Below are 56,176 nucleotides of genomic sequence, written 5' to 3'. Positions count from 1 at the left end.
AAGCCCTGGTACAAGTACCACTCGAAGAGAAAGCCCGCCAGGGGAGGCAGGCCGGCCGCAGTCAGCGCAGCCAGGAAACTCCAGGTCGCAGTGCGCGGTAGAAGCCGGTGCAGGCCGCCTAAACGGGAGAGTTCGCGCACGGGAAGTGTCCCTGAACCCAGAAACAGCAACCCCTTGAAGAGGGCGTGGGCCGCCTGGTGGAAGAAAAAGGCCAGCAGGAAGAGGGGGTTTGGCAGCAGAAAGTACGCCCCCAAGGCCGCCAGGAGCAGGTTGAGGTTCTCCACGCTGGAGTAGGCCAGCACCCCCTTGTAATCCTCCTCGGCCAGGCCGCGGGCCAGCGCGTAGACCGCCCCTGTCAGGCCCAGCCCCACCAGGAGCCAGCCCACCCACTGTGGGGGCGAGCCCACCCAATCCTGGGCGCGGTAAAGGCCGTAGAGCCCCAGCTTGACCATACCCCCCGAGAGCAGGGCCGAGAGCGGGCTCATAGCCACCGGGTGGGCCTTGGGCAGCCAGGCGTGCAGGGGAAACAGTGCTGCCTTGGTTCCGAAGCCCAGCACGAGCCCGGCCCAGACCAGGTGCCCGAGCCCTCCCACCAGCGGCTCTTTGCGGACCAGGAGGATCAAGGCCAAAAACAGCCCGGCCCCCGAGAGGCGGCTAGCCAGGAAGAAGGCCCGGCTGCCCACCAGCCCGTTGGGGCCTTCCAGGGCGATGAGGAGGTAACCCAGCAGGGCCATTCCCTCCCAGAGGAAGAGAAAGGTATAGCCCGGCGGGGAGAGGAGGACCCCCACCATGGCTGCGGCGAAGAGGGGGAGGAGGAAGGCCTCGAGGCGGGCGCGGTGGGGTTCGTGGTGGACCAGGTACTCCCGCAGATAGGGCCCCACCCCCAGGTACAAAGCCCCCAGCAAAGCCACATAGAAACCTGCACTGGCGTCTAGAGGGGTGCCCCAGGTGCCGGTAAGCCAGGCCCCAAGGCCCGCTAGCAAAAGCAGCAGCCCGCTGCCTCCCAGGCTCAGCGGCAGGAATCCGATGGCAGGGGGGCGCAGCAGGGCCAGAAGGCTCTGAAGCCCCAGAAGGATCAAGGCAGTCTCGATTAAAGGATTCATGACGGGGATGAGGTCTCCTGAAGCTCGGACAGAAGGTCACTTTGAGTTTTCAGCTGGCGCTCGAAGATCGCCCTTCCTAGATCGAGGAAGGTGTACACGTCGGGGTCGGCGGCGCGGTAGTGGACGCTGGTGCCCTCCTTGCGGGCCTCCACGAAGCCGCGCTGGCGCAGGATGCCGAGCTGCTGTGAGACGCTGGGCTGCTCGAGGCCCAGTTCCTCGGCCAGCCGACCCACGCTCTTCTCTCCCTCTCGCAGTGCGTCGAGGATGGCTAGGCGCACGGGGTGGCCCAGGGCTTTGAAGAACTCGGCCTTGAAGCGGTGTAGGGCGGACTCCATACACCCCGATTATATGCATTGGATGGTATATTGCAATATATGAATGTTTGGGAGTAGACTCGGGAGGTCATGAAGGTCAGCCATTACTACGACGTGTGCCGTGACGCGCAGGGGCAGCGCTACCTCGAGCCCGCCGTCAGCGGGGCTGTGCTGCTGGGTCTGCCCCTGCTCAACAAGGGCACCGCCTTCACCCGCGAGGAGCGCTGGATGCTGGGCCTGGAGGGCCTGCTGCCGCCCCATGTCACCACCCTGGAGGAGCAGAAGGAACGCAACTACCGTCGCTACCGGCTGATCGCGAGCGACCTGGAGAAGCACCTCTTCCTGCGCGAGTTGCAAGACCGCAACGAGGTGCTGTTCTACGCCCTGGTCACCGAGCACCTGGCGGAGATGTTGCCCATCCTCTACACCCCTACGGTAGGGGAGGCGGTGAGGCAGTTCTCCCGCACCTACCGCTACCCTCGAGGGTTCACGGCCTCGACGGCCAACATCGCGCAGGTACAGCAAGCCCTGCAGCACCTCCCGCTCAACGATGTGCGCCTGGCGGTGGCCACCGACTCCTCGGCCATCCTGGGCATCGGAGACCAGGGTGTGGGCGGTCTGGCCATCCCCATTGGCAAGCTCAACCTCTACACCGCCGCCGGGGGGCTGGGGCCAGACAAGGTGCTCCCGGTCCTGCTGGACGTGGGCACTGACCGCGAGGAACTGCTGGCCGACCCACTGTACCTGGGGGTGCACCACCGGCGGCTGGCGGGCGAGGAGTACTTCGCCTTCATGGACCGCTTCGTGGCCGCCTTCAAGCAGCGCTACCCCAACGCGGTGATGCAGTGGGAGGACTTCGGCAAGGACACGGCATTTGCGGTGCTCGAGCGTTACCGCGAGGTGCTGCCCTCCTTCAACGACGACATCCAGGGCACCGGAGCAGTAGCGCTGGCAGGGGTGCTCTCGGCCTGCCGCCTTAAGGGTGAGCGCCTGCACGACCAGCGGATCTTGGTCTTTGGGGCCGGCGCGGGGGGTATCGGAGTGGCCCAGGCCCTGTTGGAGGGGCTGCGGCGGGCGGGACTGAGCGAGAAAGAGGCCCTGTCACGCCTCTACGTGCTCGACTCCAAGGGTCTGCTGCTCAAGAACCGCCCGATGGAGGAGTACAAGCGGCGCTTCGCCCACAACCCCAAGGACCTCCAGGGCTGGACGGTGGCCGGCACCGTGCCCAACCTCTACGAGACCGTGGTGGGGGGTAGGGTCAGCGTGCTGCTGGGCCTGTCGGGCCAGGCCGAAGCCTTCAGCGAGCCAGTGGTCCAGGCCATGCTCAAGAACACTCCCCAGCCCGTCATCTTCCCCCTCTCCAACCCCACCAGCTCCTCCGAGGCCCTGCCCGAGGACCTGGTCCGCTGGAGCGAGGGCCGGGCACTGGTGGCCGCTGGGAGCCCCTTCCCGGCGGTGGAGTGGCAGGGGAGGAGCTACCCGGTAGGCCAGGGCAACAACGCTTTCATCTTCCCAGGGCTGGGCTTTGCGGCGGTGCTGGCCAAGGCCCGGGTCGTCTCAGAGGGGATGGTGCTGGAGGCGGCGCTGGCCCTGCACGACTACACCCGTCAGCACCACCCCCAGCGCATCTACCCTCCGGTGGAGGTGTTGCGCGAAGTCAGCCAGCAGGTGGCAGTACGGGTGATCCAGCAGGCCGTGCAGGAGGGGCTAGCTCGCGATGAGCGGGTGCTGAACAAGAACCCAGACCAGCTGCTGGCCTACGTGCGCGAGCGCTTCTGGCAGCCTGAGTACCTCCCGTTCCGGGTTTCATCCCCAGGTACCCCAAAAAGCTGTTGATCCAGCCTCCTGGCCAGGGTGGCCTACTGCCGCCCGCCGCCGGCGGCGGGCGGCGCACCCTTCAATCCCCCTCGTCGATACGATCCACGACCTCGAAGAGGCCCTCGAGGTCCATCTTGGCGTAGATGGCGCTGGTGTTGAGGTTGGTATGCCCCAGAAGCCTTGCCGTGGCGTGCAGGTCGCGGCTGGCCTTGTAGAAGCGAGTCCCGGCGGTGTGGCGCAGCATGTGGGCGCCCCGGTAGCGTTCGGGGAAGCCCAGGGCCCGGTAGTGCCCGTTGATGACCTCGCGCAGCATCCGGGCCGTCATGCCCCGGCCCCGGGCCTTGCGCCCACCCATGTTGACCAGCACCCGCGACTCGCCGGCTGCCGCGTAGGCCAGCCGTGTTCTGAGCCAGCGCTCGAGCTCGGCGCACAGCGAGGTGCTGATGGGCACGGTGCGCTGCTTGGAGCCCTTGCCGCGCTTGACCTCGAGCAGCCGCTCTGGCAGGTGGACATCGGACACCAGCAAGTGAACTACCTCACTTATGCGCAACCCGGCCTCGGCCATCAGCCGGACCGCCACACGGTCGCGCTGCAGCGAGGGCTCGGAGGGGTCGAGGTGGGCCAGCAGCTCCCTGTACAGCTTCGGTGGCAGTGCCGGACGTCGCTCGTAGGCCGGGGTCGGGTCTCGAGGCGCCGCCACACCCTGGGGCAACTGGGCGGCGCCGGCCCATTCCAGCGCCCGGTACAGCGCGCGCACGCTGGCCAGGTAGGTGGCGATGCTCGAGGGCTTGAGGGGCCGGTGCTCGAGGTGGCTGCCGTGGGTCTGCAAGTCAGCTACGTAATGGTCGAGGTCATCGGCGCTCAACTTGAGAAGCGGCACCTTTGGACCGGGCGAATCCGGCGGCCAAGCCCAGGCCAGGAAGTCCCGCACGCCAGCTTCGTAGGTCTCGAGGGTCCTGGGGCTCAGCGCGGCCCGCTTGCGGCCCTTCAAGATCAGGTAGGTCCTGAGCAGCTCGAGCAGCCCCGCCTCATCGCGCTCGTGGGCCGCCCGGATGGCCTCGAGGCGTCGCTTGGCCGGGTCGTGCCAGTTGGCCAGGGAAACCAGCTCCATTTTTCCAGCATAGCATATTTCCCTTAATTTACCTTAAGGGAAATATGGGCATTTCCGGGCCGATTCAGCCGGGTTCCCGGGCATGCTCGAGCGCACTCTGGATCAGCTCGGTGACGTGGTGGTCGCTCAGGCGGTAGTAGGCCATACGCCCTTCCTTGCGGAAGCTCACCAGCCGCTCCTCCCGCAGCAGGCGGAGCTGATGGCTCACCGCCGACTCGCTGATGCCCGTGAGGGCAGCCAGGTCGCACACGCACAGCTCGGTAGCGGCCAGGGCGGCCAGGATGCGCAGCCGGGTGGGGTCGGATACGGCCTTGAGCAGGCCGCTGGCCCGCTCTACGCAGGCCTCGTCGGGCACGGCCTGGCGGGCTTGCTCGAGGGCCTCGGGGTGGAGGCCCCGCTCCTCACAGGTGGCGGCGGCACGGTCAAGCGTGGACGTGGACGGCATAGGAACAACCTCATCATACGTTGATGTTCATGGGGTCTTTCGCCGACGGTTCACCTAAACCTCAGCAACCGCAGCGCATTGGCCGTGACCAGCACCGTGGCTCCCGTATCAGCCAGGATCGCCATCCAGAGGTTGGTGACGCCCAGCAAGGTGCTCAGCAGGAAAGCTGCTTTGAGGCCCAGGGCAATGGCGATGTTCGTGCGGATATTGAACACGGTGGCCCGCGAAAGCCGCACCAGCTCGGCCACGCCCCTCACCGAGCCATGCAGCAAGGCTGCGTCGGCGGTCTCGAGGGCCACGTCGGTTCCCGAACCCATGGCGATGCCCACGTCGGCCATAGCCAGGGCGGGCGCGTCGTTGATGCCGTCGCCCACCATGGCCACGCTACCCCTTTGTTTGAGCTCGGCGATATGGCGCAGCTTGTCCTGGGGTAAAAGTTCGGCCCGAACCTCTAGGCCCAGCTCGCCGGCCATGGCCTCTGCGGCGCGCCGGTTGTCCCCGGTGAGCATCACCCTGTGCAGGCCCAGCGCCTCGAGTTCACCCAGGGCCTGCCTGGCCTCGGCCCTGGCCTCGTCGCGGGTGGCGATCAGGCCCAGCGGAGTGGCCTCGCGCAGCAACAGCACCACGGTCTTGCCCTGCTGCTCGAGGCGCTCGATCAAACGCTGCAGGTCGTCGGGCAGGGGCGCGAGCTCGGCAGCGTAGCGCGGCGAGCCCACCGCGTAGGTCTGGCCTTCCAGCACCGCCGTGACCGCCTTACCCCCTACCGCCTTCTGGCCGCTCGAGGCCGGCACGCTCACTCCAGCCTCGGCGGCTCGCTCCAGGATGGCTTTGGCCAGCGGGTGCGAGGAGCCCCGCTCCACCGCCGCCGCCCTGGCCAGCAGCTCGGCTTCAGAGATACCCAGCCCGACCAGGTCGCTCACCCTGGGCCGACCCTGGGTGAGGGTCCCGGTTTTGTCGAAGGCGACGGTCCTCACCCTGCCGAGGGCCTCGAGCACCGCCCCACCCTTGATGAGCAGGCCGCGGCGCGCTCCGGCTGAGATGCCCGAGGTGATGGCGGCGGGCACCGAGATCAGCAGGGCGCAGGGGCAGCCGATGAGGAGCAGGGCCAGCCCCTTGTAGACCCACTCCTGCCAGGCCCCCGCGAAGAACAGCGGTGGAAGCGTGGCCACCAGCAGCGAGAGCAGCATCACGGCGGGCGTGTAGAAGCGACTGAAGCGATCGATAAAGCGCTGGGTGGGAGCCCTGGACCCCTGGGCTTTTTCCACCAGGTGGAGGATGCGGGCGATGGTGTTGTCGTGGGCTCCCCTCTCCACCCTGACCGTAAGCACCCCGTCGGTGTTGATGCTGCCGGTGAAGACCGCGTCGCCGGGGCCCTTGCTCACCGGGAGCGACTCACCGGTGAGGGGCGATTCGTCCAGGGCGGAGTGGCCGCTGAGGACGGTCCCATCGGCGGGAAGGCGGCTGCCCGGAGGGACCAGCACGACCTGGCCGATCCTCAAGCGCTCTATCGGAACCTCGAGGGTGTGGCCCGCTTCGTGGACGAGGAGCGCGGTCCGGGGGGTTATGGCGGCCAGGGCGCGGATGCCTGCCCTGGCCCGGCCCGCCGCCACACCTTCCAGCAGCTCGCCGAGCGCGAACAGGAACACCACCACGGCGGCCTCGGTCGCTTCGCCGATGAGGATGGCTCCCCCTGCTGCCACGCTCACCAGGGTGTTGATGCTGAAGGGGTTGCCCTTCCTGGCTGCCCGGTAGGCCTTGAGCGCAAAGGGCCCACCGCCGATGAGGGTGGCGGCCACGTAGCCCCACTGGGAGAGCTGGGGCTCGAGGTGGCCAAAGCCCCAGGCCAGCGCGAGCAGCGCAGCGCTGAGGAGCACCGCGCGGCCCTGGTGGGTGGCGTGCCAGGGTCTACCCTGGGCGTGCTCCTCGGCGTGGGAGTGGTGCTCGCGGAAGGCAGCCTCCACCGTCCGGGTACAGCCGGCGCAGCGCATCCCCTCGACACCGTGGGCCCGCCGCGCCCGGATGCGCTCGATCGCTCGAGAAAGCTCGGCCTGGGGGTCACGGGCGGCTTCCAGGCGCACCTCGGTGCCCTCAAGCCAGCCAGTCGTCACGCCCGGCAACTCGCGCAGGGCCCGCTCGAGCAACTCGCGACAGCTCGGGCAGTGCTCGGCGCTGGGGAGGATCTGCTGGAGGGGATAGGAGAAGGTCATGGGGTTCCTCATCTGAACAACTGCTCAACCGTAGTCTAGCAACATCTGAGCACTTATTCAACCGTTGCTCCCCCATCGGACTGACTTAACCTCTCTTTAAGCCAGCCCGACCGGGCTCTACAGCGACTCTTATACTTCGAGCTATGACGCCTGAAGTCGCAGCCCCTTTAGTGATCGCCTCAGCTGTGGTGATGGCGCTGCTCTTCGTCAGCTTCGTGGCCCCCAGGAGCTACCAGCGCAGGGCTTACGCCAGGGTCAGGGCGATCAGTCGGATGTCCAGGCTGGCACGGAAAAACAACACCGTGCTGCGCTACCACAACGGCCTGCCCTTCGTCATCACCTTTCACCGCCACGGCTATACCTACGTGCTCGAGGGTCGCCGGGTGAGCCGCGAGCGCCTGATCAAGGCGCTGGGAACCGGGGCCGAGGCTGTGGTGAGCAAGGTGGAGCAGGAAGAGGCCATGGCCGCGCCCAACCCCACCTTCATCACCCTGCCGGGCTGAAGGTGCCCTCTCCATAGCGCAAAACCTCCCGGGAACTGCCGGGAGGCCTCGTTTAATCAGGGCTCAGCGCTCGCGCGGGTCGAGCGCATCGCGCAGGGCATCGCCCAGCAGGTTCCACCCCAGGCCGAAGAGGATGATGGTGATGGCCGGGAAAAAGGACACGTACCAGTACTCCAGCCGGTTCTCCGCCGTTCCCTGAATCCAGGCGCGGGCGAAGCTGATGAGCTGCCCCCAGTCGGTGTAGCCCGGCGGCAAGCCGATGCCCAGGAAGGACAGGGCCGCCGCCGTCAGCGGGATGGCCCCCAGGTCGAGCACCGCGATGACGGTGATGGCGGTGAGGGAGTTGGGGATGACGTGGCGGAAGATGATGCGCCAGTCGCTGGCCCCCAGGGCCCTGGCTCCATCCACGAACTCCAGCGCGCGCGTCTTGAGTACCTCCCCGCGCATGATGCGGGCATAACCTGCCCAGCCCACCAGCACGAAGGCCAAGATGATGTAGCTCAGGCTCTTCCCCAACAAGGAGGTGATCACGATCACCAGGATCAGGCTGGGGAAAGCGAAGATCACGTCGATCAGGCGCTGGATGAGGTTGTCGATCCAGCCGCCGAAGTAGCCGGATACCGCCCCCAGGGTGATCCCGATGAGCAGTTGGAAGAACACCACGGTGACGGCCAGCTTCAGCGCGGTGCGCGTTCCCCAGACGATGCCGTACCACACGTCATAGCCGCTGCTGGTGCCGAAGAGGGGGCGCACCTCCCCGACCTCGGTCTGGATGGGCTTCAGGGGCGGCGAGGGGATCTGGCTGAAGTTGATGCGGGCGATCTGGTAGCAACTGGCGGGCGCGGCGAACATCAGTCGCCAGAAGCTGCTGCTGGTGGGGGTGATGGCCTCGGCGGTGGTGGCGGCGCCCACGTCGCGCAGGCAGTTGTTGCCCACGGGGGGCGGAGGCGCCAGCAGGGGGGCGAACAGGGCCACCAGCAAGAACATGCACACCAGGAAGAAGCCGAAGACCGCCAGGCGGTTGCGGCGGAAGCGCCGCATGACCCTCGAGTTCCAAAAGCCTTCGCGCTGTACGGCGCTTGGGGCGGCAGACACAGCGCTCATCAATCAAACCTCACTCTCGGATCGATCAGGGCGTAGATGATATCGACCGCCAGGTTGGCGAGCACCGTCAGGATTCCGCTCAGCAGGGCAAAACCCAGCAGGCCCGGCACGTCGAAGCGGGTGGCGGTCTCGGCCCCCCAGCTCCCGATGCCCGGCCAGGCGAAGATGGTTTCGGTGAACAGCGCCCCCGACAGCAGCCCCAGCACCACGAAGCCGCCGATGGTGGCCACGGGGATGAGCGCGTTGCGGCGGGCGTGCTTGAGGTTGACGGTGCGCTCGGGCAATCCCTTGGCCCGCGCGGTGCGCACGTAGTCCTGCGAGAGCACCTCGATGAGGCTCGAGCGCATGACCTTGATCATGCCCGCGGTGATCACGGTGGAAAGGGTGATCACCGGCAGGAACATGTGGTGCAACACGTCCCAGAACACCGCCCAGTTGCCCGCCAGCAGCGCGTCGATGCTGAGCATGCCGGTGACCCGCGGGATCGGGTTGATGATGAGGTTGACCTGGTTTTCGGGCGACACCTGGCCGGGGCCGGGCGCGAGGCCCAGCAGGCCGTAGAAGATCACCAGCAGGATGATGCCCAGCACGAAGGTGGGGATGTTGTTGGTGATCACCGTGAAGACCCGGGTGAACTGGTCGATGAAACGGTCCTTGTTGAGCCCGGCCCTCGTTCCCAGCCAGATGCCAAAGCCCAGGATGGGAAAGAGGGAAAAGAGGGTCAGCTCCACGGTGGCCGGGAAACGCTCGGCGATGGTCTCGAATACTGGCTGGTTGGAAGCCTTGGAAAAGCCCAGGTTCCCTCGCAGCACCTCACGCAGCCAGTTCCAGTATTGAACGTGGAAGGGCTGGTCGAGCCCCTTTTCCCGGATGATGGCCTCGAGGTTGCGCAACTGGTTTTCGTTGGTGACGAAGGCCGCCGCCCGCTCGGCTGGGGAGAGGGTCTGCAACAACCCCACGATGGCCAGCGAAAGGGCCAAAAGCACCAGCGGCAAAGCCATCAAACGACGAAGGATAAAAGCGGTCATCCAATGTTCCTCAGTCGAAAAAGTGGAAAAGTGGCCCCGCGCCAGCAGGACGCGGGGCCAGGAGGGTATTACAGACCAGCCTTGCTGAGGACCCTCCAGTAGTTGCCGGTGATGCCGGAGAACATGATGTTGAAGTTCTCCTCCAGGCCCTTCACCCGGTCCTGGTAGGCCACGAAGCCGATGCCTGCGGGCATCAGGATGTAGTAGGCCTGCTCGTAAGCCCGCTGCCCAACCTGGCTGTACAGCGCCTTGCGCTTGGCCGGGTCGATGGTTTGGCGGGCTTGGTCGAGCAGCTTGTCGAGCAGCGCGTCCTTGAAGTTGGCGCGGGGGTTGTAGAAGCCGTTGGAGTGGTAGAAGGTGTAGAGGAAGTTGTCCGGGTCGGCGTAGTCGGGAGCCCAGCCGATGAGGATCATGGCTTCCTTGCCCTCGCGGCTGGAGCGGAGGAACTCAGACCAGGGCTTGGGCTGGAGCTCGACCTTGAACTTGGGGTTGAGCTTCTCGATGTTGGTCTTGAGGATCTCCATCGCAGTCTGCGAGGGGACCGAGTTGGCGCGGTAGCTGGCCCGCAGCACGAAGCCATTTTGCCAGAGCTGGCCCCCGAAGGCCTTGCGGAAGAAGGCCGCGGCCTGCTTGGGGTCGTAGGTGTAGGTCTTGACCTTGGGGTCGTAGCCGAAGAAGCTGTCGGGCAGCAGCATGGTGCGCTTGGTGCCCTTACCCAGCTGCACTTCCTTGATGTAGCGGTCGTAGTCGAAGGAGTAGGAGAAGGCTTTGCGTACGTTGACGTCGGCGAAGAAGTTGGCCGGGATGCCCTTGCCATCCAGCTTGCCCGAGCCCAGGACCGCGGGGTCCTTGATGTTCTCGTTCATGAAGATGGCACTGGCGGAGTTGTTGGGAATGCCGTCGAAGATCTTGATGCCGGGCACGCCCTGCAGCTGGGAGAGAGCCGGGCGGCCACCGGTCTCCACGAAGTCAGCGTCGCCCTTCTTGAGGGCCTCGAGGCGGGTGGCCTGCTCGCCCACGATCTGCACGATGACGTTCTCGAGCTTGGGCTTGCCGCCCCAGTAGCCGTCGAAGGCCCGCAGCACGATGTTGGCCGAGTCGCGGCGCACGAGCTGGTAAGCGCCGGTGCCGCTGGGACGCTTGGAGAGGTTGGAGTCGTTGAGGTCCTTGCCCACCCACTGCTTCCAGGTGGCCTCGGTGCCGTCCCATTCACCGATGGAGATGGCGTGTTTCTTATCGACGATGGCCTGGCCGGTGTAGGCCAGCTTGACCAGCAGTGCAGGGTCGCGGGCCGGGAGGGTGAGCACGAGCTGGCCCTGGGCGTTGCACTTCACGGCGTTGGAGATCCGGGCCCAGGTCACGGCCTGGGGGTCGTCGGCGGCGTTGCCGGAGGTGCCCAGCAGGCTCTCGGCGATGAACCAGTTACCCGAGTCGTGGTTGTTGGTGACCAGGTTGCGGCGCAGGCTGTACTCGGCGTCGGCGCAGGTGAACTCGTTGCCGGAGTGGAACTTTACGCCCTTGCGCAGGGTAAAGGTGTAGGTCTTGCCGTCAGGCGAGATGTTCCAGGAAGTCGCCAGCAGGCCCTCGAGCTCGGACACGCTGCGGCCCTTGTAGGTCACCAGGGTTTCGTAGATGTTCTCGGCGATCTCGCCCGAAGCGGTGTCGTAGACCATGGCGGGGTCGAGGGTCGAGATGTCGGCGCTGGTCATGATCAGCAGGGTGTTGTTGGGCACCGCGGCCAACGCTGCTCCCGCAGCGAGGGCCAGGGCACCGGCCAGAAGGGTTTTTCGCATACGTGCCTCCATTTTTTAGGGGGATGGCGACGGGAATTGGTCGCTATCCGCTACACGAACACCTGGACCCCAGCAGGTCCGTTTGCATCTGGTATCCAGGCACGGGCTAAGCCTAACAGCAAGTTTGACTGAATGCAATTTCCACCGTTTGGTGGATGCTTGTTGGGATTGGCCCCACCAGGACGACAATTCCAGAATGAGGACCCGGCTTGAGCGGGACCTGGGCCAATCTTCAGCCCAGTCCCATCCAGAGCCGTCCAGCAAGGCCTGCTCGCGGTGCTAGAATGGCGCTCATGCTGACTTCGGTTCCCGGCACCAACGACATCTTCGCCCAGAGCAAGGAATACCCCTTCCGCGAGCCGGTCTTCCGCTACATCATTCAAACGGCTGAGCGGGTGCTGCGCTCGAGCGGGGCCCAGATGATCTACACCCCCATCTTCGAGTACGCCGAGGTGCTGCAGAAGGGGGTGGGGGTCACCTCGGACATCGTGGTCAAAAAGGAGATGTACACCCTCGAGGACCGGGGCGGACGGGTGCTGGGCCTGCGCCCCGAGCCCACCGCCTCGATCGTGCGGGCTTACAACCAGCACGGCATGAAGGTCTGGCCCCAGCCGGTGCGGCTGTTCACCTGGGGGCCCATGTTCCGCGCCGAGCGCCACCAGCGAGGACGCTACAAGCAGTTCCACCAGGTCGACTATGAAGCCCTGGGCTCCGCCGACCCCCTCGTAGACGCCGAAGCCATCGCGCTGATGGTGCAAATCTACCGGGAGCTGGGGCTGAAGGGCCTCGAGGTCAAGCTGGGCTCGGTGGGCGACCCGGAAGATCGGGTACGCTACAACGACTACCTGCGCGGGCTGTTCCGCCCCTATGCCCAAGCGCTCTCGGAGGACTCGAGGGTGCGGCTGGAGTCTAACCCCATGCGCATCCTCGACTCCAAAAGTGAGGCCGACCAGCGCATCGTGGCCGAGGTCGGGGTCAAGCCAATGCTGGAGTTTCTGGGCCCCGAGGCCAGGGCCTTCCACGAGCGGGTGGCGGGGTATCTCGAGAAGCTCGGGGTATCCTTCAGCATCGACCCCAGCATCGTGCGCGGGCTCGACTATTACGTGCGCACGGCCTGGGAAATCCACCACAGCCGCATCGGGGCCAAGTCGGCCCTGGGCGGCGGGGGCCGCTACGACGGGCTTTCGGAGATGCTGGGCGGGCCGAGGGTGCCGGGGGTGGGCTTTGGCATCGGCGTCGAGCGGGCAGCGCTGGCGCTGGAGGAGGAGCGGGTGCAGATCCCTGCCGATCCTGCGCCCGACCTCTACCTGGTGCCCCTCGACGAGGCAGCCTTGCTCGAGGCGTTGCAGATAGCCCAGGGGCTGCGGCCCCGCTTCCGGGTCGAGATGGCCTATGCCCCCAAGAACCCGCGCAAGGGGCTCGAGGAGGCGCTCAAGAAGGCGGCTCGTTTCGCGGCGTTTTTGGGTGAGGGCGAGCGGCAGCGGGGGGTGGTGACGCTGAAGAACCTGCACAGCGGCACACAGGTTGAGGTCTCCCCTGCTGAACTGGCTGGGCACCTGGCTTGAGGTGGGTCGGGGTCGTAGTAAGTGATTAGATTCACGATAAATCTCACTCGTGAAAATCCTATCTGCTCCAACACCAAACTCACGGTAGCGCTTTGAACGGTAAACTATTCACCATGCGCCGGACGCACTACTGCGGCAACGTCAACACGTCGAACATCAACGAGCAGGTAGTCCTGGAGGGCTGGGTCAACCGACGACGCGACCTAGGCGGCCTGATCTTCATCGACCTGCGCGACCGGGAGGGTCTCGTGCAGGTAGTGGTCCAGCCGGAGAGCCCGGCTTACGCCCAGGCTAACCGGGTGCGCTCGGAGTGGGTGGTGCGGGTCACGGGTATCGTGCGGGCCCGGCCCGCCGAGCAGGTGAACGCCAAGATCGCCTCCGGCGAGGTGGAGGTAGTAGCGGAGGGGCTCGAGGTGCTGGCCGAGGCCAGAACCCCCCCCTTCCCCATCGACGCGGGCTGGCGGGGCGAGCAGGACCAGGTCGTTTCCGAGGAAATCCGCATGCGCCACCGGGTGGTGGACCTGCGCCGCCGCACTCTGCAGCGCAACCTGCGCTTGCGGCACAAGGTAGTGGCGGCGATCTACCGATTCCTCGACCAGGAGGGCTTTATCAGCGTGGAAACCCCCTTCCTGACGCGTTCCACACCCGAGGGGGCCCGGGACTTCCTGGTGCCCAGCCGTCTGCAGCCAGGGCAGTTCTACGCCCTGCCCCAGTCGCCCCAGCTCTTCAAGCAGATGTTGATGGTGGCGGGCTTTGACCGCTATTTCCAGATCGCCCGCTGCTTCCGCGACGAGGACCTGCGGGCCGACCGCCAGCCCGACTTCACCCAGCTCGACCTAGAGATGTCCTTCGTGGAGCAAGACGACATCCTCGAGCTCAACGAGCGCCTGGCGGCTTATGTGTTCAAGGAAACACTGGGGCTCGAGCTCCCCATCCCCTTCCCCCGCATGAGCTATGCCCAGGCCATGAACTGTTACGGCTCGGATAAACCCGACCTGCGCTTCGGGCTGGAGCTAGCCGACGTGAGCGAGCTGTTCAGAGGCGGGGAGTTCCGCGCCTTCGCCGACGCGGAGGTGGTCAAGGCGCTGGTAGCCCCTGCCCTGCTCTCCCGCCGGGAGATCGAAGAACTCGAGGCCATCGCCAAAGGCAAGGGGGCAGCGGGGCTGGCCTGGAGCCGCTACGAGGGTGGGGCCTTCAGCGGCGGGATCGCCAGGTTTATCCCGGAGGGGCTGAAGGAGCGGGTGCGGCTGGAGGAGGGCCAGACGGTGCTTTTCGTGGCGGGGCCCTGGCGCAAGAGCGTGGAGAGCCTGGGGGCGGTGCGGCTGGAGCTGGGCAAGCGCCTGGGGCTCATCGGCGAGGGTTTCAGGTTCTTGTGGGTGGTGGACTTCCCCCTGCTGGAGTGGGACGAGGAGGGCGGGCGCTGGACTTACATGCACCACCCCTTCACCTCGCCCAACCTCGAGGACCTCGAGCTGCTCGAGCGCGACCCCGGCCGGGTGCGGGCCTACGCCTACGACCTGGTGATGAACGGCGCGGAGGTAGGCGGGGGCTCGATCCGCATCCACCGGCGCGAGCTGCAGGAGCGGATGTTCGCCCTGCTGGGCATCGGGCCCGAAGAGGCGCAGGAGAAATTCGGCTTCCTGCTCGAGGCCCTCTCCTACGGAGCCCCACCCCACGGTGGCATCGCCTGGGGGTTGGACCGCTGGGTGGCCAACATGGCGGGAGAGGACTCCATCCGCGAGGTCATCGCCTTCCCCAAGAACAAGGAGGGCCGCGACCCGCTGACCGAGGCCCCCAGCCCGGTGTCCGAGGCTCAGCTCGCCGAGTTGGGCATCGCCCTGAGGACCCCCAATGGCTAGATCCGGTCTCCCCTATCTGCTGGTGGACGCCTTCGCCGAAACGCCAGGGGCCGGCAACCGCATCGCCCTGGTGCTCGACGCTCGGGGCATGAGCGCGGCGCAGATGCGCCAGGTGGCCCTCAGGCTGGACCAGCCCCAGGTGGCCTTCGTCACCGACTGGGAGGGGATGAGCTTCGAAGTGCGCTACTACACGCCTTCGGGCGAGGTGGAGTTCGCCGGTCACGCCGCGGTGGCGCTGGCTTTGACCCTCGTCCGCGAAGGCCGCCTGCCCGAGGGCAGCAAGAAGCTCTACCTGCGGGCGGTCTCCGAGACGCTGCCGGTGGAGATCGTCTACGAAAATGGCGAACCGGCCAAGGCGGTGGTGCGGGGACCGGCTCCCCGCTTTCGCGATCCTCCCCTGTGGCGCCAGGTCCAGGAGTTCACCGAGGCCCTGGGTGCCAACGAGCGCTACCTACACCGGGGGCTGCCCTACGGAGTGGCCTTCACCGGGCTGTGGTCGCTGTTTTTGCCCTTCGTGGCACCGGGGCTGCTCGACGACCTCGAGCCCGACATGGAGCGCCTGAGCGAGCTATGCGCGGCGCTGGAGGTCGCGACGGTCCACACCTATGCCCCCCTGGGGCCGCGCAGCTTCTACGCCCGCGACTTCGCCCCCTTGCTGGGCATCCCTGAAGACCCGGTGACCGGCTCAGCCAACGCCGCGCTGGGGGCCTTGTTGGCCAGGGCCGGGGTGGTGCCGCGCTGGGAGGGAGAGGTCAAGCTCACCATCCTGCAAGGACACAGGCTGGGGGTACCCGGTCAGGTCGAAGTGCGGGTGGAGTACGCCCCCAGCGGCGAATTGCAACGGGTTTTCTTCGGCGGGAGGGCGGTGCTGGCGGAGTCGGGGATTCTGGAAATCTGACTTGGAGGAACTCGAGATGATCAGGCTGGTACTCATCGACGTCGACGGCACGCTCTACGGGCCGGGCGGCGTGCCCGAATGTGCCTGGGAGGCCACGCAGAAGGCCAGGGCCGCGGGCATTCACCTGGCGCTTTGCACCGGGCGGCCCGGACGGGGGTTTGCCCTGGAGTACGCCCGACGCATCGACCCCGAGGGCCTGCACATCTTCGAGTCGGGAGCGGTGGTGGTGGGGGGGAACGGGCAGGTGGTCAAATCCAGCCCTCTCTCCCTGGAGGCTTACCGTGAGTTGCTGGCGCTGAGCCGGAAATACGCCATCCCCTTCGAGGTGTACACCGCCGACGGTGGCTTCTTCATCGAGCGAAGCCACCCCGACCTCGAGGCCCACCAGCGGATGCTGGGCTTCATGGCGGAGGTCGCCCCGCTGGACCAGCCGCCTGGCGAGGTGATCCGGGTGCAGTACGTCACGCCCCTGGAAGGGCAATGGCAGGAGGTGCGCAGCCAGGTGCAGCGCATCGAGGGAGCCGAGCTCCACGAGGCCACCAGCCCCGGCGTGCCGGGGATCGGCTTCAACTCGGTGACGGCTGCCGGGGTGTCCAAGCTCAGCGCCGCCCGCTGGGTGGCCGAGCGCTACGGCCTGGGGCTGGAGCGGTGCGCGATGGTGGGGGACGGGGAGAACGACCTCGAGCTGATCCTGGCCGCGGGGCTGGGCATCGCCATGGGCAACGCCCCACAGTCGGTGAAGGAGCGCTCGAAGCGGGTGGTGGGTCGGGTGGAGGAGTGTGGCCTAGCCCAGGCGCTGGAGTGGGCAGCCTCCGCCTCTGAGGGCCAGGCATGATCCGCCTGATCGGCGTCGACCTGGACTGGACCTTCGTCCACCCGAGCCAGGGGGTTCCCCCCTCGGCTTGGCAGGCGGTGGAGGAAGCCAGGGCGGCGGAAGTGCGCCTGGCAGTGGTCACGGGGCGACCTTTCGGGGGCTACGGCCTGGAGTACGCCCTCAGGATGGAGCCCCAGGGTTACCATGCCTTCAGCAACGGCAGCCTCATCGCCCAGGGAGCGACGCTGGTCCACAGCGTGGCCATGCCCCCCTCGACCTACCGCCGCATGGTGCTGCACTCGCGGGAGCAGGATTTGCCCTTCTACGTCTCGGGGGCCTCGGGACGGCTTTACAGCGAAAACCCGCCCAGGGAGCTGCACCGCTTCGCCGAGCGCATGGGGGTGAGCTACCGGCACATCGACCTGCTGGAGCTGGCCGAGCCCTGCGTGGGCGGGGTCTTCGTCCTCGACGGGCGGCTTTGGAGCGGCCTGCGCGAGTCGATCACGGCGGTGGAGGGCCTGGATTGGCTGGAGTACCTGGTGGGTGAGGGCGAGGTGGTGGCGGTGGCCGATCCCAAGGGCATCTCCAAGGCCAGCGCCCTGCGCTGGATGGCCGAGCGCTACGGCCTGGCGATGGAGGAGGTGGCGATGATCGGAGATAGCCTCAACGACCTCGAGGCCATAAAACAGGTGGGGCTGGGCATCGCCATGGGCAACGCCGAGGAGCCCGTTCGCGAGGCCGCCAGCGCGGTGGTGTCCGACCTCGAGGAGGGCGGCTTCGCCCAGGCGGTTAGACTGTGCTTAGCGAGGAGGTAAGCCATGCCTGCGATGTGGGCTGAGATCCAACAGCTCATCAACCGCTTCCCCGGCAAGGTGGGCATCTGGCTGGAGAACCTGCACAGCCACGAGCACTACGCCCACAACCCCGACTGGAGGGTGCTGGCGGCCAGCACCATCAAGCTGCCCATGCTGTGCTACGCCCTGAGCACCGGGGTCGACCTGCGCAAGCGCCTGGAGGTCAAGCCGGAGACCGTGGCCGGGGGCTCGGGGGTGCTCAAGGAACTCTCGCCGGGGCTCTCCTTGCCCCTGCTCGACCTGCTCACGCTGATGATCGTCGTCAGCGACAACACCGCCACCAACGTGGTACTGGACTACTTCGGACACAAGGAGCCCTTCAACGCCTACTACCGGGCTCAGGGCTGGCGCAACACCTACAGCGCGGGGATGCTCTCCCTGCCCGACGAGCGCCCCGACCCCCGGCGCGTCAAGGGGGAGGCCTCCACGGTGAGCGCCGAGGACCTGGGCCTGCTGCTCAAGCGGTTGTGGCACGGCGAGTTGCTCTCACCGGAGGCCACCCAGACCGCGCTTTCGATCCTCTCGAGGCAGCAGATGACCTTCTTCCTGCGCTACTTGCCCGCCGACCTCGACGACCTCGAGGAGGGCAAAGCCCCCTTCAAGCTCTACTCCAAGTCGGGTGAAATCCGCCAATGCCGCCACGACGCGGGAATCCTGGCCAAAGACAACCTGGCCTACTCGCTGGTGGTGCTCACCGAGACCGAGCTCGACCCCCGCTTCCACCCCGACCACCCGGCAGTGCTGCTCATCGGCAAGATCGCCTCGGTGCTCTACCAGCACCGCCTGAGCTAAGCTCCTCGAGCCCTCGCCCTTGCGGGTGAAGCCTGCTCGACTATAGACAGAAACCTCAACCTATAGTAGATTCATTCGCAGAAGCCACAAGATGTGGTTTCTGGGCTTGGAAACAGGGGAAGTGCGGTGCGAATCCGCCACTGTCGCGCAACGGTGATGTGGCCCAGTCCACGAGTCCGGTCGCCTGCCCAAGTCCTAATCCCTCGCCCCCGCGTCAGGGGCGGAAAGGATGGTAAAGGTGAAACTCCCCTACAACATAAGCAGCGCATAGGGCGACCCGCTGTGAAAAGGGCGTTTAGCGTCTTGCGTTTGGCGTATTGCGTACGACGTAGGACGTAAGACTTTCTTGTGTTTGATCATCGACAAACCCGAGGTGACCCTTGCTCATTGTCTATGCTTCTAAAACCGGCAATGTCGAGCGCTTCGTGCGCAAGCTGCCCGCGCCCCGGCTGCTGCGAATCTGCACGGGTGAGGAGGAAGTCAGCGAGCCCTGCGTGCTCCTGACCTACACCACCGGGCTGGGCCAAGTGCCGCCCGAGGTAGAGCGCTTCGCCCGGCGCAACCAAACCCACATCCGCGCGGTGGCAGCCAGCGGCAACCGCAACTGGGGTTCCAACTACGCCAAAGCCGCCGACCGCCTGGCGGCCTCGTTCGGCTTCAAGGTGATCCACAAATTCGAGCTTTCAGGCCGGACGGAGGATGTTACGCGCTTCTGGGAAGGGGTGAGGGCGCTTGCGCTACCTCGAGCTTAACAGCGAGGTCCTGCAAAAGAAGGATGGGTTTTTCCAGCTCGAGCGCGACCGGGAGGCGGTGCGGGAGTTCGAGGCCGAGGTCGCTGGCAGGCTGCGGACCTTCCGCACCCCCGTCGAGCGGATGCGGGCACTGGTCGCAGAAGGCTACTACGAGAACTTCCTCGAGCGCTACAGCGAGGAAGCCATTGCCGAACTCTCCGGCTTGGCCTATGGCTACGGCTTCGAGTTCCAGTCCTTCATGGCCATCTCCAAGTTCTACAAGGACTATGCCCTCAAGTCCGACGACAAGAAGCACTACCTCGAGCGCTACGAGGACCGGGTGCTGGCGGTGGCCCTGCACCTGGCCCAGGGCGATGTGGAAAAGGCCCGCGCCTACGTGCGGGCGATGATGGAGGGGCGCTACCAACCCGCCACCCCCACCTTCCTCAATGCGGGCCGGGCCCGGCGCGGAGAGTTGGTCTCGTGCTTCTTGCTCGAGCTCGACGACAGCCTCAACTCCATCGGCTTCAACCTCAACACCGCCATGCAGCTCTCCAAGATCGGCGGGGGGGTGGCACTCAACCTCTCCAAGCTGCGGGGCCGAGGCGAGCCCATCAAGGGCATCGAGCACGCGGCCAAGGGCGTGGTCCCGGTGATGAAGCTGCTGGAGGACGCTTTCAACTACGCCGACCAGATGGGCCAGCGCAAGGGCGCGGGGGCGGTGTACCTCAACATCTTCCACTGGGACGTGGAGGAGTTTCTCGACACCAAGAAGATCAACGCCGACGAAAAGAGCCGCATCCAGACCCTCTCGCTGGGCCTGATCGTGCCGAGCAAGTTCTTCGAGCTCGCCCAGGCGGGCCGGGAGTTCTACGTCTTCGGGCCCTACTCGGTCTACAAGGCCTTCGGGCAGCACCTCGACGACATGGACCTCGACCGGATGTACGAGCAGCTCGTAACCCATCCTGAGGTACGGAAAAGGCCCCTCGAGGCCCGCCAGATGCTCATGCGCATCGCCCAAACTCAGTTCGAGTCGGGTTATCCCTACATCGTCTACCGCTCCAACGCCAATGCAGCCAACCCGCTGAAGGGCATCGGGCAGATCAAGATGTCCAACCTCTGCACCGAGATCTTCCAGCTTCAGAGCACTTCGGTCATTGGCGACTACGGCCAGCCCGACCTCATCGGCTACGACATCTGCTGCAACTTAGGCTCACTCAACATCGCCAGCGTGATGGAGCGCAAGAACCTCCAGGAGAGCGTGCACACCGCAATGGACGCCCTCACCGCCGTGAGCGACCTCTTCCGCATCCCCAACGCGCCGGGAGTGCAGCGGGCCAACGAGGACTTTCACTCGGTGGGGCTGGGGGCCATGAACCTGCACGGCTACCTGGCCAAGAACCACATCCCCTACGAGTCGGAGGAGGCTCGAGACTTCGTGCGGACCTTCTTCATGGCGCTGAACTACCACTCCCTCGAGCGCTCCATGCTCATCGCCCGCCAGAAGGGGCGCACCTTCGCGCAGTTCGAGAAGTCGGACTACGCCAACGGGGTCTACTTCGAGCGCTACGAGCACACCGACTACCGCCCTCGCACCCAGGTCGTGCGCAAGCTCTTCGAGGGCATCGCCATCCCCACCCCCGACGACTGGAGCCGCCTGAAGGCCGAGGTCATGCAGCACGGCCTGTACCACTCCTACCGCCTGGCCCTCGCGCCCACGCAGAGCATCAGCTACCTCCAAAACGCCACCCCTTCGGTCATGCCCGTCGTCGAGCCCATCGAGACGCGCACCTACGGCAACGCCACCACCTACTACCCCATGCCCTACCTGTCGGCGGAAACGCTGTGGTTTTACAAATCGGCGTACGCGATGGACATGTACAAGCTCATCGACCTCGTCGCCGAGATGCAGCAGCACGTGGACCAGGGCATCAGCACCGTCTTGTACGTGACCAGCCAGACCAGCACCCGCGAGCTGGCGAGGCTGTACATCTACGCCTGGAAGAAAGGCCTCAAGAGCCTGTACTACACCCGCACCAAGAACCTCAGCGTCGAGGAGTGCCTGGCTTGTGCGGTGTGATTGATCGCCAGAGGAGACTCGAGTGCGAAACAAGCCTTCCAAACCCCAACCCCTCTTCGAGGCCGTCAACTGGAACCGGCCCGATGACGCCTATACCAAGATGTTCTGGGACCAGAACGTGCGGCAGTTCTGGGTGGACGAAGAGATCCCCCTGGCCGACGACAAGCTGCCCTGGATGACCCTTCGAGCCGAGGAGAAGCGGGTCTACGAGCACGTGCTGGGGGCCTTGACCCTGCTGGACACCGAGCAGGGCAGCGTGGGCATGCCCCTGCTCTCCCAGCACATGGAGAGTGCTCAGGTCAGGGCGGTGATGGGCTTCATGGGGGCCATGGAGCACATGCACGCCAAGAGCTACAGCAGCATCTTCTCGACACTGTGCACCTCGACCCGCATCGAGGAGATCTTCGAGTGGGTGCGGCACAACCGCCTCCTGCAGGAGAAGCTGGCCCTTGTGCACGAGCACTACTGCAACATCTGGGGTCAGAAGAGCCTTTACCTCGCCCTGTGCACCAGCGTGTTCCTGGAGTCCTACCTGTTCTACTCGGGCTTCTTCTACCCACTGTTCCTGGCCGGGCAGGGCAAGCTGGTGAACTCGGGGGAGATCATCAACCTGATCATCCGCGACGAGTCCATCCACGGGGTCTACGTGGGACTGCTGGCCCAGCAGGTCTTCGAGCGTTTTAGCCACCGGGCCCAGCTCGAAGTACGCCAGGAGGCCCTGGGCATCCTCGAGCGGCTCGAGCGGCTCGAGGCGCGCTACACCGCCGAGCTGTACGCCCCCATCGGGCTGGAGGAGCAGGTGACGCGCTTTTGCCGCTACAACGCCGACAAGGCCCTGATGAACCTGGGTCTGGAGCCATATTTCGGCGTGGGCGAGGAGCAGGTCAACCCGGTGGTGCTGGGCGGCTTGCGCACCGAGACCAAGAACCACGACTTCTTCTCCACCAAGGGCAACGGCTACGTCAAGGCCATCCGGGTCGAGCCCCTGCGTGACGAGGACTTCGTATTTTGAGGAGTGGGCGTGAAGCTTTCCTCCCCTTCAAATCAGGCACCCGATAGGGTCACCCGCGCCGTGCACCTGGTGCTGCCGGGTGACTCCAACCACTACGGCAACCTCTTCGGCGGCACCGCCATGGCCTGGATGGACGAGGCGGCCTTCGTGGCCGCGACCCGCCACGCCAGGAGCAAGGTGGTCACCGTTCACGCCGATGCCCTCGACTTCCGCCACCCCGTCCCCCAGGGCTCGATCGTGGAGCTGGCAGCCTGGGTGAGCTCCACCGGGCGCACCTCGATGCGGCTGGAGGTGGAGATGTGGGTCGAGCCCATGGACAAGGAAGAGCGCGTGCTGGCCTGCCGGGCCGGGTTCGTGATGGTGGCCGTGGGCCCCGACGGCAAGCCCGTCCCGGTGCCGCCGCTCGAGGAGGGGCACCCGCGTCAGCCCAAGAGGGACCGGGCACCTGGTCAATCTGGAAGCCCCAGAGGTGTTTAAGCGGATGGAGATACGCCTTCGCCCCGATTCAAGAACCTCCTCGTGGCCCGGCCTTCCTCTCATCCCTTGATGACGATGAGCGGCTCGAGCCGGGCCACCTTCCGGGAAAGTCCGGCTGCGTGGGCTGCGTCCACCACCGCCGAGACGTCCTTGTAGGCCCCGGGCGCTTCCTCGGCCACGCCTCGAGGTGAGGGGCTGCGCACGATGATGCCGCGCTCACCCAATTGCCTCACCAGCTCGCGCCCGTGCCACTGCTTGAGGGCCTGATGGCGGGAGAGCGCCCGTCCGGCCCCGTGACACGACGAACTGAAGGACTTAGCCTCGCTCTCCGAGGTGCCCACCAGGATGTAAGAGGCCGTACCCATCGTCCCGCCGATCAGCACCGGCTGGCCGGTGATCTTGAACACTTCAGGAAGGGCCGGATGCCCGGGGCCGAGGGCCCGCGTGGCCCCCTTGCGGTGGACGTAGAGCCTGCGGGGTTGGCCGTCTACCTCGTGCTCCTCGAGCTTGGCGGTGTTGTGCGAGACGTCGTAGAGGAGCCGCAGGTCGGCCTGCGGGATCAGGTAGGCGAAGGCCTCGCGGGCCAGGTGGGTGAGGATCTGCCGGTTGGCCAGGGCGCAGTTGATGGCCGCGCGCATGGCCCCCAGGTAGGCCTGGCCTTCCTCGGAGAGGATCGGCGCGCAGGCCAGCTCCCGGTCGGGGAGGCGGATGCCGTAGCGGCTGGCGGCCTCGAGCATCCGCTTCATATAGTCGGAGGCCACCTGGTGCCCCAGGCCCCTCGAGCCCGAGTGGATGCTCACCACCACGTCCCCCACCGCGAGGCCGAACGCTGCGGCCACCTCCGCGTCGAAGACCTCGGTGACGTGCTGGACCTCGAGGTAGTGGTTCCCCGAGCCCAGCGTGCCCATCTCGTCCTGCTGGCGCTTCTTGGCCTCGGGCGAGACCAGGTCGGGGCGGGCTCCTTCCATCCGTCCGTGCTCTTCGACGTGCTCGAGGTCTTCCCGTGTGCCGAAGCCCTGCTTCACCGCCCACTCGGCCCCGCCCAGAAGCATCTCGTCTATCTCGGCGGGTTTGAGGTGTACCTTGCCGGTGCTGCCCACCCCCGCCGGAACGTGGCGGAAGAGCCCGTTGGCCAGGTCGTCCTTTAGGGGTTCGATCTCTTCGCGCTTCAAGCCGGTGTGCAGGGTGCGCACCCCGCAGGAGATATCGAACCCCACGCCCCCCGCTGAGATCACCCCGCCCTGCTCGGGGTCGAACGCCGCTACCCCGCCGATGGGAAAGCCATAGCCCCAGTGGGCATCCGGCATGGCATAGGAGGCCCGCACGATCCCTGGCAGGCTCGCCACGTTGGCAACCTGCTCCAGGACTTTCTCGTCCATCTCGGCTATCAGGGCTTCGCTAGCATAGAGCACTCCCGGCACCAACATCGCACCGGTGGGCTCGAGCCACCACTCGTACGCCGATTTTTGCGTGAGTTGGGTTGCAAGCATCCCCCACCACCCCACTTCACACGTCCACCACGCACTGGGCCAACCACACCCCGCTGGGGTCGAAGGCCACCTCGAGCTCGCTGTAGGTCGCACCCTTGACCTCCACCGCCGGCTGGTGCCGGGCCACGTCCACCGGCTCCCCCCAGGCCGTGGCCCGCAGGCTGTAGCTGCCCCCCGGAGGCTCGGCTTCCGCAGGTTGCAGCTGCACCACGAAACGGCTGAAGAGCATCCTGCGGGTGGACATCTCGTACACCAGCCGGTTCAGCCACTCCACCAGCAGCAGCTCGAGATCCCTTGCCTCGCAGGTGACCTCCACCGCCTGGAGGGGCCGCACCTTATCTGGATCGGTGATGACCGCTGTAAGCGCTAAGGCGGTCTGCTCGAAGGCCTCCGCCAAGGTAGCACCCCTCCCCCGCACCCCGATGTCAGCCTGGTGGTGAAAGTGCTCCCAGCGGGCCAAGGCCGCGCCCATAACGACCTCCTCAGAGCGTCGTGCGCCCTTACCTTACCCCCTCCCCGGTCACTTTTCCACAAGACGAATGCCCCTGCTCGAGGCCCGCCCCCAGCACCTCACGCAGCACGCCGAGTTGCAGGAGCGATGGCGCGCCCAACTCTCCCTACCACGTCATAGACGCCCCGCCTCGATGATCTTGCTCAAGAAGGCGCGGGTGCGCTCTTGCTGGGGATCGCCGAAGATCTGCTCGGGGGGGCCCTCCTCGTGAACGACGCCCTGGTAGAGGAAGCAGACCTTGCTGGCGACCTCGCGGGCGAAGCTCATCTCGTGGGTAGCCAGCAGCATGGTCATGCCTTCGGCGGCCAGCTCCCGCAGCAGGTTCAGCACCTCCGAGACCAGCTCAGGGTCCAGGGCCGAGGTGATCTCGTCGAGGAGCAAAAGCTGGGGGTCCATGGCCAGTGCCCGCGCGATGGCCACGCGCTGCTGCTGCCCGCCGGAGAGCTGGTCGGGGTAGGCCTTGGCCTTGGCCTCGAGCCCGATGCGCCTCAGGAGTTCCATGGCCCTGGCCTCGGCTTCGGCGCGAGGTATCCCCAGCACCTGGATGGGAGCTAGGGTGACGTTTTGCAGTACGGTCATGTGGGGGAAGAGGTTGAAGCTCTGGAAGACAATCCCCACCTTGCGCCGCAGGCGGTCGAGGTCCACGCCGGGGCCGGTGATGCGGTCGCCCTCGAGCCGAATCTCCCCGCCGCTGATGGCCTCGAGGCCGTTGATGCAGCGCAGCAGGGTGCTCTTACCGCAGCCCGAGGCTCCGATCAGGCACACCACCTGGTGCTGCTCGACTTTGAGGTTGATGCCCTTGAGCACCTCGAGTTCGCCATAGCGCTTGTGTACGTCGCGAATTTCCAGAAAGCTCATGTGTTTGTCCCTCGGTGCTCAGCCCCTGGTGCGCCGCTTTTCCTGCTCGAGGAGGCGGTCGACGAGGCGGGTCTGGGGGATGGTGATGATCATGAACAGGATGGCCACCGTGGTCACGGCGGAGAGGTTGAACTTGTTAGAGGCGATGATCTTGGCCTGGTTGAAGCCGTCGATGACCCCCACCACGTTGACCAGCGCGGTATCCTTCTGCAGGGCGATGAAGTCGTTGAGGAGGGGTGGGATGATGCGCCGCACCGCCTGGGGGATGATCACGAAGCGCAGGGTCTGGGAGAAGCTCAGGCCCAGACTGCGCGCCGCCGACCACTGGCTGGGGTGGATGCTGTCCAGGCCCGCGCGGTAGACCTCGGCCACGTAGGCTCCGTAGCTCATGGTCAGCGCCAGGATCGCCAGCCACTCCGGACGCCAGTCGCGCACGACGGGCACGTTGGCCAGCGGCAACCCCAGGGCGATGAGGTAGATGCTGATGATGGTGGGCAGCCCCCTAAAAGCATCGGTGTAGACCGTCGCCAGGAAGCGGATGGGCTGCCCGGCCCGGCCTGGAATCATGCGGGCCACCGCGATGACGAGGCCCCAAACCAGGATCAGCACCTCGGCCACACAGAACATCCAGACGTTCTTCCAAAAAGCCCCTAGCACCAGTCCGAAGGAGTCGCGGATGAGCTCGAGGCGGAAGAAGGTCGAGCCCACCGCCCCATCGTTGGCCAACAAGAACTGGACGCTCAGGAACACCAACAACACCGCCGCCCCGTAGCCGATGGCGTACTGGGCCCACTCACGGGCTTCGGTGGCCTTTACGCGGGTGGTGATGAGGTCTTTCACCGCCAGCGCGGCGCGGGCCTGGCCCGCATTGCGCAAACCCCGCCACACCGGCACCAGCAGCAGCAGCGGCAGTAGCCCCACCAGCACCAGCAGCACCTCAACCCCCACGCCGGCCAGGTGGTTGCGCTCGAGGATTCGGTACAGGTTCAGCAGCACGCTCCAGGCCAGCAAGACCACGAGGGCACACACTGCCAGGGCCCACAGGACCAGGGAGGTTGGGTCTTTTGGAATTGAAGGGGCGCTCGAGCGCCCCTGCTTCGGATCGATTGGGTTCACGGCTCAGGACTCAGGGCTTGAGGTAAGGGATGGCGCTGGGATCGCCACCGAACTCCTTGGAGAGATAGGCCTGGGAGAGCTTCTTGAAGACCCCCTCGGCCTCCAGGGCCTTGAAGATGCGGTCCAGGTTGGCCTTGTTGGGCGAGTTCTTGGGGTAGATGGCTCCGTACTCCTCGCCGGTCTTGTACTGCCCGACCACCTCGAGCGCCCCGTTGGACTGCCGGGCCTGCACCAGCACGATGGCGGTGTCCAGCATCACCACGTCCACCTGGCGGGCCTGGAGGGCGGTGAACATGTTGGGCGTGTCGGGGAAGACCCGCACGTTGGCGGCGGGCACCTTGAGCACGTTCTTCACGAAGTCCACCGCGGTGGTGCCCTGCTGCACGCCGATGCGCAGGGTCTTGATGTTGCTCGAGTCCACCTTGGTGCCCTTGCGCACCAGCAGGCCCTGGTCGGAGGAGAAGTAAGGGGGCGAGAAGTCGACCACCTTGGCCCGCTCGGGGGTGATGGTGACCTGCGAGAGGGCCAGGTCGAAGGCCCGGGTCTGGCCGGCCACCAGCGCGTCGAAGGAGACGTTGACGATCTTGACCTGGCTCAGCCCGGCCCGGTGGGCAATGTTGGCCGCCAGGCAGTACTCGTAGCCGCTCTTGATGGTCTCGGGGGTGTCGCCGTTCCACCAACCCGGAGCCGGCAGGTTGGTCTGCACGGTGAGGACGCCGGGGGTTACCGGCCTGATGGGGAACTCTCCCTTCTTGCCGTAAAGCTCGCAATCGCCGATCTTGGCGGTAGTCTGGGCCTGCACCCCCAAGAGGGCCATAGCCCCCACCGCCACCATGCCTACAAGCGCGTACCAGCGTTTAGCCATAGGTTTCCTCCATGTCAGAACTCGCCGCCACAATACCGAAGCTTCAGGGCAGCGTCAAGCAAGAGCGTGCGCTCAGCCCTCCCCCAGAACCCGCGCCAGCAGGCGGTGGAAGTGGTGGACCCCCTGCTCGCGCTTGACGCTGAAGCGGCCCCGATCATAGAAGCGCGACTTCACCCCTTTCTGCACAGCCTCCACCACCACCTCGTCCTCCCGCTCGACCCGGTCTAAGGCCGCACCGGCGCCCTGCTCGAGCCGCGAAGCGTCCCAGACGTAGGGCAGGAAGGAAACTTTGGTCAGCTCGGGGCCCAGGGGCCGCACGACGTTGATCGAAAGCCCCCAGGGGTAGAAATTGAGCATGAGGTTGGGAAAGACCCAGTAGTAGTAAGCCGCGATGCGCTTGCCGTAGTCAGGGGAGTCCTTGGGCAAGTCGAAGCAGCCCTCCCCGCTGCTGGCCACCCCCAGTTGCAGGTTGCACCACTCGTAGATCTCGGAGCTGTAGCTGCCGTAGTCAATGGCAGCCCCCAGCGAGGCGTGGATGTAGGGGATGTGAAAGCCCTCGAGGTAGTTGTCGCAGTACAGCGCCCAGTTGGCCCGCACCAGGTAGTCGCGGGCACGGCTGGGATCGAAGTAGAACTGGTTGAAGGGCATCCAGCCCACCCGCTCCTGGACGGGTTTTAGCAGCTGATCCAGCGGCAAGAGGGGCTCGAGGGAGACGAACAGCCATTTGTCCTGGCCCCACAGGGCAAAGGGGATCGTGGGCAGGTCGTCCTTTTCGCTGGGGAAGTTCCGCACCCCCTCGAACTCAGGCATGGCCTGGAAACAGCCGTCCATGCCGAAGCGCCGGCCGTGGTAGCGGCAGCGCAGGTAACGGGCGTTCTGCCCGCCGCTCTCGGCTACCAGCATGCCCCGGTGGGTGCAGACGTTGGACAGCACGTGCAGCCGGTCGTCGTAGTCGCGGGTGATCACGATGGGCTCGTCCAGGCAGCCCTCGAGCAGCGTCAGCGGCTTGACGGTGCCGGGCGCCTTGAGTTCGTCGGTGTCGCCCACCCACTGCCAACTACGGGCGAAGACCTTCTCTTTGCTCTGCTCGTAGAACTCCGCGCTCTTGTAGAAAGCCGCAGGCAGGGTCGAGGCTTCGGAGATATCGGCATGGACGTCGAGCTTGGGTTTCATAGCCCAGAGTGTACCGCCAGGAGGGTGGTCGTGGGCTATAACGGCTTTATAACGCCCCAGCGTGTACCCTTGCTTCCGCAGCCACAGATGAGGTTCGAGGTTGCGGAGGAGATCAAGATATGAGCAAAAGCATTTGGGCAGCTATTGCAGCGGTGGCGCTTAGCCTGGGCGCACTGGCCGTGCTGGCGCAGGGCCAGGGCAGGGTCGTGGCCGGGCAGGAAGCCATGCTCTTTGGAGCCAAGGTCTCGAGCTGGGCCAGGCTGGACAGCCAAGGCAGGGTGCTCGAGGCCGGCATCACCCTTCCCATGAGCGCCGTCGAAAAGGCCCCTTTGCCCGGTCCGGGTGACAAGCCCCAGACCGAAGGTGGGCCGGACTTCGGTCCCGAGGTCATCCTCGACTTCCCCGAGGTCGTCAGGAAGAGCACCTTCCTCGATCACCTCCAGCTGTGGTGGGAAGGGTTCGGCCATCCTCCAGAGCGCTACCTGACCCCCCACTTCGACTTCCACTTCTTCGGCATCCCCAAAAGCGAGGTAGCCAAGATCGACTGCAAGGACCTCACCCCACCCGCGCTCGAGCTCACCCCCAAAGGTTACGCCCCGGCAGTGCCTCCCGGAGCCAACGCCGCCGAGTTCTGCGTTCCGCTGATGGGCTTCCACGGCCTGCCCCTGAGCGAGTTCAGCGCGCCGGGTCAGCTCAAGCCGGAGCTGTTTGACTACACGCTGATCTCGGGCTTCTACTGGGGCAAGTACCTCTTTACCGAGCCCATGATCACGCGGGAGTTCCTGCTCAAGAAGCAGAACCTCGACCTCGAGGTCAGCCACCCGGCCAAGGTGGGCCGCAAGACGCTCTACCCCACCCACTTCAAGGCCACCTTTGACGCCAGGGCCAACGCCTATCAGCTTGTCTACAGCGACTTCAAAGCGGGTGAGTGAAGGCGCTGAATACCCCGAGGTGAAGCCATGCTGCGTATCGCTTTAGCCCTCGCCCTGCTGGGGCTGTGCCTGGCCCTCGCCCACGGCGGGCATGCCCACTTCGGGGTGTTCCCCGGTTGGTACTCTCAGGCTCAGGCCCAGCGAGGTCGCAGTCTGGCCCTCCAGCAGTGCGCCGCCTGCCACGGACCTAAGCTGGAGGGCCGCTACGGCCCGCCCCTGGCCGGTCCCCGTTTCCTGGCCAGGTGGGGTGGGCGCAGCGCCGAAGAACTGGGCCGCTACATCGCCACCCGCATGCCTCTGGGGCGGGCGGGGAGCCTCGAGAGCAAGCAAGTGCTCGAGCTCATCGCCTACATCCTCCAGGCCAACGGCTATCCGGCGGGGCCGAAGGACCTCGACTCCAAGTCGCTCAGGCAAATTCAGTTCCTCACACCGGATTCAAAAAAATAAAGCGCATAGCCGTCCAATCCAAAGACATTCGTACGCTCGAACCCCACCGTCTGCGGTGGGGTTGTGAGCCTGATGAGTCAGCGAATCGCGTCAGGTCGCAACAGGATTGCTCGCCATGTCGAGGAACAGGCCATGCAGGCGGCTATCCCCGGTGAGTTCGGGGTGGAAGCTCGAGGCCAGCAGCTTACCCTGGCGCACCAACACGATGGCCTCGCCGTGACGGGCCAGCACCTCGACGTCGGGGCCGACCCGCACGATGGCGGGTGCGCGGATGAAAACCGCGTGGAAGGGCCTGTCCAGCCCCTTGACCTGCAACTCCTCCTCGAAGCTATCCACCTGGCGTCCGAAGGCGTTGCGCTCGACTGAGATGTCCATCAGGCCCAGGCGGGGCTGTTCGGGGTAGCGGGGAATTTCCTTGGCCAGCCAGATGGCCCCGGCGCAGGTGCCCCACACCGCCAGGCTCCCCTCCCCTACCCGCCGGCGCACCGCCTCGTCAATCCCGTACTCCCGCGCCAATTTACCGATGGTGGTGGACTCACCCCCCGGCACCACCAACCCCTGGAGGCCCTCGAGGTGCTCGGGCTTGCGCACCTCCACCACCTCGGCCCCCAGCCGCTCGAGCATCTGCTTGTGCTCCCTGAAGGCCCCTTGCAAGGCCAGAACCCCGACTTTCACACCTCAATGCTGGGACGCCACTCCAAGCAGGTCAAGAGCCAATGACGCGGCCCGCAGGGCATACCAATATGGAAGTCGCCGCCAGCAAGGCGTCAAGGGTCGAGGGCCGAGGACGCGTGGATCGCCCCCAGCCCCCTTGTTAAGCTTGGCCTTTTGTGCCTACCACCCGCGCTTAGCCAGCCTCTCCTCCTCGTGCAGCTCGTCGAGGTTGATGCCCACCATCGGCTCGCCCAGGTCCTCGGAGACCTCAGCCAGGATGGCCGGGTCGTTGTAGTGGGTCACGGCGCGCACGATGGCGCGAGCGCGCTTCTTGGGGTCGCCCGACTTGAAGATGCCGCTGCCCACGAAGACCCCGTCCATGCCCAGTTGCATCATCAGCGCGGCGTCGGCGGGGGTAGCTACACCCCCGGCGGCGAAGTTGACCACCGGGAGCTTGCCGTTGTCGTGGACCCAGCGCACCAGCTCGTAGGGGGCTCCGTGCTCCTTGGCGAAGGTCATGAGCTCTTCGACGGGCATGGCCTGGATCTGGCGGATGCTGCCCAGCACACTGCGGGCATGGCGCACGGCCTCGACGACGTTGCCGGTGCCGGCCTCGCCCTTGGTGCGGATCATGGCCGCCCCCTCTCCGATGCGGCGCAGGGCCTCACCGATGTTGGTCGCGCCGCATACGAAGGGAACCTTGAAGGCGTGCTTGTCGATGTGGAAGGACTCGTCTGCGGGGGTGAGCACCTCCGATTCGTCGATGAAGTCCACGCCGAGGGCCTCGAGGATCTGCGCCTCGACGAAGTGCCCGATGCGGACCTTGGCCATCACGGGAATCGAGACCGCGCCCATGATCTCCTTGATGATTTTGGGGTCGGACATGCGGGCCACGCCGCCCTGAGCCCGGATATCCGCAGGGACGCGCTCGAGGGCCATCACCGCACAAGCACCGGCCTCTTCGGCGATCTCAGCCTGCTGGGCGTTGGTCACGTCCATGATCACGCCACCCTTGAACATCTCGGCAAAACCAGTCTTGACACGAAGGGTCCCAATCTGCATAGCAAAACGAGTGTAGCTTCCTCCTTGGCCTGGCAAAAGCACCAATGGACACTAAAAAAACCCAGACCAATCGGGCTGGGCTAACGTATGCGCTAGGGATCAGGGCAGATAGGCCAGCGGGTTGCGGGGCGTGCCGCCGACGCGCACCTCGAAGTGCAGGTGCGGGCCGGTAGACCAGCCCGTCGAGCCCACGTAACCGATGAGTTGACCCTGCTCGACCCACTCGCCCGCACTCACCACGAAACGCGACATGTGGCCATAGAGGGTCTCCACCCCGCCGCCGTGGTCGATGATCACGTGGTAGCCGTAGCCCCAGGTGCTCCAGCCCGCCACCTCCACCTGCCCGCTGCGGGCGGCATAGATGGGGGTGCCGAAGGGAGCAGCCATGTCCAGACCGGTGTGGTAGCGCTGGAAAGCTCCCCGGCGTCCAAAGTAGGTAGTGATCACAAAGCTCTTGACCGGGTAGGTGTAACCGCCCTCGCTCACGAAGTTGGAACGGCGCACCGTAGCGGGTGCTGCGGCCTGCCGCCGGACCTGGGCCTGAGCCCTGCGCTGGGCCTGGCGCCTGGCCTCAGCTTCCCGGCGGGCGGCTTCTTCCCTGGCTTTGCGCTCGGCTTCCAGGCGGGCCTGGCGCTCGGCTTCGCGCTTGGCGAGGAGGTTGTCGTAGGTAGTGCGAGCGGTGATGCCGGGAATCAGGATCAGGTCGCCCTCGGCCACCTCGGTAGGGTCGCTGATGCCGTTGACCTTGGCCAGCTTGAGCAGCGAGATGCCAAAGCGGCTGGAGAGGTCGAGCAGGGTCTGGCCTTTGCTCAGCCGCACCAGGAGGCCCTTTTGCTCCGTCGGGATGTGGAGGATGGCCCCTTGGGTCAGCCGGTCCAGGCTGGGAATCCAGGGGTTGGCGGTGATCAGGTCCACCTCGCTGAGACCAAAACGCGAGGCGATCCCCTGGAGGGTATCGCCGCTGCGAACGGTATATTCCCGCACCCCCGGAGGGATCCTGGGCTCGCGGTCGGACTTACCGCCGGTGATGGGGATGCGAAGCTCCTGACCCGGCTTCAAGACGATGCTCTCGAGCCCGCTGGACCACATGATGGCCTTGGGGTCTACCCGGTAGCGGCTGGCGATCCCGCTCAAGGTGTCACCGCTTTGCACGGTGTAGAGCACCCAACCCTTGTTGGCAGGAGACTCCAGCACCACTTCGGTTGTGTTGTTCTGGACCAGCGTCGCTAGGGGGGAGTGCAGGGCAGCGCCGGCGACAGCAACTTTGAGCAACGCTTCCAAGGGCGATCCCTCCTCGGCGGGAGCACCGCCGCCGAAAACTCTCCGCGGGATTATAACTACTTAGCCGCCAAAGTTGCAAGGAACTCTTTGTTGGTCTTGGTGCGGGAGAGCCTCGCCAACAGCATTTCCATGGCTTCGGCAGGGTCCATGTCGGCCAATACCTTGCGGAGCAGCCACATCTTGTGGATGACCTCTTCGCCCAGCAGCAGCTCCTCACGACGGGTGCCCGACTTGAGGATGTCGATCGCGGGGAAGATGCGCCGCTCTTCCAAACGACGCGACAGGTGCAGCTCCATGTTGCCCGTGCCCTTGAACTCCTCGAAGATCACGTCGTCCATGCGGCTGCCGGTCTCGACGAGGGCGGTAGCCAGGATGGTCAGCGACCCCCCACCCCGGATGTTGCGGGCAGCCCCCAAAAAGCGCTTGGGGAAGTGCAGGGCCGCCGAGTCCAGACCACCCGAGAGGGTGCGGCCCGTCGGCGGCGTGACCAGGTTGTTGGCCCGCGCCAGGCGGGTGATGGAGTCGAGGAGGATCAGCACGTGGCCGCCCTCTTCGACGATGCGGCGGCTGCGCTCGTGCACGAACTCGGCCACGCGAATGTGGTTCTGGGGGGGTTCGTCGAAGGTGGAGGCGATGACCTCGGCCCCCTCGACCGATTCGCGGAAGTCGGTGACCTCTTCAGGGCGCTCGTCGATGAGCAACACGATCACCTTGATGTCAGGTTCGTTGCGCAGCACGGCACGGGCCACCTTCTTGAGCAGAGTGGTCTTGCCGGCTTTGGGCGGGGCGACGATCAGCCCGCGCTGGCCGCGGCCTATGGGGGCCAGCAGGTCGATGACCCGGCAGGAGGCCTCGTCGCCGGTGGTCTCGAGGATGATCTGCCGGTCGGGGAACTGAGGGATGAGGTCGTCGAACCTGGGGCGCTTGGCAGCGGCTTCGGGGTCGAGGTTATTGACCGCCTCGACCTTCATCAAGGTGCCGTAGCGCTCGTTCTCGCGGGGCGGACGGGCCTTGCCGACGATGTAGTCCCCGGTGCGAAGCTGGTATTGCTTGATCAGGCCCGCACTGACGATGACCGAGCGCGACTCGAGGGCGTAGAGGTTTTCCTGCAGGAACCCGTAGCCGTCGGAGCTGATCTCGAGGTAGCCCTTGGCCAGGTTCAATCCCTCGTCGCTGGCTTCCTGGCCCAGCAGGGCCATCACCAGCTCGTCCTTACGCATCTTCTTGTAGTCCTCAATCCCCGCCTTGGCCGCCAGGAGGTGCAGCTCGGGCAAAATCTTGGCCGACAACTCCTGAAAACCCAGCGGGGTTTCGGTGGCGGTGCCTTTTTTTCTCATTACTGATTCACCTTAGCCCAGTCTTCCATGAACTTCTTCAGACCGATGTCGGTCAGGGGGTGCTGAACGAGCATCTTGAACACGCTCAGCGGCATGGTGGCGATGTGGGCCCCAGCCAGCGCGGCGTCGGTGACGTGGCGGGGGTGGCGGATAGAAGCGGCCAGCACCTTAGTGTTGAGCTTTTGCACGGCGAAGAGCTCGGCGATCTCGCGCACCAAGTCCATCCCCTCCCAGGAGATATCGTCCACGCGACCCAGGAAGGGCGAGACGCACCAGGCTCCGGCCCTGGCCGCCAGCAGGGCCTGGTTGGCGGAGAAGATCAGGGTCATGTTGATGCGGATGCCTTCGGAGCTGAGCACCTTACAGGCCTTGAGCCCCTCAACGGTGGTGGGCAGCTTGACTACGACGTGATCGTCGATCTTGGCCAGGCGGCGGCCTTCGGCGATCATGTCGGTGTACACCAGGCTGGTGACCTCGGCGGAAACCGGTCCCTTCACGACTTCGCAAATCTCTTTGATGGTTGGCTCGAAGGGGCGGCCTGACTTTAGGATCAAGCTGGGGTTGGTGGTCACCCCGGCCAGCACCCCCCAGGACGCAATTTCCTTGATTTCTTCGATCACAGCAGTATCCAGGTACAGTTCCATACAAGGCGCCTCCCTCAGGTTGTAAACGCTTTGGGCTTAGGCTCAAGTCTAACCCCCAGCACACAGCCATGCAAGGTTTAGCGTTTGACATCCTGTTTGGGGGTAGCTAGCATAAGTTTTACCCTATGGCAGCCGCATAGGAGTATAGGTCAAGCTGCTAGGGTTGTAAAGCAAAGATGGGGACGAGTAAGCGCCAATGCCCACGCAGCGAGTCGGGGATAGTGCGAGCCTGACGGCAACTTTGGCACCGAAAATCACCCCATTCGATCTGGGAAGAACCGATGGCCCGAAGCCTTAATCCAGGCTTGATCCATCCCAGTAGACCCCGGCGGGTGCGCCCGAGACAGCGCCGAAGAGTGCCGTTGGTGCGTCCAGAGTCTGGAGTCTAGCGTCCAAAGCTACAAACCCACAAGCCCTCGACCCTCGCTCGACTCTTGGCTCTCGACCTCCACCGGAAGTGCGGTGGTACCGCGAGAGAGGCCAGACAGGCAACTTTCGTCCGCACCTGAGCTGTTTCTAAGCGGCCCGGTGCGGACGCTGCTTTTGGGACAGCCAGAAGGAGACCGGATGGTAGAGGAAAAAAAGCTATTCAAAGAGGTGGGTGAGCCCAACTTTCCCCGCCTCGAGGCCGAGGTGCTGGAGTTCTGGAAGAAGCAGGGGATCTTCGAGAAGTCCGACCGCAAGCCCGCGCCTAGGGGCAAGTTCGTCTTCTACGAGGGGCCACCCACCGCCAACGGGCAGCCGGCCATGCACCACGTGCTGGCGCGCAGCTTCAAGGACCTGTTCCCCCGCTACAAGACCATGCAGGGCTTCCACGTCACGCGCAAGGGCGGCTGGGACACCCACGGCCTGCCCGTCGAGATCGCGGTGGAAAAGCGGCTGGGTGTGCTGGGGCGCAAGGCGCTCTCGCGCGAGGAGATCGCCGAGTTCAACGCCACGTGCAAGAAGTACGTCTTCGAGAACATCCAGGACTGGAACTACTTCACCGAGCGGCTGGGCTTCTGGGTCGATCTGGATAGCGCCTACATCACCTACACCAACGAGTACATCGAGTCGGTGTGGAACCTCTTGAAGCGGCTTTGGGACAAGGGCCTCATCACCCAGGACTACAAGGTCGTACCCCTTTCCCCGCGCATCTCCACCACCCTCTCGCAAAACGAGATCGCCGACGGCTACCGCGAGGTGGACGATCCGAGCGTCTACGTGCGCTTCCCGCTCAAGCTGGAAACCACGCCAAAGGCCGTACGTCAAAGGCTAAACGCCCAGGGGGTGCGGCTGGAAGACCTCGAGAACCTCGCCATCCTGGTCTGGACCACCACGCCCTGGACCCTGCCCTCGAACACGATGGCGGCGGTGAACCCCCAGATGGACTACGCCCTGGTGCGCTCGCCCTCGGCGGGGCACCTGATCTTCGCGATGGAGGCGGTCGAACGGCTGAAGGAGTTGCACGAGGAGGAACTCGAGGTCCTCGCGCAGCTCAAAGGCGCTGACATGGAGTGGTGGGAGTATACCCCGCCCTTCCCCGAAGTCTGCGTCGAATTGGGTGTGGTGAAGGAGCAGGGTGAGCGGCGGGAGAACGGCAGGCCCGTCATGCACTTCGTGGCCCTGGCCGACTTCGTCAGCGCCGAGGACGGCTCGGGGGTAGCCCACGAGGCCCCGGTCTATGGCGCGGAGGACCTCGAGCTCTCCCGCAAGTACGGCACGCCGCTGCTCTTCGGCACCGATGAGTACGGTGTGATGCGGGTCACCGGCGAGCGGGGCAAGTTCTTCAAGGACGCCGACAAGGGGCTCATCCGCGCCATGAAGGAGCGCGGGGTGATGTACCACGCGGGCACCATCCGCCACCGCTATCCCTTCCACGACCGCACCGGCGACCCCATCCTCTACTTCGCCAAGCCTTCCTGGTACATCAAGACCTCGCTCTTTCGCGAGCAGCTCTACGCGCGCAACGAGGAGATCAACTGGGTGCCCGAGCACATCAAGTACGGGCGCTTTGGCAACTGGCTGAAGGACAACGTGGACTGGGCCATCAGCCGCGAGCGCTACTGGGGCACGCCGCTGCCGTTCTGGGTGGCGGAGGACGGCTCGGAGAAAGTCTGCGTGGGGAGCGTGAGGGAACTCTCCGAGCTAGCCGGACGCGACCTCTCGGACCTCGACCTGCACCGGCCCTATGTCGATGACATTACCTTCGTCAAAGATGGCAAGATCTTCCGCCGGGTACCGGAAGTGCTCGACGTGTGGTTCGACTCCGGGGCCATGCCCTACGCCCAGTGGCACCTGATGCTCGACGAGAACGGCAGGCCCCTGCCTGGAACCGAGGCCAATTACGAGCTGTTCGAGCAACACTTCAACGCCGACTTCATCTGCGAAGCCATCGACCAGACGCGGGGCTGGTTCTACTCCCTGCACGCCATCGCCACGCTGCTCTACGACCGGCCCGCTTTCAAGAACGTCATCTGCCTGGGGCACCTGGTCGACGAGAAGGGCCAGAAGATGTCGAAGAGCAAGGGCAACGTGGTCGAACCCCTGCCCGCTTTCGACAAGTACGGGGCCGATGCGGTGCGCTGGTACATGTTCACCGCCAGCGAGCCTGGCGACACCAAGCGCTTCAGTGAGCGACTGGTGGCCGAGGCCATGCGCGGCTTTTTGGGCACGCTGTGGAACGTCTACAGTTTCTTCGTACTCTACGCCAACCTCGACCGGCCAAACCTCAAAGAGCGCCCCCCCGTCGAAGAGCGGCCCGAGATCGATCGCTGGCTCTACAGTCGCACCCAGCAACTCGTGCAGGAGGTGAGCGAGGCCCTCGAGCGCTATGACGCGCGCGGCGGGGCCAGGGCGCTGGAAGAGTTCGTGGAGGAGCTTTCTAACTGGTACGTGCGCCGCAACCGCCGCCGCTTCTGGAAAAACGACGACGCAGCCGATCGCGAAGCCGCCTACGCCACGCTGTGGGAGGCCCTGGTAGCCGTGAGCCAGCTCTGCGCCCCCTTCACCCCCTTCGTGGCCGAGGCGCTGTGGCAGAACCTGGTGCGCTCGGTGGATGAGAACGCGCCCGAGTCGGTGCACCTCTCGCAGTGGCCGCAGGCCCAGGCCATGGACCAAAGCCTGCTCAAGTCCATGCACGCCGCGCTCGAGGTGGTGCGTCTGGCCCGCGCGGCCCGCGCCAGGAGCGGAGTCAAGACCCGCATCCCCCTGCCTTTGATGCTGGTCACGGCCCCCACCGCCGAGGAGCGGGCGGGCTTGCAGCACTTCGCCTCCGAGATCGCCGATGAACTCAACGTCAAGGAACTGCGGGTGCTGGGACCGGAGGAGGAGGTGCTCTCCTACCGGGTGCTGCCCAACCTGCCGGTGCTGGGTAAGAAATACGGCAAGAAGGTGCCCGCCATTCGGCAGTTGCTCGCCGAGCTGGACGGGAAGTACGTGGCCCAGACCCTCAAGGCAAAGCAGGCGCTGCACCTGGAGATCGAGGGCGAAACCATCACCCTCACCCCCGACGAGCTGCTGCTCGAGGCCCTCTCCCCTGCCGGCTACGAGGCTCTGGAAGAGCGGGGCTATATGGCGGCTCTGGAGGTGCGCGTGGACGACGAGCTCTTCCTCGAGGGGCTCGCGCGCGAGCTCATCCGGCTGGTGCAGCAGGCCCGCAAGGACATGGGGCTGCAGGTCTCCGACCGCATCCACCTCAGCTACCAGGCCGAGGGCAAGTACGCCGAGGCGCTGCGCAAGTTCGGCAGCCGCCTTCAGGAGGAAACCCTGGCCCTGAGTCTGAGCGAAGCCCCCATCACAGGCTTCGAGACCGGCCTCGAGGACGAGGAGGGCAGGGTTCGCTTTGGATTGAGCAAAGCCTAAAGCTTACGGACCCATCCCAGCACGCAACCCCCTGAAGAGCCAGGGGTTGCGTGTTCTTTTATTTACGCCCATATTCCCTTACCTTCGATAGCAGGTGTTGTAAACTTCGGTCTACTGAAGCCGTTGAAGCCACTTAGACTGATCGGGAGGAATATCGTGTCAGACGTTCATTCAAAGCTTCCCGAGGCCGAGTTGCTGGCAGGAGCGCTCGAGCCAATGGCGATGCTGGATGAACGGGGCCGGGTGCTGGCCTGGAACCCGGCAGCCGAGAGCACATTCGGTTACAGCCAGGCGGAGGCTCTGTGCCAAGCGCTGAGCGATCTGACGGCGATCCCCCTCCCCGCGGAACAACTGGCCGAGCTGGCCGTGGCAGCAGGGAGCGTTCGCCAGGTGGAAGGTCGTGCCAGGGATGGCCGCTCTCTCGTGCTCGAGCTTTCCCTGCGCCCCTACCGCAAGGATGACCTCACGCTCTACCTCGCCTGCTTACGTGACCGAACGCCCTTGCATCAGGCCCAGCAGCAGGTGCAGGCCCTGCAGGCTGAAACCGAGAGGCTGGCCGCCCAGCGCACCACCCTCGAGGCCAGCCTGCGGGAGAGCGCGTACCTGGCGGCGCTCACGGGGGCGCTCGAGCGCTACGAGGACTTGCAGCCGCTGGCTGGAGAGGTGGTGCGCCGCCTGCGGCCCCTGGTGGGGGCCGACTGGATGGCGGTGCTGCTGGGAAGCTTGAAGGAAGGCTTCTCACCCATCGCCTTCGACGGTCAGGCCCCGCAGTTGCTGCGCTTCCTCACCGAGCAACCTCTGGCGCTGGGCCTGGACGACTCCCTGCCCCTTGAACTCGCCCACTCCCAACCTCGCTTCGTGGACGACTACCGCAGCCTGGCCATCACCCATCCGGCCTGCTTGCAAAGCGGCGTGGCCTCGGTGGCCTGGGTTCCCTTCGGCACTCCCGAGCAGGAATTCGGGCTGCTGGGGGCCTTCCGCCTGCAAAGCCCTCGCCCCTGGCGACTGGAGGAGCAGGGGCTACTGGAAGTCACCGCCGACGCCCTTTCGATCTCGGCCCAACGGGTCACGCGGGCCCGGCAGTTACGCGAGGCGGCGCAGTACTCCGAGGTGCTGCTGCAGATTTCGCGACTGGCCGAGACGACGCTCGAGGTCGAGGAGGCAGCCGCAAAGGTCATCCGTACCATCGCCAACGTGGCCGACGTTGACTGGATCGGCCTGGCGGTGGTGCGGGGTAACTCGGTGGGGCTGCGCAAGGTGTGGGACAGCCCCATGTCGATCCCCACCGCCGACATGCACAAGGAAGTCAGCCCGGTGTGGGAGGCCATCGAAGCGGGGAACCCGGTCTACATCGACGACTACCCCAGCTACCCTCGGGCGATGGCGGCCCTGCTCGAGGTGGGCGTTCAGTCGGTGGCGATCATCCCCTTGACGCTGGGCGAACGGGGCATGGCCATCTTCGCGGCCAAGTTCGGTTCCGACCGCCCCTGGACCCACAAGGACCGCAGCCTCTTCGAAGCCGCCGCCCGCAGCGTGCGCACCGCCCAGGAGCACCGCGACTACCTGCGGGCCGTGGAAGCCGCCGCCTTCACCGATGCCCTCACCGGCTTGGGCAATCGGCGGGCCTTCGACCGTGACCTCGACGCCTCGCTCAACAGCGCCCAACGCCACGGCTACCCGGTGAGCCTGCTCATGCTCGACCTCGACGGGCTCAAGCAGGTCAATGACACCCAGGGTCACGAGCGCGGCGACGCCCTGCTGCGCGAGTTCGCCCGCGCCCTCGTCGCCACCTTGCGCCGCGAAGACCGCGTTTATCGCCTGGGCGGCGACGAATACGCGGCCATCCTCGAGCACACCCCTTCCGGCGAGAGCACCTTCTCCGCCATCCGCAGCAGGGTGGCACAGGCCATCGCGGAACTCAGAGGGAACGGTTTCCCCCAAGCCGACGTGAGCGCGGGTCTGGCCGCCTTCCCCCAAGAGGCCGGTGATGCTCAGAGTCTCGTGCGCCTGGCCGACGAGCGCATGTACGAGGAAAAAGCCATCCACAGGGCTCGCCGGGCCCACCCCAATAGCTGATGGCCCATGGCCAGGAGGCGTCGAGGGCTGGTAATTCGTGCTTATCAGGCTTCGGCGCCCTGGGGTCGGTGTGCGATGTGCGATTATGTGCTCATTTTCACGATAAATCTTGCTCGTGAGTGATTTCCCCGCTCGCGCATGTTAGACTCTCGTCCGATGCATCCCCTAAGCAACGTGCTCGAGGACGCCGGTCTGGACGCCCTGTTGGTCACCCAGCCGGAGAACGTCCGATATCTATCGGGTTTTACCAGCCCCAAGGATGGCTGGGTGGCGGTCTGGCGTGAGGGAGCGACCCTGGTCACCGACCCCCGCTACACCCTCCAGGCTCAGCAGGAATCGCGGATCCCGCAGCGCATCGTGCCGCGCGAGCACAGCGCCGAGGTGATGGCTGAACTGCTGCGCGGACGGGTGGGCTTCGAGGCCAACCACCTGGCCTTCGGACGGCTGGAGGCGCTGAGGGAACAGGTTCCAGCAGAGTGGGTCCCCACCAGCGACCTGGTGGAAAGGCTGCGCCTGAAGAAAACCCCCGAGGAACTCGAGCGCATCCGCGCCGCCGCCAGGCTGGCCGACGAAGGCTACGAGCACATCCTGCCCTTCCTCAAGCCCGGCGTCAGCGAGCGCGATATCGCGCTGGAGCTGGAGTTCTTCCTGCGCAAGCGCGGCTCGGAGGGCGTGGCCTTCGAGATCATCGTGGCCTCAGGCGAACGCAGCGCCATGCCCCACGGGGCCGCCAGTTCAAAGAAGTTGCTGCCGGGCGAGTTGGTCACGCTGGACTTCGGCGCAGTGGTGGAGGGCTACCACTCCGACATGACCCGCACGGTGGCCCTGGGGGAAGTCTCGCGCGAGTTGCGGGAGATCTACGACGCGGTGCTCGAGGCCCAGCAGGCCGCGCTCGAGGCCGTGCGCCCCGGCAAGACGGGCAAGGAACTCGACGCCATCGCTCGGCAGGCGCTTACTGATCGGGGTTATGGCGAGTACTTCGCCCACGGCCTGGGTCACGGCGTGGGCCTGGCCATCCACGAGGGACCACGCCTGAATAAGCTCTCCGACGACCTGCTCGAGGCCGGCATGGTGCTGACGATTGAACCAGGGGTGTACATTCCTGGCGTGGGGGGGTGCCGCATCGAAGACCTGGTGCTGGTGACGGAGGCCGGCTACGAGGTGCTTTCGCACAGCCCCAAGGGGTTTAGCTCCCTATGAAAAAGCTGGTGGGCCTGCTGGTATGCTTGAGCCTCACCCTGGCTCAGGCCCAGGAATATCGCGTACAGAAGGGCGATACCCTCTACTCCATCGCCCGCAGGCACGGCACTACTGTCGAGACACTCAAGACCCTCAACGGCCTGAACAGCGACGTGATCAAGGTGGGGCAGGTACTCCGGGTCTCCGGCAGCCCCAGCGCCAATCGCGACTGGCGCTTCTTGCAGCAAGGGAAGGCAGCTTGGTACGGTCCCGGCTTCCAGGGCAGACGCACCGCCAGCGGCGAGCGCTTCAACACCTACGACCTCACCGCCGCGCACCCCACGCTGCCCTTTGGCACGCGGGTGCGGGTGACCAACCTGCGCAACGGGCGCAGGGTGATCGTGCGGGTCAACGACCGGGGGCCCTACATCCGGGGCTACGTGATCGACCTCTCCTATGCCGCCGCCCAGGCCATCGGCATGTCGGGAACGACCACGGTGCGCCTGGAAGTCCTCAGATGATCCGCTACGGCCTGCACCTTTCGATCTCGAGCAAGGAGGGCGTGGCGGGAGCGGTGCGGGAAGCCGAGTTGCTGGGCCTGAGCGCTTTCCAGATCTTCGCCAAGAACCCCAGAACCTGGAAGACCCGTCCCCTCTCCCCTGCCCAGATCGAGCGCTTCCGGGCCAGGCGCGAAAATCTCGGGGCCATCCCGGCGGTGATCCACGCTTCGTACCTCGTCAACCTGGGGGCTTCGGGCGAGTTGTGGGACAAGAGCGTGTTCAGCCTGGCTGAAGACCTGATGAAAGCCCAGGCCCTGGGCGTGGAACACGTGGTGGTGCATCCGGGTTCGGGCGACGCCGAGCGGGTGCGGGAGGGTGCGCTGAAGGCCCGCGAGCTGGCGGCTCTAGGGAAAAACGGCCCCAGGTTGCTGCTGGAGAACACCGCAGGAGGGGGCGGGGAGCTGGGTTCCGACCTGCACGGTCTGGCCCGGATCATCGAGGGCACACCGCTTCAGGTGTGCTTCGACACCTGTCACGCCTTCGCCGCCGGATACCGCATCCACGAAGACCCCGCCGGCGTGCTGAGCACGCTGGAGGAGGGGATCGGCCTGGAGCGCGTGCCGGTGATTCACCTCAACGACTCGCAGCACGCATTCGCCAGCCATAAAGACCTCCATGCCAACTTGCTCGAAGGTCACATTGGCCCGGCGCTGGCTGAGTTCGTCACCGACGCGCGCCTCTCGAACAAGGTGGTGATCCTCGAGACCCCCAGAAGCGCGCAGGAGGACGCGCACAACCTGCGGGTGTTGCGGGAGTGGTTGGGGGAGTGAGGGTGGGGGGTTATGCGTCTTGCGGCGTACGCCGGGAAAGGTCGATAGCCGATAGCTAAACGCAAGACGCCTTGGTTCTCGACCCTTGTCCCTCGGCCACTGGCTACAAGCCTTCCTTCATCCCAACGTAAGCTTGAAGAACTCGATCTGCACAAAGCGAATGAGCTGCATCACCGGCCCGCGCAACACGGTGAGGAACAGCAGCAACGCGATGATGGCGTAGTTGGGGTTGGCCTCGAGACGCCAGATGAAGGGGTGCCAGCGCAGGGGTAAAAGGCTCTGCACGATCTTGGAGCCGTCGAGGGGAGGCACCGGCAGCAGGTTGAACACCGCCAGGGTGATGTTGATGGCCGCGGCGTAGAGCAGGGCATTGGTGAGGGTGCTGTCGGGCATGGCCACGCCCAGCGTGTCGAGGCCCCTCAGCAGCAGCGCACACAGCAGGGCGATGGCCAGGTTGACCACGATGCCTGCGATGGAGACCACGAACAGGCCGAGTCGGTAGTTGCGAAAGTTGCGCGGATCGATGGGCACCGGCCTAGCCCAGCCGAAGCCGGCGAAGAGCAGCAGCAAGGTTCCCCAGGGATCGAGGTGCCGGAAGGGGTTGAGGCTGATGCGACCCATCAGGCGGGCAGTCTGGTCGCCCGACCAGGAGGCGCTCAGCGCGTGCCCGATCTCATGGAGGGTGAGCGAGAACAGCAGGATGCCCACCACCAGGAAAAAGGTAAGCGGTTCATCGCGCAGAAGCTCGATCAGCATGACTACAGACCCATCAGGCGGAACAGGCTGTTGAGAAAGCTGCCCAGCACCAGCCGAACCGCCGTGGTGACGCCGGTGAAGTTGAGGATCAGAAAGATCACGAAAAAACCGATGGGGCCATAGCTGGCTAGCTGATCCATGAAGCGGCGGGCCTCACTGCCGCCTAGGGCGTAGACCACCTTGGCCCCGTCGAGGGGGGGCACGGGAAAAAGATAGATCGCCGCGTGAATCAGCATCAGGCCCGAAGCCACGTCCAACCCATCGGCGATGCTGGCCATGCTGTCACCCACCCGGAGCAGCAGTCGGGCCAGTAGGCCAAACAGCAGGGCGGCGACGAAGAAGCCCAGCGGTCCCATCAGCGCTACTTGGGCATCCTTGCGGCCAAAGAGCCGGTAGGGCACCGGGCGGGGAAAGCCGAAGCCGATGAGGGCCAGGAAGACCAGGCCGATGATGTCAAGGTGGACCCGGGGCTCCACGCTGAGAAAGCCAAATCGGCGGGGAGAGGAATCCTTGTAGCGGTCGGCCAGCCAGGCCTGGAAGAGGTTGTGCATGACCAGGCCGAAAGCGGCGGCGGCAAAAGCCACCAAATAGGCAAGGGGGTTGGTTGCGAGCAGCGAGAAGAAGAACATCGCTCACCAGTTTACGGGTAAACGCCAACCCGATTGCATCTTCGAACCGACTTCACCATCGGCCCTGCTCCAGCAGCAGCAACCTCGCCCGCAACACCGCTGCCACCGTGAGCGAGTCGGTGATCTCGCCCCCCAACACCCGGCGGTAAACCTCCTCGAGCGGCACCTTCTGCACCCGGAGGTCTTCGGTGTCCTCGGGGCTGGCTTCGCCCTGGTGCAGCCCCCGCGCCAGGTACACCATCCCGACCTCGTCGGTGACGGAGTTGGAGAGGTGTAGCGTCAGGAGCAATTCCCAGTGATCGGCACGGAGGCCGGTCTCCTCGAGCAACTCGCGCTTGGCGGCCTCGAGGGGTTCTTCGTCGAAGGGGCCGCCGCCCTCGGGGATTTCCCAGGAATAGCGGCCCAGGGTGTAGCGGTACTGGCCCACCAGATAGGTATTGCCCTCCTCGTCGAGGGGCAACACCCCGATGGCCCGGTTCTTGAAGTGCACTACCCCATAGACGCCGGGGTTGCCGCTGGGGTTGATCACCTCGCGGTGGGTGACGGCGATCCAGCGGTTGTCGTAGACCAGCTCGGAGGAGAGGGTCTGCCAGGGGGAGTCTTCGGGGTCGGTCATCAGTCGCTCATCCGCGTGGTGACGAAGTTGGTGAAGATGGCCCCCCGGCGGTAGAAGGCGTTGTCCATGACCTTGAGGTGGAAGGGTACGGTGGTCTTGACGCCCGGCCCTTCGATCACGGTCTCGCCCAAAGCCCGCTTCATGCGGTCGATGGCCTCCTCACGGGTGGGGGCGTGGACGATGAGCTTGGCCACGAGCGAGTCGTAATGGGGCGGGATACTGTAGCCAGCGTAGAGGTGCGAGTCGATGCGCACGCCGGGGCCGCCGGGGAAGTGCAGGGTCTCGACTTTGCCGATGCTGGGGCGGAAGTCTTTTTCGTAGTCCTCGGCGTTGATGCGGCACTCGATGGCATGGCCCTTGAGGATGACGTCCTCCTGCTGGAGGTCGAGGGGTTCACCCGCGGCGATGCGGATCTGCATCTTCACGAAGTCCAGGCCCGAGATCATCTCGGAGACGCAGTGCTCGACCTGGATGCGGGTGTTCATCTCCATGAAGTAGTAATTGCCCTCGGGATCGACGATGAACTCGAGCGTCCCCGCCCCTTGGTAATTGACGTACTTGGCTAAGCGGACCCCCGCGGCCAGGATTTCCTGGCGCAGTTCCTCGGGCAGGCGGCTGGGGGCCTCCTCGATGAGCTTCTGGTTGCGCCGCTGGATCGAGCAGTCGCGCTCGCCGATGTGGATGACGTGGCCCTTGCCATCGCCCATCACCTGCACCTCGACGTGGCGGAAGAGCTCGATGAACTTCTCCAGGATCAAAGCGGGGTCGCCGAAGTAGTTCTGGGCCTCCTGCTGGGCCTGCACGAAGGCGGTCTTCATCTCGTCGGAGGAGCGCACGACCTTCTGGCCGCGCCCACCCCCGCCCGCGCTGGCTTTGAGCAGCACCGGGTAGCCGATCTGCTCGGCGGCAGCGATAGCCTCCTCGACGCTCTCGAGCACACCCGTCCCCGGAACGGTGGGCACGTTGGACTTGGCCGCGATCTCGCGCCCACCGGCCTTGGAGCCCAGACTGTACATGTTCTCGGGCGTCGGGCCGATGAAGACGATGCCGTATTCACGGCACATCTCGGCGAACTGGGGGTTCTCGGCCAGGAAGCCGTAGCCCGGGTGGATGGCGTCGGCCCCGCTGATGATGGCCGCCGAGAGCAGGTTGGGGATGTTGAGGTAGCTCTGGGTCGAAGGCGGCGCACCGATGCAGATGGCCTCGTCGGCCAGCAGGACGGGCAAGGACTGGGTGTCGGCCTCGGAGTGGGCCACCACCACCTTGATGCCCATCTCCCGCGCCGCGCGCAGCACCCGCAGGGCGATTTCCCCTCGGTTGGCGATGAGGATCTTGTTGAACATAGCACTCTCCAGACGCGCTCGTGGCTCACAGCCAGAAGCGATCGGCTATGAGCTACCAGCGCTCATGCAGGTTCGATGATGAAGAGAACTTGCCCGTACTCGACCGGCTCGCCGTTGCTCACCAGGATCTTGCGCACGATCCCGGAGACGTCGGACTCGATCTCGTTCATGAGCTTCATGGCCTCGATGATGCACAGCACCTGGCCCTTCTTCACCGTGTCGCCCTCCTTGACGAAGGGCTCAGCGTCGGGAGAAGGAGCCCGGTAGAAGGTGCCCACGATGGGGGCTTTGATCTCCACTCCCTTAACGGCGGGCTCTTCGGGCTTTGGCTCGGGAGCGGGGGCCGGAGTCGAATTGGCGGCAGGGGCAGGCTCCGGCGCAGGCGGCGGGACGGGTACTGGGACAGGAGCCGGGACCGGGATGGCTGGGGCAGGTGCCGGTGTGGGAGCCACGTAGGTCACAGCGGGGGCTGTGCCCCCCCGTTTGACGGTGAGTTTGTAATCAGGGGTCTCGAGGCTGAGTTCGGAAACCTCGTTTTCAACCAAGGCTTGCAGGATGAGCTTCAGTTCCTTCGCATTCATATTCACCTCGGGCGATCCGAACGCCCCAAGTATACCCACGCAGCCCGCCCAGGTCGCTCGAGCGGGTTTGTCGACCTTCAGGCGTTAGCATACGGCATAAAACCAGGGGCGAGCTTCACGCCGCCCCCCAGCGATGAAAGCGCTTCAGGCCCGGCTGATGTAAGTACCCGTGCGGGTATCGACCTTGATGACCTCGCCGGTCTCCACGAACAAGGGAACCTGCACCACCGCGCCGGTCTCGAGCGTCGCCGGCTTGGTGCCACCCGAGACGGTATCCCCGCGCACGCCTGGCGGCGTGTCGATGATCTTGAGCTCGACCGTGAAGGGCGGGGTGATGTCCAGCGGGCGCCCGTTGTACATCGAACCCTGCACGGTCATGCCCTCCTTGAGGAACTTGGCTGCGTCGGTGATGTCCTTGGGCACGTGAAACTGCTCGTAGGTCTCGAGGTCCATCAGCACCAGCTCGTCACCTTCGGCGTAGAGGTACTGCAGGTCCTTGGTCTCGACGTAGATGTCCTCGAGTTTCTCCCCCGAGTTGAAGGAGCGCTCCACGGTAACGCCGGTCTCGAGGTTCTTGAACTTGGCGACCACCTTGGCCCCACCCCGCCCAATCTTCTGGTGCTGGTAGTCCACGCACATCCACAGGCCGCCATCCATCTTGACTTTTGTGCCGTTGCGCAAGTCGGTCACGCTGATCATGCAAAGCTCCTCTGGCCCTCATAGGGCCTTTCCAAAGCGTGATTGTACATGGCGCGGGCGCTTTGCTCAATTTCGCGACACGCATCTCTACGAAAGCTCGGTGATCTGCGGCTTGAGGCCGAGCTTTTCGATGTACCCCAGGTACTCCTGCTCGCTCAGGGGGTACTTCCCGGCCAGGGCTACGATGAAGGCTTCCATCACGTTGGTGCCGAAGCTGCGACCCGCGATGCGCGGGGTGGTGGTGATGAGGGTCTTGATGCCCCTCGAGCGCATGAACTCGAGGTCTTCCTCGGTGGTGGTGTTGGTGAGGATGACCTTGCCCTGCATGTCGGGGGGCATGTAGCGGCGCATGAAGTGCCAGTCCCCCGCGATCACGTCGGCCCAGCGGAAATACCTCTGCCGCCAGTCGAGCACCTGCTTTTCCTGCTTCTCGCCCGTGGGGTAGAGCCACTTGAAGGGCAGTTGGGTGATGATGGGCATGAGGATGTAGGCCCACAGGCGCAGCACCGGGAGCTGCCGGATGGGAAAGGGTAATCCCAGCCCATAGATGAAGTCGCCATAGATCACCTCGGCCCCAGCTTCGCTCATGGCCTCGGCCAGGCCGAAGCGGTCAAGGGCGCTGGGGATGAGCACCTTCTTGCCCTTCCAGTGGATTTGCGGCTCCAGCACGCGCACAGCGTTGCGCTCGAGGGTGTGTTTGAGCCCCGAGCCGTCGACCATGGGGCTTTGCTTAGCGGCGGCGGCCATGCGGGCCGAGTCACGGAAGGTGTAACGGCGCTTCCCGGCCCACACGTACAGGTCGGCCCCGCCCAGGCCGAAGGCATCAACCTTGCCGTCGAGTTCCCTGACCAGCTCGATGGCCTTCTCCCAGCTCCCGTCGGTGCCAATGCGCTCGAGCACAAAGGTATCGGGGAGACCTTCGATGCTGAGCTCGGCCTTGGAGTTACGCTTGGAAGAGCCAATCGAGACGCTGACGATGCGTTTGGGCATGTCCCTAATCCTACTGCGCCAACCCGAGAAGCATCAGCAAGGCAGCGACAACCCAAAAGACATAAGCCAGCCAGCGGGGAGCGGCTTTCTGAGCAGAAAAAGCCATCACCAGGCCACCGAGCAAGGCCGCTCCCAGGGCCAGGGTAAACAGCAGCGGACGCGGATTTCTGAAGACCTCTTCCATAGCAGAGTCATTATGGGGTGCCGGGGTTACAGCAGCGACTTCACCGCTTCCGCGACGCGCTCGGGGGTGAAACCGAGTTCCTTGTAGACCACGGCGTAGGGGGCGCTGGCCCCAAAGCGATCCAGGCCGATGCACCTGTCGGCGTAGCGCTCCCAGCCCAGGGTGGTTCCGGCTTCGACCGAGACCGTGGGGAGGTGAGGGGGCAGCACGGCGCTGCGATACTGAGCGTCCTGGGCCTCGAAAGCCTCCCAGCAGGGCAGGCTCACCACCCGCACCCGCAGGCCTTCCTTGGCCAATGCGGTCTGGGCCTCGAGGGCCAAGCTGACCTCGCTCCCGGTGGCGACGATGAGCGCCTGAGGGTCCTCCACCTCCGAGAGAACGTATCCGCCCCTCAATGCCTCCTCAGCGGAGGCCAGCTTGCTGCGGTCGAAGACCGGGAGGGCCTGGCGAGTGAGGGCCAGGGCGGTGGGGCCATTCTTGCGCTCGAGGGCCATCCTCCAGGCCATCGCGGTCTCGTCGGCGTCCGCCGGGCGGATGACCCAGAGGTTGGGAATGGCCCGCAGGCTCATGAGGTGCTCGACGGGCTGGTGGGTGGGGCCGTCCTCGCCCAGAGCGATGGAGTCGTGGGTGTAGACGAAAATGGTGGGAACTTCCATGAGCGCTGCCAGGCGGACGGCCGGGCGCATGTAGTCGGAGAACACCAGAAAGGTGCCGCCATAGGCCCGGTGGCCGCCGTGCAGGTTGATCCCGTTCAGAATGGCCCCCATGCCGTGCTCGCGCACCCCGTAGCGGATGTAGCGGCCAGTGGGGTTGGAGGCAGAAAAGTCTTCCATGCCCAGCGCCTTGGTGTTGTTGGAGGGGGTGAGGTCGGCGCTGCCCCCCAGGAGTTCGGGCATGCGCGGGGCCAGGGCGTCGAGCACCTTGCCGCTGGCGGCGCGGGTAGCAAGCTTGGAGCCGGGCTCGAAGCTGGGCAGGGCCTGCTCCCAGCCGGCCTCGCTGCTGGCGAAACCGTTGGGCAGTTCACCGGCCATGCGGCGGTGGAATTCAGCGGCCAGTTCGGGGAAAGCGTGGCGGTAAGCTTCCAGGCGGCGGTTCCACTCGGCCTGGGCGGCCTCGCCCTTGGGGATGGCCCGACGATAGTCGTCGTAGACTTCCTGCGGGATTTCGAAAGGGGCGTACTGCCAGCCCAGCGCTTCGCGAGTGGCCGCCACCTTCTCGGGCCCCATCGCGTCGGAGTGGGCCTTGTGGTGCCCGGCCAGAGGTGAACCGAAGCCGATGATGCTCTTGATGGAGATGATGCTGGGGCGGGGGTCGGCCTGGGCCTCCCGGATGGCGCGGCGGATGGCCTCGAGGTCCTCGCCGTGGACCCCGCCCACCGTGTGCCAGCCGTAGGCCCGGTAACGCCCCAGCACGTCCTCGGTGAAGGCCAGGTCGGTGGATCCGTCGATGGAGATGCTGTTGTCGTCGTAGAGGACGATCAGCTTGCCCAGCTTGAGGTGCCCGGCCAGCGAGCTGGCCTCGCTCGAGACCCCCTCCATCAGGTCGCCGTCGGAGGCCAGCACGTAGGTGTAGTGATCGACGATGGTGTGGCCCTCGCGGTTGAACTCCGCCGCCAGCCTCTTCTCGGCCAAGGCCATCCCCACCGCGGTGCTGATCCCCTGCCCCAGCGGGCCGGTGGTGGTCTCGACCCCCACCGTGTGGTGGTACTCAGGATGACCGGGAGTGCGCGATCCCCACTGGCGGAAGCGCTTGAGCTCCTCCAGCGGCAGGTCGTAGCCGCTGAGGTGCAGCAGCGCGTAGATCAGCATGCTGCCGTGGCCCGCCGAGAGCACGAAGCGGTCGCGGTCGAACCAGTGGGGATCGCGTGGGTTGTGCTTGAGGAACTCAGTCCACAGCACGTAAGCCGAGGGAGCCATGCCCATAGGCATTCCGGCATGCCCGCTCTTGGCCTGCTCCACGGCATCCAGGGCCAGCATGCGGATGGCGTTGATCGAGAGGGTCTGAACTCTGACGGACTCCACCATAAGCGCCATATTACCCCACCCCCATAGTTATTTCGCCACTCGCACAATAGGGGGAGGGAATCGGCTCGAGCATCCAGGCGGGGAAAAATAGCCCTGGAAGCGACCTGGTCCGTTTTACGGGAGCACTATTTCTGGGACACTTGTACTTACCGACTCCTATAGACTTCCCAAGCAAGGAGGGCTCATGGAGAACCAGAAAGATCACCGGCCCTGGGGCGCAGTCTTGGTGGTGGTGGTGTTGACCATCTTTATCCTCACCTTCTGGTTGTTCTACTTCTTCACTTTCCTGGGGAGGAGCTAGGGCATGAATCACGAGGAACACGTGGTAATCGAGCGCTTCGAACGCGGCTGGCTGGTATTCGGGATCGGGATGATCGTGGTTTTCGTGGTGCTCATCGCCTACACCATGGCCAACTTCGGCGGCAGCATCCCGGTAGGTACCCAGCGCATCGACCCAACCAAGGTGCGCAGCGAGGGCGAATTCGCCAATCCGCGCATCGAGCAGATCGGTAATGAGTACGTAGCTTACGTTCAGGCCTTCGCTTTCGGCTACCTGCCCGCCGAGATGCGGGTCAAAAAGGACCGCAAAGTGACCTTCTACGTCACCAGCCCCGACGTGCAGCACGGCTTCATGATCGAGCGCACCAACATCAACGTGCAGGTCATTCCCGGCGAGGTAGCCAGAGTAAGCCACACCTTCAGAAAAGCGGGCGAGTACCAGATCATCTGCAACGAGTACTGCGGCCTGGGCCACGCGAACATGATCAGCAAGATCGTGGTGGAGGAATAAACCTCGAGAGTCGAGGGCTATAGGCGCTTTAGTCCCAGACCCTGGACCCAAGTTTCATAAGGAGAACCGATGGCCGTAATCCCCCTCTCCAAAGTGGATGCCTACGCGGGCCATCCCGAAAAGAAGCTGACGCTGTACATGCTCATGCTGGGCTTCGCCGCCCTGCTGCTGGGCACTTTCTTCGGCCCATTACAGTCGTTCAACTATGGCGGTCTCGACCTCTACCCCTACCTCAAGCCCCTCATCCAGTCGTACTACCAGGGGCTGAGCCTGCACGGGGTCCTCAACGCCATCGTCTTCACCCAGCTCATGGCCCAGGCCCTGCTGGTCTATTTCCCGGCCAGAGAACTCGGCTACAGGCCCAACATGGCGCTGGCCTGGGTGTCGTGGTGGATGGCCCTGGTGGGGCTCTTGATCGCCGCCATCCCGCTGCTGCTCAACGCAGCTTCGGTGCTCTACACCTTCTATGCCCCGCTCAAGGCCCACTGGGCCTTCTATGTCGGAGCGGCGATCTTCGTGCTCTCGAGCTGGGTCAGCGCATACCTGGTGCTGCAGATGTGGCTGCGCTTTAAGCGGGAGAACCCCGGCAAGATCACCCCGCTGGTGACCTACATGAGCCTGATCCACTGGCTGATGTGGTTCCTAGCCTCGCTGGGCCTGGTGGTCGAGGTGGCCTTCTTCCTCATCCCCTGGTCCTTCGGCTGGATCGAGGGCGTCGATCCCCTGCTCATGCGCACGCTGTTCTGGTACACCGGGCATCCCATCGTGTACTTCTGGCTGCTGCCGGCTTACGTGGTGGCTTACACCATCCTGCCCAAACTCGCCGGGGGCAAACTGATCTCCGACCCCCTGGCCCGCCTGGCCTTCCTGCTGTTTTTGCTCTTCTCGATCCCCGTGGGCTTCCACCACCAATTCGCCGACCCCGGCATCGCGCCGGGCTGGAAGTTCATCCACACCGTGTTGACCATGATGGTGGCCGTGCCCAGCCTGATGACCGCCTTCACCCTGGCGGCCAGCCTCGAGAACGCCGGGCGGGCCAGGGGCGGCAAGGGCCTGTTGGGTTGGATCCGAGCACTGCCCTGGAATAACCCCAGCGTGCTGGCGCTGCTGCTGGGCCTTATCGCCTTCATCCCCGGCGGAGCCGGGGGGATCGTCAACGCCAGCTTCACCCTCAACCAGGCTGTCCACAACACCACCTGGATCCCCGGCCACTTCCACCTGCAAGTCGCTACCCTGGTCACCATGGCCGTCATGGGCACCGCCTTCTGGCTGATCCCCCACCTCACCGGCAAGCCCCTCGTCCGGCCGGGCCTGGCCTGGGCCTCGATGTGGCTGTGGTTCATCGGCATGTTCATCATGACCTTCACTCTGCACTGGATGGGCTTCCTGTGGGGCATCCCCCGCCGCGCCCACATCGCCGAGAGCCCCGCTGCTATGGAGGCATACCGGGAGTCGGCAGCTTGGATGGTCATGAACATCGTCTCGGGGATAATCCTGCTCGTGGCCGCGGTGATGTTCTTCTACGTGATCTTCGCCACCGCCCTGCAAGCGCGGCGCGACTTCTCCGAGCACCAGGAAATCCCCTTTGCCGAGGCGATTTCCAAGCCCGAAGGCAACAGCCTGGCCCTGATGACCGAGCGGGTGGGGTTCTGGTTCGGCGTGGCGGTGGTGCTGATCCTGGTGGCCTATGGACCGGTGCTGTTCCAGATGTTCACCAACATGAACCCGGTTCCCGGCATGCGACTTTGGTGAGAAGTCGATAGACAGCGGTACGAGCGATAGAATCTCTCCATGCCTCGCCTACCTCGAGCAATCTACGCACTGGGCTGGGTCAGCCTGCTCATGGACATCGCCTCGGAGATGGTCTACCCGCTGCTGCCGCTATTCATGACCGGCAGCCTGGGGCTGGGCAAGGAGATCGTGGGGCTGGTAGAAGGGGTGGCCGAGGCCACCTCGAGCCTATTCAAGGTGGCCGGGGGCCGCATCTCCGACCGCATCGCCGCCCGCAAGCCGCTGCTGCTGGCGGGCTACGGTACCCCGGCCCTCCTGCGCCCCATCCTGGCCCTGGCGACAGCGTCCTGGCACGTGCTGGCCTACCGCTTCCTGGACCGGGTAGGCAAGGGCCTGCGCACCGCGCCCCGCGACGCCCTGCTAGCTGAGGTTACCCCCAAGGGGCAGTATGGGCGGGCTTACGGCCTACATCGGGCGATGGACTCGGTGGGAGCCACCATCGGCCCTTTGCTGGCCTTCGCGCTGCTGCCGCTGGTGGGCTTTCGCGGGGTGTTCTGGCTATCGGCCATCCCGGCTGCGCTAGCGGTGCTGGTCATCGTGTTCGCGGTCAGGGAGAAGGGCGGGATCGCCAGACCCCTGCCACCCCTGCGCTTCTCGAACTTCTCCCCTCAGTACCGCCATTTCCTGTTGGTCACAGGGGTGTTCACCCTGGGGCTCTCCTCCAACGCCTTCCTGATCCTCCGGCTCACCGACCTGGGGCTGAGCGACGCCCAGGCCACGCTGGCTTACACCGGCTACAACCTGCTCTACGCCCTGAGCTCCTACCCGCTGGGCCTGCTGGCCGACCGCTTCGGGCTGCGGCGGATGGTAGCCGCGGGATTGGCACTCTACGCGCTGGTCTACTTGGGCCTGGGGCTCTCGAGTCAGGCCTGGCAAGGCATCGCCCTGTTCGGGCTCTACGCCCTCTACAGCGCCGCGTTCGAGGGAAGCAGCCGGGCTTACCTAGCCACCCTCATCCCGCCCACCGAGAAAGCCAGCGCCATCGGCTTCTACCACACCCTGATGGGCCTGCTGCTCTTCCCTGCCAGTTTGCTGTTTGGCCTGCTGTGGGAAGGCTTCGGAGCCCCTGTCGCCTTCTTTTTCGGCAGCAGCATGGCGGCTTTCGCGCTGCTGATTTTCCTGCAAGGTTCGGCAAGGCACAAACTGCCCGTGGGCTTGCCTTAGACTGACTCGAGTCTATGTTGCGCCAGCGTCTGAGTTGGGATCATCTGGCTATGGGTCTGGGCGGGCTGTGCTTCGCTCACTGCCTGCTGACACCGGTGTTGCTGGCATTGTTCCCCCTGCTGGCCCAGGGCGTGTTGGGCAGCGAGTCCGTGCATAGCTTGCTGCTTTGGCTGACCATCCCGGTCAGCGGGCTGGGGCTGTGGCTGGGATGTCGCGAACACAAGGATCGGGTGGTGATCGCCTTCGGAGTGCTGGGCATGGCCTTTTTAGTGATAGCGCGCAGCTTCGAGGAGTCGCCGCTGGAAACCTGGTCCACCGTGGCCGGAAGCCTCACGCTGATCGGCGCCCACCTGCGAAACTTCCGCCTGTGCCGCATGGACCGCTGCGAGCACTGACCGCACACTGACCGTAACGCACGCGTAACCCCCGGTGATCTAAGATCAGGGGGCTTTTCCATTTTTGGGGCCGGAAAGGGGAATGCCATGGCGAAAGCAAAGCTGACGGGTCGTGTGGTTTATCCTGGAGATTTCGGCTGGGACGATGCGCGCAAGGGGTTCAACCAGCGCTTTGACGTGCAGCCCAGGGCCGTGGTGTTCTGCCAGAGCACCCGCGATGTCGCCAACGCCATCCTCTGGGCCAGGGAGAACAACCTGCCCTTCCGCGCCCGTAGCGGGCGGCACAGCTACGAGGGATACTCCCTCATTAACGAGGGGCTGATCATCGACCTCAGCGATCTGGACAACGTCAGCGTGAACCGCGAGCACATGATCGCCCAGATCGGGGCGGGCATCCACATGCTCGAGCTCTCCGAGTGGCTGGGGCAGGTGAACGTGACCCTCCCTCTGGCGACCGGCCCCACCGTGGGGCTAGCCGGGCTGGCGCTAGGGGGTGGCTTCGGCCTGACCTCGCGCAAGTACGGCCTGACCTGCGACAACCTCATCGGGCTCGAGATCGTGGACGCCGAGGGCAAGGCCCTCATCGCCAGCGAGTTCCGCCACCCCGACCTGTTCTGGGCCTGCAAGGGCGGTGGGGGCGGCAATTTCGGTATCGCCACACGCTTTTTCTTCCGCGTGCACCCCGTCTCCTACGCGGTGGCCTTCATGGTGCAGTGGGACTGGAGCCAGTTCGAAGCGGTGGTGGCGGCCTGGCAGGACTGGGCCTGGGGCGTGGATAACGATGTCTCCACCGCCCTCCAGCTCACCGTGACCAGAAGCATCAAGCTCTACGGCCTCTACACGCCCGACAACCCCGCCGACCTTCCCAAGGCCCAACAACTGTTGGCCCCCCTGCTGCAGTCCGTCCC

53 protein-coding genes and 1 riboswitch (1 of these 54 cut by a window edge) are annotated in these 56,176 nt (G+C 65.2%); of the genes, 25 read left to right on the top strand and 28 right to left on the bottom strand.

What is annotated here, in order from left to right:
- Positions 1–1,103 carry the 5' portion of a proton-conducting transporter transmembrane domain-containing protein gene (locus Mrose_RS04020; protein WP_119276143.1) on the bottom strand. 682 nt of this gene lie to the left of the window's left edge, so only the first 1,103 of its 1,785 coding nucleotides appear in the window; the start codon lies at positions 1,101–1,103; its stop codon lies beyond the left edge, outside the window.
- On the bottom strand, positions 1,100–1,438 hold the full coding sequence (locus tag Mrose_RS04015) for an ArsR/SmtB family transcription factor (protein WP_119276142.1): 339 nt from the start codon (positions 1,436–1,438) through the stop codon (positions 1,100–1,102). The genes Mrose_RS04020 and Mrose_RS04015 overlap by 4 nt, the downstream gene beginning before the upstream one ends.
- A gap of 69 nt (positions 1,439–1,507) precedes the next feature.
- Here Mrose_RS04015 and Mrose_RS04010 point away from each other — a divergent pair, with 69 nt between their 5' ends.
- Positions 1,508–3,253: an NAD-dependent malic enzyme gene (locus Mrose_RS04010; RefSeq protein WP_119276141.1), complete on the top strand. Its 1,746-nt coding sequence runs from the start codon at positions 1,508–1,510 to the stop codon at positions 3,251–3,253.
- 61 nt (positions 3,254–3,314) lie between these two features.
- Here Mrose_RS04010 and Mrose_RS04005 read toward each other — a convergent pair whose 3' ends face one another.
- From Mrose_RS04005 to Mrose_RS03995, 3 genes are all read right to left on the bottom strand, one after another.
- On the bottom strand, positions 3,315–4,346 hold the full coding sequence (locus Mrose_RS04005; protein ID WP_119276140.1) for a tyrosine-type recombinase/integrase: 1,032 nt from the start codon (positions 4,344–4,346) through the stop codon (positions 3,315–3,317).
- A gap of 64 nt (positions 4,347–4,410) precedes the next feature.
- Positions 4,411–4,791 carry an ArsR/SmtB family transcription factor gene (locus tag Mrose_RS04000; protein ID WP_119276139.1) on the bottom strand — a complete coding sequence of 127 codons (381 nt, stop codon included), beginning with the start codon at positions 4,789–4,791 and terminating at the stop codon, positions 4,411–4,413.
- 50 nt (positions 4,792–4,841) lie between these two features.
- The gene (locus Mrose_RS03995) at positions 4,842–6,998 is read right to left on the bottom strand and encodes a heavy metal translocating P-type ATPase (RefSeq protein ID WP_245969541.1); all 2,157 of its coding nucleotides are present in this window, start codon (positions 6,996–6,998) and stop codon (positions 4,842–4,844) included.
- 143 nt (positions 6,999–7,141) lie between these two features.
- Here Mrose_RS03995 and Mrose_RS03990 point away from each other — a divergent pair, with 143 nt between their 5' ends.
- A complete protein-coding gene (locus tag Mrose_RS03990) occupies positions 7,142–7,501 on the top strand; it encodes a hypothetical protein (protein WP_245969539.1) in 360 nt (119 codons plus the stop codon).
- A 63-nt stretch (positions 7,502–7,564) separates the two neighbouring features.
- On the opposite strand, the gene Mrose_RS03985 is transcribed toward Mrose_RS03990, so the two are convergent.
- The 3 genes from Mrose_RS03985 to Mrose_RS03975 form a co-directional block, all read right to left on the bottom strand.
- Positions 7,565–8,605 (bottom strand): ABC transporter permease, encoded by a 1,041-nt coding sequence (locus Mrose_RS03985; protein ID WP_119276136.1) that lies wholly within the window; start codon positions 8,603–8,605, stop codon positions 7,565–7,567.
- Positions 8,605–9,633: an ABC transporter permease gene (locus tag Mrose_RS03980; protein WP_182482663.1), complete on the bottom strand. Its 1,029-nt coding sequence runs from the start codon at positions 9,631–9,633 to the stop codon at positions 8,605–8,607. Before Mrose_RS03980 ends, Mrose_RS03985 begins: the two co-directional genes overlap by 1 nt.
- A 68-nt stretch (positions 9,634–9,701) precedes the next feature.
- The gene (locus Mrose_RS03975) at positions 9,702–11,426 is read right to left on the bottom strand and encodes an ABC transporter substrate-binding protein (RefSeq protein WP_119276134.1); all 1,725 of its coding nucleotides are present in this window, start codon (positions 11,424–11,426) and stop codon (positions 9,702–9,704) included.
- Positions 11,427–11,719: 293 nt separating this feature from the next.
- Here Mrose_RS03975 and hisS point away from each other — a divergent pair, with 293 nt between their 5' ends.
- The 10 genes from hisS to Mrose_RS03925 all read left to right on the top strand — a co-directional run bounded on the left by hisS (position 11,720) and on the right by Mrose_RS03925 (position 22,508).
- Complete coding sequence (hisS, locus tag Mrose_RS03970; RefSeq protein ID WP_119276133.1) at positions 11,720–12,991, top strand: histidine--tRNA ligase; 1,272 nt, start codon at positions 11,720–11,722, stop codon at positions 12,989–12,991.
- Between the two features lie 113 nt (positions 12,992–13,104).
- Complete coding sequence (gene aspS, locus Mrose_RS03965) at positions 13,105–14,850, top strand: aspartate--tRNA ligase (protein ID WP_119276132.1); 1,746 nt, start codon at positions 13,105–13,107, stop codon at positions 14,848–14,850.
- Positions 14,843–15,748 (top strand): PhzF family phenazine biosynthesis protein, encoded by a 906-nt coding sequence (locus tag Mrose_RS03960; RefSeq protein ID WP_119276131.1) that lies wholly within the window; start codon positions 14,843–14,845, stop codon positions 15,746–15,748. The genes aspS and Mrose_RS03960 overlap by 8 nt, the downstream gene beginning before the upstream one ends.
- A 16-nt stretch (positions 15,749–15,764) precedes the next feature.
- Positions 15,765–16,583 (top strand): Cof-type HAD-IIB family hydrolase, encoded by an 819-nt coding sequence (locus Mrose_RS03955; RefSeq protein ID WP_119276151.1) that lies wholly within the window; start codon positions 15,765–15,767, stop codon positions 16,581–16,583.
- A complete protein-coding gene (locus tag Mrose_RS03950) occupies positions 16,580–17,377 on the top strand; it encodes an HAD family hydrolase (RefSeq protein WP_119276130.1) in 798 nt (265 codons plus the stop codon). The genes Mrose_RS03955 and Mrose_RS03950 overlap by 4 nt, the downstream gene beginning before the upstream one ends.
- Before the next feature lie 3 nt (positions 17,378–17,380).
- On the top strand, positions 17,381–18,208 hold the full coding sequence (locus Mrose_RS03945) for a serine hydrolase (RefSeq protein WP_245969537.1): 828 nt from the start codon (positions 17,381–17,383) through the stop codon (positions 18,206–18,208).
- Positions 18,209–18,297: 89 nt separating this feature from the next.
- Positions 18,298–18,440: riboswitch (adenosylcobalamin (AdoCbl) riboswitch) on the top strand.
- A 148-nt stretch (positions 18,441–18,588) separates the two neighbouring features.
- Positions 18,589–18,960, top strand: coding sequence for a class Ib ribonucleoside-diphosphate reductase assembly flavoprotein NrdI (gene nrdI / locus Mrose_RS03940; protein ID WP_119276128.1), 372 nt, complete (start codon positions 18,589–18,591; stop codon positions 18,958–18,960).
- Positions 18,941–21,019 (top strand): class 1b ribonucleoside-diphosphate reductase subunit alpha, encoded by a 2,079-nt coding sequence (gene nrdE, locus Mrose_RS03935; protein ID WP_119276127.1) that lies wholly within the window; start codon positions 18,941–18,943, stop codon positions 21,017–21,019. Before nrdI ends, nrdE begins: the two co-directional genes overlap by 20 nt.
- A gap of 22 nt (positions 21,020–21,041) precedes the next feature.
- A complete protein-coding gene (gene nrdF, locus Mrose_RS03930) occupies positions 21,042–22,031 on the top strand; it encodes a class 1b ribonucleoside-diphosphate reductase subunit beta (RefSeq protein ID WP_119276126.1) in 990 nt (329 codons plus the stop codon).
- A 9-nt stretch (positions 22,032–22,040) separates the two neighbouring features.
- Entirely contained in the window at positions 22,041–22,508 is a 468-nt protein-coding gene (locus Mrose_RS03925; RefSeq protein ID WP_119276125.1) for an acyl-CoA thioesterase, read from the top strand.
- Between the two features lie 59 nt (positions 22,509–22,567).
- Here Mrose_RS03925 and Mrose_RS03920 read toward each other — a convergent pair whose 3' ends face one another.
- The 6 genes from Mrose_RS03920 to Mrose_RS03895 all read right to left on the bottom strand — a co-directional run bounded on the left by Mrose_RS03920 (position 22,568) and on the right by Mrose_RS03895 (position 28,521).
- A complete protein-coding gene (locus tag Mrose_RS03920) occupies positions 22,568–23,998 on the bottom strand; it encodes an RtcB family protein (protein WP_119276124.1) in 1,431 nt (476 codons plus the stop codon).
- Between the two features lie 16 nt (positions 23,999–24,014).
- Positions 24,015–24,470 carry an archease gene (locus Mrose_RS03915; protein ID WP_119276123.1) on the bottom strand — a complete coding sequence of 152 codons (456 nt, stop codon included), beginning with the start codon at positions 24,468–24,470 and terminating at the stop codon, positions 24,015–24,017.
- A gap of 153 nt (positions 24,471–24,623) precedes the next feature.
- Positions 24,624–25,367 (bottom strand): amino acid ABC transporter ATP-binding protein, encoded by a 744-nt coding sequence (locus Mrose_RS03910; RefSeq protein ID WP_119276122.1) that lies wholly within the window; start codon positions 25,365–25,367, stop codon positions 24,624–24,626.
- Positions 25,368–25,385: 18 nt separating this feature from the next.
- Positions 25,386–26,396 (bottom strand): amino acid ABC transporter permease, encoded by a 1,011-nt coding sequence (locus Mrose_RS03905; protein ID WP_245969535.1) that lies wholly within the window; start codon positions 26,394–26,396, stop codon positions 25,386–25,388.
- A 97-nt stretch (positions 26,397–26,493) separates the two neighbouring features.
- Positions 26,494–27,348, bottom strand: a complete 855-nt coding sequence (locus Mrose_RS03900) for an ABC transporter substrate-binding protein (protein WP_245969531.1) — start codon at positions 27,346–27,348, stop codon at positions 26,494–26,496.
- Between the two features lie 72 nt (positions 27,349–27,420).
- Complete coding sequence (locus tag Mrose_RS03895) at positions 27,421–28,521, bottom strand: aromatic ring-hydroxylating oxygenase subunit alpha (RefSeq protein ID WP_119276119.1); 1,101 nt, start codon at positions 28,519–28,521, stop codon at positions 27,421–27,423.
- Between the two features lie 119 nt (positions 28,522–28,640).
- Between Mrose_RS03895 and Mrose_RS03890 the strand changes: the two genes are divergently transcribed.
- Complete coding sequence (locus tag Mrose_RS03890; RefSeq protein ID WP_119276118.1) at positions 28,641–29,453, top strand: DUF5602 domain-containing protein; 813 nt, start codon at positions 28,641–28,643, stop codon at positions 29,451–29,453.
- Positions 29,454–29,480: 27 nt separating this feature from the next.
- The gene (locus Mrose_RS03885) at positions 29,481–29,900 is read left to right on the top strand and encodes a c-type cytochrome (protein WP_119276117.1); all 420 of its coding nucleotides are present in this window, start codon (positions 29,481–29,483) and stop codon (positions 29,898–29,900) included.
- Positions 29,901–29,990: 90 nt separating this feature from the next.
- On the opposite strand, the gene pdxT is transcribed toward Mrose_RS03885, so the two are convergent.
- From pdxT to fsa, 5 genes are all read right to left on the bottom strand, one after another.
- Entirely contained in the window at positions 29,991–30,575 is a 585-nt protein-coding gene (gene pdxT, locus Mrose_RS03880; RefSeq protein ID WP_147371565.1) for a pyridoxal 5'-phosphate synthase glutaminase subunit PdxT, read from the bottom strand.
- A gap of 159 nt (positions 30,576–30,734) precedes the next feature.
- A complete protein-coding gene (pdxS, locus tag Mrose_RS03875; protein ID WP_119276116.1) occupies positions 30,735–31,616 on the bottom strand; it encodes a pyridoxal 5'-phosphate synthase lyase subunit PdxS in 882 nt (293 codons plus the stop codon).
- Between the two features lie 99 nt (positions 31,617–31,715).
- Positions 31,716–32,897, bottom strand: coding sequence for a LysM peptidoglycan-binding domain-containing M23 family metallopeptidase (locus Mrose_RS03870; protein ID WP_119276115.1), 1,182 nt, complete (start codon positions 32,895–32,897; stop codon positions 31,716–31,718).
- A gap of 56 nt (positions 32,898–32,953) precedes the next feature.
- Positions 32,954–34,234: a transcription termination factor Rho gene (rho, locus tag Mrose_RS03865; protein ID WP_119276114.1), complete on the bottom strand. Its 1,281-nt coding sequence runs from the start codon at positions 34,232–34,234 to the stop codon at positions 32,954–32,956.
- Positions 34,234–34,878: a fructose-6-phosphate aldolase gene (gene fsa / locus Mrose_RS03860; RefSeq protein ID WP_119276113.1), complete on the bottom strand. Its 645-nt coding sequence runs from the start codon at positions 34,876–34,878 to the stop codon at positions 34,234–34,236. The genes rho and fsa overlap by 1 nt, the downstream gene beginning before the upstream one ends.
- A 567-nt stretch (positions 34,879–35,445) precedes the next feature.
- Here fsa and ileS point away from each other — a divergent pair.
- From ileS to Mrose_RS03835, 5 genes are all read left to right on the top strand, one after another.
- Positions 35,446–38,721: an isoleucine--tRNA ligase gene (ileS, locus tag Mrose_RS03855; protein ID WP_119276112.1), complete on the top strand. Its 3,276-nt coding sequence runs from the start codon at positions 35,446–35,448 to the stop codon at positions 38,719–38,721.
- 156 nt (positions 38,722–38,877) lie between these two features.
- Positions 38,878–40,797, top strand: a complete 1,920-nt coding sequence (locus Mrose_RS03850) for a diguanylate cyclase domain-containing protein (protein ID WP_119276111.1) — start codon at positions 38,878–38,880, stop codon at positions 40,795–40,797.
- Between the two features lie 156 nt (positions 40,798–40,953).
- A complete protein-coding gene (locus Mrose_RS03845) occupies positions 40,954–41,997 on the top strand; it encodes a M24 family metallopeptidase (protein ID WP_119276110.1) in 1,044 nt (347 codons plus the stop codon).
- On the top strand, positions 41,994–42,497 hold the full coding sequence (locus Mrose_RS03840; protein WP_182482662.1) for a septal ring lytic transglycosylase RlpA family protein: 504 nt from the start codon (positions 41,994–41,996) through the stop codon (positions 42,495–42,497). Before Mrose_RS03845 ends, Mrose_RS03840 begins: the two co-directional genes overlap by 4 nt.
- Positions 42,494–43,306 carry a deoxyribonuclease IV gene (locus Mrose_RS03835; RefSeq protein WP_119276109.1) on the top strand — a complete coding sequence of 271 codons (813 nt, stop codon included), beginning with the start codon at positions 42,494–42,496 and terminating at the stop codon, positions 43,304–43,306. Before Mrose_RS03840 ends, Mrose_RS03835 begins: the two co-directional genes overlap by 4 nt.
- Positions 43,307–43,423: 117 nt before the next feature.
- Here Mrose_RS03835 and Mrose_RS03830 read toward each other — a convergent pair whose 3' ends face one another.
- From Mrose_RS03830 to tkt, 9 genes are all read right to left on the bottom strand, one after another.
- Positions 43,424–44,059 carry a site-2 protease family protein gene (locus Mrose_RS03830; RefSeq protein WP_182482664.1) on the bottom strand — a complete coding sequence of 212 codons (636 nt, stop codon included), beginning with the start codon at positions 44,057–44,059 and terminating at the stop codon, positions 43,424–43,426.
- A gap of 5 nt (positions 44,060–44,064) precedes the next feature.
- Positions 44,065–44,691, bottom strand: a complete 627-nt coding sequence (locus Mrose_RS03825; protein WP_119276107.1) for a zinc metalloprotease — start codon at positions 44,689–44,691, stop codon at positions 44,065–44,067.
- Between the two features lie 52 nt (positions 44,692–44,743).
- Positions 44,744–45,307, bottom strand: a complete 564-nt coding sequence (locus Mrose_RS03820) for an NUDIX domain-containing protein (protein WP_119276106.1) — start codon at positions 45,305–45,307, stop codon at positions 44,744–44,746.
- Entirely contained in the window at positions 45,307–46,650 is a 1,344-nt protein-coding gene (gene accC, locus Mrose_RS03815) for an acetyl-CoA carboxylase biotin carboxylase subunit (RefSeq protein WP_119276105.1), read from the bottom strand. The genes Mrose_RS03820 and accC overlap by 1 nt, the downstream gene beginning before the upstream one ends.
- 62 nt (positions 46,651–46,712) lie before the next feature.
- Positions 46,713–47,231 (bottom strand): acetyl-CoA carboxylase biotin carboxyl carrier protein, encoded by a 519-nt coding sequence (accB, locus tag Mrose_RS03810; protein ID WP_119276104.1) that lies wholly within the window; start codon positions 47,229–47,231, stop codon positions 46,713–46,715.
- 144 nt (positions 47,232–47,375) lie between these two features.
- Positions 47,376–47,930 (bottom strand): elongation factor P, encoded by a 555-nt coding sequence (efp, locus tag Mrose_RS03805; RefSeq protein ID WP_119276103.1) that lies wholly within the window; start codon positions 47,928–47,930, stop codon positions 47,376–47,378.
- A gap of 87 nt (positions 47,931–48,017) precedes the next feature.
- Positions 48,018–48,920: a quinate 5-dehydrogenase gene (locus Mrose_RS03800; protein ID WP_119276102.1), complete on the bottom strand. Its 903-nt coding sequence runs from the start codon at positions 48,918–48,920 to the stop codon at positions 48,018–48,020.
- Positions 48,921–48,930: 10 nt separating this feature from the next.
- The gene (locus Mrose_RS18765; RefSeq protein WP_182482661.1) at positions 48,931–49,104 is read right to left on the bottom strand and encodes a hypothetical protein; all 174 of its coding nucleotides are present in this window, start codon (positions 49,102–49,104) and stop codon (positions 48,931–48,933) included.
- A gap of 26 nt (positions 49,105–49,130) precedes the next feature.
- Positions 49,131–51,128 (bottom strand): transketolase, encoded by a 1,998-nt coding sequence (gene tkt / locus Mrose_RS03795; protein ID WP_119276101.1) that lies wholly within the window; start codon positions 51,126–51,128, stop codon positions 49,131–49,133.
- A gap of 184 nt (positions 51,129–51,312) precedes the next feature.
- On the opposite strand from tkt, the gene Mrose_RS03790 reads away from it, so the two are divergent.
- From Mrose_RS03790 to Mrose_RS03765, 6 genes are all read left to right on the top strand, one after another.
- Positions 51,313–51,429, top strand: coding sequence for a cytochrome c oxidase subunit 2A (locus Mrose_RS03790; RefSeq protein ID WP_119276100.1), 117 nt, complete (start codon positions 51,313–51,315; stop codon positions 51,427–51,429).
- A gap of 3 nt (positions 51,430–51,432) precedes the next feature.
- Positions 51,433–51,918: a cytochrome C oxidase subunit II gene (locus tag Mrose_RS03785; protein ID WP_119276099.1), complete on the top strand. Its 486-nt coding sequence runs from the start codon at positions 51,433–51,435 to the stop codon at positions 51,916–51,918.
- A 69-nt stretch (positions 51,919–51,987) separates the two neighbouring features.
- Complete coding sequence (locus Mrose_RS03780) at positions 51,988–53,670, top strand: cbb3-type cytochrome c oxidase subunit I (protein WP_119276098.1); 1,683 nt, start codon at positions 51,988–51,990, stop codon at positions 53,668–53,670.
- Positions 53,671–53,709: 39 nt separating this feature from the next.
- A complete protein-coding gene (locus Mrose_RS03775; RefSeq protein WP_119276097.1) occupies positions 53,710–54,873 on the top strand; it encodes an MFS transporter in 1,164 nt (387 codons plus the stop codon).
- A gap of 14 nt (positions 54,874–54,887) precedes the next feature.
- On the top strand, positions 54,888–55,268 hold the full coding sequence (locus tag Mrose_RS03770) for a MerC domain-containing protein (protein ID WP_119276096.1): 381 nt from the start codon (positions 54,888–54,890) through the stop codon (positions 55,266–55,268).
- 87 nt (positions 55,269–55,355) lie between these two features.
- On the top strand, positions 55,356–56,176 hold an 821-nt coding region (locus tag Mrose_RS03765; RefSeq protein WP_147371564.1), incomplete at its 3' end, for an FAD-binding oxidoreductase.

Origin of the sequence: Calidithermus roseus, from assembly GCF_003574095.1 — a bacterium.
In the GTDB taxonomy this organism is placed as follows: domain Bacteria; phylum Deinococcota; class Deinococci; order Deinococcales; family Thermaceae; genus Calidithermus; species Calidithermus roseus.
The sequence above is the reverse complement of the archived record's forward strand: the minus strand, read 5'-3'. Positions and strand labels throughout refer to the sequence as shown.

What these genes read in the sequence shown, in the direction of transcription:
- Mrose_RS04015 (WP_119276142.1), bottom strand. Translation starts at nt 1,438, where the DNA reads ATGGAGTCCGCCCTACACCGCTTCAAGGCCGAGTTCTTCAAAGCCCTG.
- Mrose_RS04010 (WP_119276141.1), top strand. Translation starts at nt 1,508, where the DNA reads ATGAAGGTCAGCCATTACTACGACGTGTGCCGTGACGCGCAGGGGCAG.
- Mrose_RS04005 (WP_119276140.1), bottom strand. Translation starts at nt 4,346, where the DNA reads ATGGAGCTGGTTTCCCTGGCCAACTGGCACGACCCGGCCAAGCGACGC.
- Mrose_RS04000 (WP_119276139.1), bottom strand. Translation starts at nt 4,791, where the DNA reads ATGCCGTCCACGTCCACGCTTGACCGTGCCGCCGCCACCTGTGAGGAG.
- Mrose_RS03995 (WP_245969541.1), bottom strand. Translation starts at nt 6,998, where the DNA reads ATGACCTTCTCCTATCCCCTCCAGCAGATCCTCCCCAGCGCCGAGCAC.
- Mrose_RS03990 (WP_245969539.1), top strand. Translation starts at nt 7,142, where the DNA reads ATGACGCCTGAAGTCGCAGCCCCTTTAGTGATCGCCTCAGCTGTGGTG.
- Mrose_RS03985 (WP_119276136.1), bottom strand. Translation starts at nt 8,605, where the DNA reads ATGAGCGCTGTGTCTGCCGCCCCAAGCGCCGTACAGCGCGAAGGCTTT.
- Mrose_RS03980 (WP_182482663.1), bottom strand. Translation starts at nt 9,633, where the DNA reads ATGACCGCTTTTATCCTTCGTCGTTTGATGGCTTTGCCGCTGGTGCTT.
- Mrose_RS03975 (WP_119276134.1), bottom strand. Translation starts at nt 11,426, where the DNA reads ATGCGAAAAACCCTTCTGGCCGGTGCCCTGGCCCTCGCTGCGGGAGCA.
- hisS (WP_119276133.1), top strand. Translation starts at nt 11,720, where the DNA reads ATGCTGACTTCGGTTCCCGGCACCAACGACATCTTCGCCCAGAGCAAG.
- aspS (WP_119276132.1), top strand. Translation starts at nt 13,105, where the DNA reads ATGCGCCGGACGCACTACTGCGGCAACGTCAACACGTCGAACATCAAC.
- Mrose_RS03960 (WP_119276131.1), top strand. Translation starts at nt 14,843, where the DNA reads ATGGCTAGATCCGGTCTCCCCTATCTGCTGGTGGACGCCTTCGCCGAA.
- Mrose_RS03955 (WP_119276151.1), top strand. Translation starts at nt 15,765, where the DNA reads ATGATCAGGCTGGTACTCATCGACGTCGACGGCACGCTCTACGGGCCG.
- Mrose_RS03950 (WP_119276130.1), top strand. Translation starts at nt 16,580, where the DNA reads ATGATCCGCCTGATCGGCGTCGACCTGGACTGGACCTTCGTCCACCCG.
- Mrose_RS03945 (WP_245969537.1), top strand. Translation starts at nt 17,381, where the DNA reads ATGCCTGCGATGTGGGCTGAGATCCAACAGCTCATCAACCGCTTCCCC.
- Mrose_RS03920 (WP_119276124.1), bottom strand. Translation starts at nt 23,998, where the DNA reads ATGCTTGCAACCCAACTCACGCAAAAATCGGCGTACGAGTGGTGGCTC.
- Mrose_RS03915 (WP_119276123.1), bottom strand. Translation starts at nt 24,470, where the DNA reads ATGGGCGCGGCCTTGGCCCGCTGGGAGCACTTTCACCACCAGGCTGAC.
- Mrose_RS03910 (WP_119276122.1), bottom strand. Translation starts at nt 25,367, where the DNA reads ATGAGCTTTCTGGAAATTCGCGACGTACACAAGCGCTATGGCGAACTC.
- Mrose_RS03900 (WP_245969531.1), bottom strand. Translation starts at nt 27,348, where the DNA reads ATGGCTAAACGCTGGTACGCGCTTGTAGGCATGGTGGCGGTGGGGGCT.
- Mrose_RS03895 (WP_119276119.1), bottom strand. Translation starts at nt 28,521, where the DNA reads ATGAAACCCAAGCTCGACGTCCATGCCGATATCTCCGAAGCCTCGACC.
- Mrose_RS03890 (WP_119276118.1), top strand. Translation starts at nt 28,641, where the DNA reads ATGAGCAAAAGCATTTGGGCAGCTATTGCAGCGGTGGCGCTTAGCCTG.
- Mrose_RS03885 (WP_119276117.1), top strand. Translation starts at nt 29,481, where the DNA reads ATGCTGCGTATCGCTTTAGCCCTCGCCCTGCTGGGGCTGTGCCTGGCC.
- pdxS (WP_119276116.1), bottom strand. Translation starts at nt 31,616, where the DNA reads ATGCAGATTGGGACCCTTCGTGTCAAGACTGGTTTTGCCGAGATGTTC.
- rho (WP_119276114.1), bottom strand. Translation starts at nt 34,234, where the DNA reads ATGAGAAAAAAAGGCACCGCCACCGAAACCCCGCTGGGTTTTCAGGAG.
- fsa (WP_119276113.1), bottom strand. Translation starts at nt 34,878, where the DNA reads ATGGAACTGTACCTGGATACTGCTGTGATCGAAGAAATCAAGGAAATT.
- ileS (WP_119276112.1), top strand. Translation starts at nt 35,446, where the DNA reads ATGGTAGAGGAAAAAAAGCTATTCAAAGAGGTGGGTGAGCCCAACTTT.
- Mrose_RS03845 (WP_119276110.1), top strand. Translation starts at nt 40,954, where the DNA reads ATGCATCCCCTAAGCAACGTGCTCGAGGACGCCGGTCTGGACGCCCTG.
- Mrose_RS03840 (WP_182482662.1), top strand. Translation starts at nt 41,994, where the DNA reads ATGAAAAAGCTGGTGGGCCTGCTGGTATGCTTGAGCCTCACCCTGGCT.
- Mrose_RS03835 (WP_119276109.1), top strand. Translation starts at nt 42,494, where the DNA reads ATGATCCGCTACGGCCTGCACCTTTCGATCTCGAGCAAGGAGGGCGTG.
- Mrose_RS03825 (WP_119276107.1), bottom strand. Translation starts at nt 44,691, where the DNA reads ATGTTCTTCTTCTCGCTGCTCGCAACCAACCCCCTTGCCTATTTGGTG.
- Mrose_RS03820 (WP_119276106.1), bottom strand. Translation starts at nt 45,307, where the DNA reads ATGACCGACCCCGAAGACTCCCCCTGGCAGACCCTCTCCTCCGAGCTG.
- accC (WP_119276105.1), bottom strand. Translation starts at nt 46,650, where the DNA reads ATGTTCAACAAGATCCTCATCGCCAACCGAGGGGAAATCGCCCTGCGG.
- accB (WP_119276104.1), bottom strand. Translation starts at nt 47,231, where the DNA reads ATGAATGCGAAGGAACTGAAGCTCATCCTGCAAGCCTTGGTTGAAAAC.
- efp (WP_119276103.1), bottom strand. Translation starts at nt 47,930, where the DNA reads ATGATCAGCGTGACCGACTTGCGCAACGGCACAAAAGTCAAGATGGAT.
- Mrose_RS03800 (WP_119276102.1), bottom strand. Translation starts at nt 48,920, where the DNA reads ATGCCCAAACGCATCGTCAGCGTCTCGATTGGCTCTTCCAAGCGTAAC.
- Mrose_RS18765 (WP_182482661.1), bottom strand. Translation starts at nt 49,104, where the DNA reads ATGGAAGAGGTCTTCAGAAATCCGCGTCCGCTGCTGTTTACCCTGGCC.
- tkt (WP_119276101.1), bottom strand. Translation starts at nt 51,128, where the DNA reads ATGGTGGAGTCCGTCAGAGTTCAGACCCTCTCGATCAACGCCATCCGC.
- Mrose_RS03790 (WP_119276100.1), top strand. Translation starts at nt 51,313, where the DNA reads ATGGAGAACCAGAAAGATCACCGGCCCTGGGGCGCAGTCTTGGTGGTG.
- Mrose_RS03785 (WP_119276099.1), top strand. Translation starts at nt 51,433, where the DNA reads ATGAATCACGAGGAACACGTGGTAATCGAGCGCTTCGAACGCGGCTGG.
- Mrose_RS03780 (WP_119276098.1), top strand. Translation starts at nt 51,988, where the DNA reads ATGGCCGTAATCCCCCTCTCCAAAGTGGATGCCTACGCGGGCCATCCC.
- Mrose_RS03775 (WP_119276097.1), top strand. Translation starts at nt 53,710, where the DNA reads ATGCCTCGCCTACCTCGAGCAATCTACGCACTGGGCTGGGTCAGCCTG.
- Mrose_RS03770 (WP_119276096.1), top strand. Translation starts at nt 54,888, where the DNA reads ATGTTGCGCCAGCGTCTGAGTTGGGATCATCTGGCTATGGGTCTGGGC.